Below are 57,671 nucleotides of genomic sequence, written 5' to 3' on the forward strand. Positions count from 1 at the left end.
CCCCCGAGGCCGTTCAGGCCGAAGCGGGGGGCCTGGGGGGCGCAGCCCCCCAGTAGGGCGCCCCCCAGTACGTCCACCCCTCAGGCGAGAGGGTGCATCCAACCGTGCCGATCCTCCGCCGTCCCGCGCTGAATATCCAGCAGCGCCTCACGGAGCCGGAGCGTGACCTCGCCCGGCTCCCCGCCCGCCTGCTGCCACTCGGCGCTCTCGCGCTTGACCGTGCCGACGGGGGTGATGACCGCCGCGGTGCCGCAGGCGAACACCTCGGTGAGGGTGCCGTTCTCGGCGTCGCGCTGCCACTGGTCGATGGAGATACGGCCCTCCTGCGACTCGTAGCCGAGATCGCGGGCGACCGTCAGCAGCGAGTCACGCGTCACGCCCTCCAGGATGGAGCCCGTCAGGGACGGGGTGACGATCTTGTCGCCGTACACGAAGTACAGGTTCATGCCGCCGAGTTCCTCGACCCACTTGTGCTCGACCGCGTCGAGGTAGCAGACCTGGTCGCAGCCCTTGGCGGCGGCCTCGGCCTGGGCGAGGAGAGAGGCCGCGTAGTTTCCGCCGGTCTTGGCGTCGCCCATGCCGCCGGGGACGGCGCGGACGCGGTCCTCGGAGAGCCAGATGGAGACGGGCTTGACCCCGCCGGGGAAGTACGCACCGGCGGGAGAAGCGATGACGAGGAAGAGGTACTCGTTGGCGGGCTTCACGCCCAGGCCGACCTCGGTCGCGATCATGAACGGGCGGAGGTAGAGGGACTCCTCGCCGCCGTGCGCGGGCACCCATGCCTTGTCCTGCTGGACGAGGACGTCGCAGGCCTCGATGAACGTCTCGACCGGCAGCTCGGGCATGCCGAGACGGTGCGCGGAGCGCTGGAAGCGGCGGGCGTTCATCTCGGGGCGGAAGGTGGCGACCGTGCCGTCGGGCCGGCGGTAGGCCTTGAGGCCCTCGAAGATCTCCTGCGCGTAGTGCAGGGTCATGTTCGCCGGGTCGAGGGAGAGCGGGCCGTACGGGACGAGCTGGCCGTCGTGCCAGCCCCGGCCCTCGGTCCACTTGATCGTCACCATGTGGTCGGTGAAGTGGCGGCCGAACCCGGGGTTGGCCAGGATCGCCTCACGCTCCGCGTCGGAGAGTGGCGAGGCCGAGGGCTTGAGCTCGATCGTGGGCGTCGTCATGAGTGGTTGTCCTTCACCGGTTGTGTGTGACGGGCCGCGCTCACGCCCGCACTGCCAGTGGCCAGTGCTAGGACGTCCGAGCATTCCCTCAATCCGCGGCTCCGCGTTCGATTATCGCAAGCGGGGGTCCGTGGACGAAACGGCGTGAAATGCGGCCCAGGGGTTGATGGTGGCACCCGGCGGGGGACATGCGAAAGCCGCCGGGTGCGAGTGACCCGGCGGCTTCGAAGGTGTTCGAGAGTCGCGGCGGGTCAGCCGGCTACTCGTACGGCCAGCGCGTCGCCGATCTCCGACGTGCTGCGGGCGGGCCTGCCGTTGCGCTCCGCGAGGTCGGCGGAGACCGCCTCGTCGATGCGCGCGGCCTCGGCCTCGTAGCCGAGGTGACGCAGGAGCAGCGCGACGGACAGGACCGTGGCGGAGGGGTCTGCCTTGCCCTGGCCCGCGATGTCGGGCGCCGAGCCGTGCACGGGCTCGAACATCGAGGGAAACTCACCGGACGGGTTGATGTTCCCGCTCGCGGCGACGCCGATACCGCCGGAGACGGCCGCGGCCAGGTCGGTGATGATGTCGCCGAAGAGGTTGTCGGTGACGATCACATCGAAGCGCTCGGGCTGCGTGACCAGGTAGATGGTCGCCGCGTCCACGTGCATGTACTCGGTGGTGACCTCGGGGAACTCCGCGGCCACCTTGTTGAAGATGTTGGTCCACAGGTGACCCGCGAAGGTCAGCACGTTGTTCTTGTGGATCAGCGCGAGCTTCTTGCGCGGGCGGGCCTGCGCACGGGCGAAGGCGTCACGGACGACCCGCTCCACACCGAAGGCGGTGTTCACGGAGACCTCGGTGGCGACCTCGTGCTCGGTGCCCTTGCGGATGGTGCCGCCGTTGCCGGTGTACGGGCCCTCGGTGCCCTCGCGGACCACGACGAAGTCGATGCTCGGCTCACCGGCCAGCGGGGTGACGACGCCCGGAAGGAGCTTCGACGGACGCAGGTTGACGTGGTGGTCGAAGGCGAAGCGGAGCTTGAGCAGGAAACCGCGCTCCAGCACGCCGGACGGGACCGACGGGTCGCCGATGGCGCCCAGCAGAATGGCGTCGTGCTGCTTCAGCGCGTCCAGGTCGGCGTCGGTGAGGGTCTCACCGGTGTCGTGGTAGCGCCTGGCGCCGAAGTCGTACTCCTTGGTCTCCAGCTTCACATCCTGCGGAAGGACGGCGGAGAGGACCTTCAGACCTTCGGCCACGACCTCCTGGCCGATGCCGTCACCGGGAATCACTGCGAGATTGATGCTGCGAGACATGTCGGCACCCTACTCCCCGTCCCATGGGATGACACAGGCCGTCCGTCATACGGACACCCGATCGGGCGGCGCTGTCATCCCGACGCCCTCCATTCACCCGTACGTATGGCGGGCGTTGGGATTCGCTGGGAATGTCCCCCGTATGGACATACCCGACTTCGGCATTCCGCCGCAGCTCGCGCACCGGATGAGCATGGCCGAGCAGCACGAGTACCTGCGCACCAAGCTCGTCCGGCGCCGCACGCTGGTGACGGCGGGCGCGGTGGCGGCCGGCGGGCTGCTGACCGGCTGCGGAGGCAGCGGCTCGGGGGCACAGGGCACGGCGACCACGGCGCCCGCGACCTCGAAGGTCCACGGCTCCGTCGTCTCCCCGTTCGGCCGCCATCTCGCCTTCGGCGCCGACCCGAAGACGCAGATGCGGATCTCCTGGCAGGTGCCGTTCGCGGTGCGCAAGCCGTACGTCCGCATCGGCCTGACCCCCGACGACCTGAGCCGGAAGATCGAGGCCGAGGTCCGCGACCTGCACACGCCGGGCGTGACGGGCGTGCGTTCGGCGCTGGAGCAGTACTACCTGCACGCGGCCCTGGACGGTCTGCACCCCGGCACGACGTACTACTACGGCGTCGGCCACGAGGGCTTCGACCCGGCCGCCCCCGCCCATCGCTCCACCATCGGCACCTTCCGCACGGCGCCCGCAACCCGCGAGAAGTTCGTGTTCACGGCCTTCGGCGACCAGGGCGTCAGCCAGGCCGCGGCCGCCAACGACCACGTGATCCTGCGCCAGAAGCCCGCCTTCCATCTCCATGCGGGCGACATCTGCTACGCGGACACCAACGGCCGCGGCGAGAAGTCGGACGGCTACGACCCCGCCTTCTGGGACCTGTTCCTCAAGCAGAACGAGTCGGTGGCGAGTTCGGTGCCGTGGATGGTGACGACCGGCAACCACGACATGGAGGCCTGGTATTCGCCGGAGGGTTACGGCGGCCAGCTGGCCCGCTGGTCCCTGCCGGACAGCGGCTTCGATTCGCGCACGGCGCCGGGGGTGTACGCGTTCACGTACGGCAACGTCGGCTTCGTGGCGCTGGACGCCAACGATGTGTCGTACGAGATCCCCGCCAACTTCGGCCACAGCGGCGGCAGGCAGACGAAGTGGCTGGACAAGAAGCTGGGCGAACTGCGGGCCGCGAAGGACGTCGACTTCGTCGTCGTCTTCTTCCACCACTGCGCCTACTCGACCTCCGCGCACGCCTCCGACGGCGGAGTGCGGGCGGAGTGGCTGCCGCTGTTCGCCGAGCACCAGGTGGACCTGGTGATCAACGGCCACAACCACGTCTACGAGCGGACCGACGCCATCAGGAGCGGCGAGGTCGGCAGGTCCGTACCCATCGGGGCGTCGACGGACCCGACGAAGGACGGGATCGTGTACGTCACGGCGGGCGGCGGCGGCCGGGATCTGTACGGCTTCCCGGCGGGCGTGAAGGAGAGCTACGAGGGACACGTCACCCACCACGACTCCGTCGACACCTTCCAGTGGACGAAGTCGAAGGCGTCCGAGGCGGAGACCGTGGAGTGGTCGCGGGTGCGCTACCGGGGCTTCTCCCTCCTCTCGGTGGAGGCGGAGAGCGGTGCGAAGCCCGTCCTGAAGGTGTCGGCGCTCACGGACAGCGGCAAGCGCATCGATCACTTCGAGGTGCGGCGCGGGGCGTGAGTCCGCGCCGCACCTCGTGCGGGCGCGGCTCCCGGCTTATGTGTGGTTCCCGGCTCAGTGGCCGGTCGAACCGCCGTTGTCCCTGCGGTCGAGGGCGCGCTGGAGGGCGGCTGCAGCGTTCTTGCGGTCGGACTCGCTCGTACGGGAGATGTGACGGACTCGGCGGCGTGCGGTCGTCTCGGCCATGGGAAATCGACTCCTTCGAAATCCGGGAGTGCGGACGGGGTTACGAGACGCCGGATGGGGCGGGGAGCGGTGCCGCAGGGGTTGCCTGCACGGGGCGCGCTCACGACCGCCATTCGCTTGGTCGAGCGAGACGTTCGGCTCCTACAAAAGTAAGGGAGCGGGCCCGGTCTGTCTCCACAATTACTCGGACTTCCTACTATCTGAGACGGTGCATTGGGTCACACCGCGCTGAGCTGCGCTTTCTCCGTTCGGGCCGGTGTCTGCTGACAGCGGCCGACCGGGGGAGCACGATGGGGAGACCGGACTCGGGAGGGAGACCCGATGACCACGGAACGTTCCCGCACTCTGGTGATGACCCAGCACCGGTTCGGCGGGCCCGAGGTCCTGGAGATCGAGGAGCGGTCGCGCCCCGTCCCCGCCCCGGGCGAGGTCCTGCTCCGTGTGCACGCGGCCGGCGTCAACGTAGTGGACCTGCTGGCGCGTTCGGGCACGGCCCCGCTGTACGGGGAGCCGCCTTTCACGCTGGGACAGGACGTGTCCGGCGTCGTGGAGGCCGTCGGCGACTCGGTCACCGGACTCCGCCCCGGCGACGAGGCCTTCGCCGGGATCGAGGCCGGCGGATACGCCACCCACGTCACCGCCCCCGCCGCCCACTTCGCCCCGAAACCCGCCACCCTCGACCACATCCACGCGGCCGCCGCCCCGACGGCCACACTCACCGCCTGGCAGGCCCTGATCGACATCGCCCAAGTCGGCCCGGGAACCCGGGTGTTGATCCATGCGGCGGCCGGCGGTGTCGGGCACGCGGCGGTGCAGCTGGCCAAGGCGGAGGGCGCATACGTCATCGGCACCGCCCGCACCGCCAACCACGCCTTCCTGCACGACCTCGGCGCCGACGAACTGATCGACTACACGACCACCGACTTCACCGACGCCGTGCACGACATCGACGTGGCCCTCGACCTGATAGGCGGCGACTACGGCCCCCGCACCCTGGGCACCCTCCGCCCGAACGGCCTCCTCGTCGCCGCGATCCCCGGCGACCTGGGCCTGTCCCCGGAGGAGGTGGAGGCCCGCGGGATGCGCTTCGCGGTCGTCCAGGCAAAACCCTCGGGCGAACGCCTCGCCAAGATCGCCGCCCTCCTGGCGAGCGACCGCATCCGCATCCACGTGGCGGCGGCTCTCCCGTTCGCAGAGGTGGCCAAGGCACACGAGCTGGGCGAGTCTGGACATGCGAAGGGCAAGCTCGTACTCGTCCTGTCGGACTGACAGTGAAGAGGGAGGGTGAGGTCATGAACGACAACGCCAAGGCACTCCTGGAGGGCGGCCCCCGGGATCTGCCCCAGCGGATCGTCCCGGTCCCGTCGCCCGGATCCGACGTCAAGATCGAGATCCGCAACGGCTACGAGCACTTCAGGGCCACCTCGCGCCAGGCGGACACCCCGGAGGGCAGCCTCCCGGTGTACGAGTGGTGGGAGCGGACGGAAATGCCCAGCTAGGCCGGCGCCGACGCGACCGCCTCCCGGAAGCCCTTCGGGTCGTCCGTCCACACCATGTGCCCCGCGTCGGGCAGGATCACCCGGCGGACGCGGGGCAGGGCCCGTTCCAGGGAGTCCACGGCGGAGCGCGGGCGGATGTCGTGGGCTCCGTCGACGATCAGTACGGGCAGGTCGAGGGAGCGGCAGGCGTCGTGGAGCTCGGGCGTGCCCCAGTTGAGCCCGCGTTCCTGGTTGAGGGCCTTGTTGCTCTCGTGGTTGACGCCGAACCAGGGGTCGGCCATCCGCCCCGCGTGCTCCAGGGCGCGCTCGCGGTCCTGGAACTCGGCCGACCACTGGAGGACCGACATCTCCCGGTCCTCGTCCTCGGAGCGCGTCGGCCGGTTCTTCAACTCCCGCCAGCGCGCGAGGTGTTCGGGATGCTCGCCGAGCCGGGCGAGGAGGCCCGCCTGGTAGTCCGGGTGCCAGTCGGCGTCGGGGCCGATGCCCGTGCCGGCCACGTACACCAGCCCGCTCACCCGCTCCGGGTGCGCCAGCGCATAGCTCAACGCCAGCTGCGCACCCCAGGAGTGGCCGAGCAGCCGTATCCGCTCCAGCCCGAAGTGCCGTCGTACGGCGTCGAGATCGGCGACGAAGCGGTCACTCGTCCATGGCCCGGCGACGGACCGCTCCGAACGCCCGCAGCCGCGCTGGTCCCAGCGCACGACGGGGGTCAGATCGGCCAGCAGCTCCGCCACGTCCGCGAACATGTCCCACAGGCCCGGCCCGCCGTGGCACAGCACCAAGGGATCGCCCTCCCCCGACCGTGCGGCCCACAGACGTACGCCGTCGTCGGCCACCACGGTCGGGGTCTCGTTCTCCTTCATCACGGTCATGGGGGCAGTGTGCCCCGATGCCGGGTCAGCCCATGTGCGGGTACATGTAGTCGGTCGGCGGGACCAGCGTCTCCTTGATGGCGCGGGTCAGGGTCCAGCGCTGCAGGTTCTGCGGGGCGCCGGCCTTGTCGTTGGTGCCGGAGGCGCGGCCGCCGCCGAAGGGCTGCTGGCCGACGACGGCGCCGGTCGACTTGTCGTTGATGTAGAAGTTGCCGGCCGCGTAGCGGAGCTTCTCCATCGTGTAAGCCGCCGCCGCACGGTCGTTGGAGACGACCGAGCCGGTCAGCGCGTAGTCGGACACCGACTCCATCTGGGTCAGCATCTCCTCGTACTTGTCGTCCTCGTAGACGTGCACGGCGAGGAACGGGCCGAAGTACTCGGTGCGGAACACCTCGTTGGCCGGGTCGCTGCACTCGACGACGGTCGGGCGGACGAAGTAGCCGACCGAGTCGTCGTAGGAGCCGCCCGCGACGATCGTGCACGCCGGGTCCTGCTTGGCGCGGTCGATCGCGGCCTTGTTCTTGGCGAAGGAGCGGTCGTCGATCACGGCGCCGATGAAGTTGGAGAGGTCCGTGACGTCACCCATCGTCAGGTAGTCGACCTCGGTCGCGAACTCCTCCTTGAAACCGGAGTTCCAGATGGACGCCGGGATGTAGGCCCGGGAGGTCGCGCTGCACTTCTGGCCCTGGTACTCGAAGGCACCGCGGGTCAGGGCGGTCTTGAGCACCGCGCGGTCCGCGCTCGGGTGCGCGACCAGGAAGTCCTTGCCGCCGGTCTCGCCGACCAGGCGCGGGTAGGAGCGGTACTTCTCGATGTTGCTGCCGACCGTCTTCCACAGGTACTGGAAGGTCTTGGTCGAGCCGGTGAAGTGGATGCCGGCGAGGTCGCGGTGCTCCAGGGCCACCTTCGACACCTCGATGCCGTCACCGGTGACGAGGTTGATGACGCCCTTGGGGAGCCCGGCCTCCTCCAGGAGCTGCATCAGCAGTACGGCCGCGTGGGTCTGGGTCGGCGACGGCTTCCACACCACCACATTGCCCATGAGCGCGGGAGCGGTGGGCAGATTGCCCGCAATCGCGCTGAAGTTGAACGGGGTGATCGCGTAGACGAAGCCCTCCAGCGGGCGGTGGTCCAGGCGGTTCCAGACGCCCGGGGAGTTGGCCGGGGGCTGCTCGGCCAGGATCTGGCGGGCGTAGGCGACGTTGAAGCGCCAGAAGTCGATGAGCTCGCAGGGACAGTCGATCTCGGCCTGCTGGGCGGTCTTCGACTGGCCGAGCATGGTGGACGCCGCAAGGGTCTCGCGCCACGGGCCGGACAGCAGTTCGGCCGCGCGCAGGATGATCGCGGCGCGGTCGTCGAAGGCCATCGCGCGCCAGGCGGGCGCGGCTGCGAGAGCCGCGTCGACGGCGTCCTGGGCGTCCTGCTGGGTGGCGTTGGCGTAGGTGCCGATGCGGGCCTTGTGGTTGTGCGGCTGCACGACGTCGAACCGCTCGCCGCCGCCCATCCGCTTCTCGCCGCCGATGGTCATCGGCAGGTCGACCGGGTTCTCGGCCAGCTCCTTCAGCTTGGCTTCGAGACGGGCGCGCTCGGGCGAGCCGGGGGCGTAGCCGTGCACCGGCTCGTTGACGGGGGTGGGGACCTGGGTCACAGCGTCCATGAGATCCGTAACTCCTTGAACTTGAGCGGGTGTTCGGGTTCAGCCCTTGCTGAGCATCGAGCGGACGAAGAAGCGCAGGTTGGCAGGCTTCTCAGCGAGCCTTCGCATGAAGTAGCCGTACCAGTCGGTGCCGTAGGCGGTGTAGACGCGCATGCGGTGGCCCTCGGCGGCCAGCCGCAGGTGCTCGTCGCTCCTGATCCCGTAGAGCATCTGGAACTCGTACTCGTCGAGTTTGCGGCCGGCCTTGCGGGCGAGCTCCTGCGCGATGGAGATGAGGCGCGGGTCGTGGGACCCGATCATCGGGTATCCCTCGCCCTCCATGAGAGTCCTCAGGACCCGGACGTACGCCTTGTCGATCTCCTGCTTCTGCTGGTACGCGACCTCGGCGGGCTCCTTGTACGCGCCCTTCACCAGCCGCACCCGGCTGCCGGCCGCGGCGAGGCGGCGGGCGTCGGCCTCGGTGCGGAAGAGGTAGGCCTGGATGACGCAGCCGGTCTGCGGGAAGTCCTTCCGCAGCTCCTCGTGGATGGTGAACATCGAGTCGAGGGTGGTGTGGTCCTCGGCGTCGAGCGTGACCGTCGTACCGATGGCGGCCGCGGCTTCGACGACGGGCCGGACGTTCGCGAGGGCCAGCTCATGACCGCCGTCCAGCGCCTGCCCGAACATCGACAGCTTGACGGACATCTCTACGCGCTCGCCGAGCCCCAGGTCGCGCAGCCGGTCGATCAGCGCCAGGTAGGCGTCACGGGCGGCGGAGGCCTGCTCAGGGGTGGTGATGTCCTCGCCGACGACATCCATCGTCAGCTCCAGACCACGGCCGGTGAGGTCCTTGATGATCGGCACGATGTCGTCGACGGTCTCACCCGGGATGAAGCGGTCGACGACCTGCTTGGTCACCGGGGCCGCCGAGATCAGGCGTCGCATCCGGTCGCTGCGCGACGCGGCAAGAATCACGGGACCCAGCACGGGGCACCTCCACAAACCAGCAGATAGAACCACCGTGAAACCTAAGGATCCCTCCGATCCTCAGCCATCGACAGCTGTCACGCATCCGTGCCGCAGATCTCAGACAGATGTATGAAGGGTTCGGGGTTATGCGGGAGAATGCCCGAGTGACACCGGAACTCAGAGGTGACTACCAGGAACTGGTCGACGAGATCTCGGAGCTCCTCGGCGCCCCCGCGACCCTGGAGAACCGCGACTTCGAGCTGATCGCCTTCGGTGCGTACGACAGCGAGGGCGACCTCGACACGACGGCACTGGACCCGGTGCGCACCCGCTCGATCCTGACCCGACGCTCGACGCGCACGGTCCGTACCTGGTTCGAGGGCTTCGGCATCACCCGGGCGACGGGCCCGGTCCGTATCCCGCCGACGCCCGAGGCGGGCGTGTACCGGGGGCGCATCTGCCTGCCGGTACGCCATCGGGGGGTCGTCCTTGGTTATGTGTGGCTGCTGGACTCCGATCCTGGCCCGACCGAGCGGCAGCTGACCGCGGCGATGGACGTGACGGTCCGCATCGGCGCGCTGCTCGCGGACGAGGCCCAGCACGGGGCCGATCTGAGCAGGGAACTGCGGGCCGTGCTGGTTGCCGAGCGGGACTGGCAGCGGGACATGGCGGTGGCGGAACTGCGCACGGCCCTCGGCGCCCGCGCGGACGGCCTCCACACGGTGGTCTGCGTGGCCCCCTGGCCCTCCGCCGACCCCGAGGACGCCCCATCGGTGCGTACGGTGCCGGGCGCGACGGCGTTGTGCACGGTGCCGTGGGGTGCGACATCCCAGTCCCTGGCACTGCTGGTCCGGCTGCGCTCGGCGGACGTGCTGACACCGGCGACCTCGGCGGCGGGGCGGCTGCTGGAGCGGGCGGGGGCCTCGGCCGCCGGCGGGATCGCCTCGGCGCGGGCCGGGCTCGCCGAGCTGGGGGTCGCCTGGCGGGAGGCGTCCGCGGCGGCGCGGGCGGCGCTGGCCGAACCCCGGCTCGGCCCGGTCGCGGAGTGGGCACACATCGGCCCGTTCCGCCTGCTGACCTCGCTGCCCCGGGAGGTCGCCCAAGACCCCGTCGTACACGCCCTGTTGTCCTCCGCCCACCGCGAACTGGCCCGCACGGCCGAGGTCTACCTGGACTGCGCGGGCCAGGCGGGCCGCACGGCAGCGGAGCTGGGCATCCACCGCCAGACCCTCTACTACCGCCTCTCCCGCGTCGAGCACCTCACGGGACTGGACCTGGACGACGGCGAGGACCGCCTGCTGCTGCACATGGCACTGAAGGGGGCAAGGCTGTAGCCAGCGCCCCGAAGGGGCGCGGGGAACTGCGCGACCAGCCACGACGACGCCGCAGCCAACAAACAACCGAGCACTCACGCACGGCCGCCGAGAACATCCCCGACCGCCGCCACCCCCGCCACAATCGCCCGCTCCGGAACATCACCGAACCCCAAGATGAGTAGAGCGGGGGCCTCATCCCCCGAAGCCCTGCACGCGCTCATGCCGTACAGGCCCACCCCACGACTGCGCGCCTCTGCCACGACCACCCGCTCCCCCACGCCCTCCGGCAGATGCGCCACCGCATGGAACCCCGCGGCGAGCCCCGACAGCCGTACCGCCGGGGCGTGTCGGGCGAGGGCCTCGACCAGGGCCGTGCGGCGGGTCGCGTAGGTCGTGCGCATGCGGCGCAGATGACGGTCGTAGCGGCCGGACTCGATCAGCCGGGCGAGGGCGAGCTGGTCGAGGGAGGGTGAGCCGCGGTCGGCGATGCGTTTGAGGTCGGTGATCGCGTCGACGAGCGCGGGCGGGCACAGCAGCCAGCCCAGGCGCAGGGCGGGCGCGAGGGATTTGCTGACGGTGCCGATGGAGATCACCCGGTCCGCGGCCAGCCCCTGGAGTGCGCCCACCGGCTCGCGGTCGTAGCGGAACTCGGCGTCGTAGTCGTCCTCGATCACGTACGCGTCCCGGCGTGCCGCCCACTCGACCAGCGTGTGGCGGCGGGCAGGCGTCAGCACGACGCCCGTCGGCCACTGGTGGGCCGGGGTGACGATCACCGCGCGGGCGCCGGTGGCGTCCAACGCCCGTACGTCGAGGCCGTCTTCGTCGACCGGAACCGGTACGGCCGTGAGGCCCGCCGCGTCGGCGGCAGCCCTCGCGGTGGCCGGTCCGCCGGGGTCCTCGTAGGCCACGACGCGCACCCCGCGGCGGGCCAGGGCGCGCAGGGCGAGGCTCAGGCCCTGGGCGTAGCCGGAGCAGACGACGGTGCGGGCGGGGTCGGCGGCGGCGCCGCGCACTCGCCGCAGATACCCGGCCACCACCTCGCGCAGGGCCGAACTGCCGCGCGGATCCCCATAGTCGAACTCCGCGGTCGGCATGGTGCGAGCCGCCTCCCTGGTCGCCCACAGCCAGTCGGCGAGCGGGAAGGAGGCCAGGTCCGGGACGCCGTGCCGGAAGTCGGCGATCAGCCGGGGGCGGGCGTCGGGCGGGGCTGTCGCGGGGACCGGCGCCACCTGTGCGCAGGCCGCGACCCGGGTGGCCGAGCCGACGCGGGTGACGAGGTAGCCCTCGGCCTGGAGCTGGCCGTAGCAGTCCTGGACGAGGCCGCGGGACAGGCCTAGGGCGCGGGCGAGTTCACGGGAGGACGGGAGGCGCTCGCCGGCCTGCAGCCGACCCGAGCGGATCGCGTCCCGCAGCTGCCGCTCCAACTGGGCACAGAGCCGGTCCCCGCTGTCCCGGTCGACGGTCAGGAGCAGCTCGGGTGACAAACCGGCCCACTGCACAGGCATGGAATTGGAGCTTAGCGGAGGGCCGGTCGGTCCGTAGCGTCGACGGTATGACGACTACGAAGCCTTCGGCCGACTGCCCTCCGCAGACGATCACCGTGCGCCCGCCGCTTCTGACCCGGCCCCTGCTGCTGCGCTTCGTGAGCCTGATCGGCGCGAGCATCAGCTTCTTCCTGCTGCTGTCGGTGGTGCCCGCCCACGCCGCCGAAACGGGCGGCGGAGGTGCGGCAGGCCTCGCCACCGGCTCCCTGATGCTCGCCACGGTCCTCGGCGAGCTGATCACGCCCCGGCTCGTCGCCCGCCACGGATACCGGGCGCCCCTGATGGCCGGACTGTTCCTGCTCGGCGCCCCGGCCCTGGTGCTGACGGCCTCCGGCAGTACGGCGTGGATCGTGGCGGTGTGCCTGGCGCGCGGTCTGGGCTTCGCGTTCACGATCGTCGCGGGCGGCGCCCTGACCGCGTCACTGATCCCGGCCGAGCGCCGGGGCGAGGGCCTGGCGGTGGTGGGCGTGGTGTCGGGAGTGCCGTCGCTGATCGGCCTGCCGCTGGGGCTGTGGCTGGTGGGGCGGGTGGGGTACGGCCCGGTCGCCGTGACCGGGGGCGCGGCGGCGCTGGCCGCGATCGTCTCGGTGCTCGGGCTGCCGGACCGTCCGGCGCCGTCCGGGGAGTCGAACGAGTCGGTGGGCGTGCTGCGCGGGCTGCGCACGGGCGCCCTGCTGCGGCCGGTCGTCGTGTTCGCCACCACCGCGACGGCCGCCGGAATCCTGGTGACCTTCCTCCCGCTGGCCGTCCCTTCGGCATCCGCCTCGGTGGTCACCGTGGCCCTGTTCGTGCAGCCCGCCGCCGCGACCGTGTCCCGCTGGGCGGCGGGCCGCCACGGCGACCGGCACGGCAGCGCCCGGCTCGTCCTGCCCGGCCTGCTCCTGTCGGCGGCGGGCGTGCTGGTCGTCGCCGCAACCGGCAGCGCGGTCGCCGTCGTCACGGGCACCGCCCTGTTCGGAGCCGGCTTCGGCATCGCGCAGAACGCCACGCTGACCCTGATGTACGCCCGGGTCTCCGCCTCCTCCTACGGCACGGTCAGCGCACTGTGGAACCTCGCCTACGACGGCGGAATGGGCGTCGGCGCCGCAGCCTTCGGCGTCCTTGCGGGACTGGCCGGCTACGCCTGGGCGTTCGCCGCGACGTCGGTCCTGATGCTGGGCGCGTTGGCACCGGCCCTGCGTGATCGCCACCGTCGTGATCACCACCACAGCGCCTAATGAAAACGATTGTCATCATGCTATGGTCGGCACACTCCCCCTGACCACCCCTTTACCTGGAGGGTCCCGTGCGCCTGCCCACCCGTCACCTGCTCTCAGCCGCTGTGGCGTCCACCCTGCTCACCGGCTGCTTCTCAGGGACCTCCGCCGAGGGGGACGGTGACGGCAGCCGCATCCGCCTCGCGATGATGCAGCCCCCTCGCTCGGGCCTCTCCCCCCTGTCCGACGACGCGTTCAAGCTGTCCCGCTGGTCGACCGCCGAGACCCTGGTGAAGCTCGACGAGGACGGTGACGCCCGGCCCGCTCTCGCCACCAAGTGGCGGCAGTCGGGCCGCACTTGGACCTTCGACATACGAGGCGGCGTCACCTTCCATGACGGCACGAAGCTCGACGCCGAGGCCGTCGTCCGCTCCCTCACCAGGGCCGCGACCGCCTCCCCCAAGCCCCGCATCCTCGACGGCGTCGACCTGAGAGCCGCCGAGGCGCACGGGGACACCGTCACCGTCACCACCGCCGACGAGGACCCGCTCGTCCCCCAGCGGCTCAGCTCACCGCAGCTGTCGATCCTGGCGGCGAAGGCGTACCGCGGGAAGACGGTGAACCCGGTCGGCGCGGGCACCGGCCCCTTCGAGCTCGTGTCCGTCGACGGCACCTCCGCCGCCACCCTCGACCGTTACGACGCCTACTGGGGCGGCAGGGCCAAGTCCCCCGGAATCGACGTGAGGTTCGTGCCCGACGGCACCGCCCGCGCGGCCGCGCTCCGCAGCGGTGAGGCCGACATCGTCGAGGCGGTGCCCGTCTCGCAGGCCGCACTGCTCGATCAGGACCTGATCACCGAGGTCCCGATGCCGCGCACGAACACGCTGTACCTCAACACGGCGAAAGGCCCCTTCAAGGACGCCTCCCTGCGGGCCGCAGCCCGCGAGGCCGTCGACGCCGAGTCGATCGTGAACGGTGTGTACGAGGGCCGCGCAGACGTCGCCGAGGGACTGCTCGGCCCCGCGCTGCCGTGGGCGGCCGGACTGCGCAGGCCGGTGACCCGCACCAAGGCCACCAGACCCTCCGGCGAGACGATCACCATCGGCACCTTCACCGACCGCACCGAACTCCCCGAGGTCGCCGCCGCACTGCAACAGCAGCTCCAGAAGGCCGGGTTCAAGGTGAAACTGGAGGTCCGCGAGTACGCGAACATCGAATCCGACGCGCTGGCGGGCGCGTTCGACGCGTTCATCCTCTCCCGGGCCACGGTCCTCGACTCGGGCGACCCGGCCGCGTACCTGTACAGCGACTTCGCCTCCGACGGCTCCTTCAACATCTCCCAGCTGGCGGACCCGGCCGTGGACAGGGCACTAAAGAAGGCCGGTGCGACCGGAACCGGTACGGCCCGGCGCAAGGCGGTCGTCGCGGCCGAGGCCGCCGTGCTCACGACCGACGCCGCCGTGCCGATGCTCCACGAGCGCGTGATCCAGGGTGACGCGGCCGGGGTCACCGGCGCCGCCCACGACCCGCGCGAGCGGGAACTGGTCACGGCGGACACGTACGTCAAATGAGGCCCCGCACAAGGGAGTTGCCCCGCGCAAGGCGACTGCCGACCGCCGCCGGGGTGACCCGCACCCTCTGTCTCGTCTCCGTCCTGGCCGCGGTGGGGCTCCTCCCCTGGCTCTCCGGCAAGGACCCCGCACTCACGGTCCTGCGCGCCCGCTCCGCCGAGCAGGAACCCACCAGGGAGGCCCTGGACGCGATCCGCCGTGACCTCGGCCTGGACGCGGGTCCCCTTTCCCTGCTGGGGAGTTGGGCCGACGACCTGCTGCACGGCGACCTCGGCACCTCCTGGGTGTCGGGCACCGATGTCCTGCCGTCCGTCGTCGCCGGGCTTCAGGTGTCACTGGCGCTGATGGGCGCGGCATTCGGGGTGGCGGTGCTGCTGGCGTGCGCGCTGGTGGCGCCCGTACTGGTACGGGCGCGGGCTTCGGCCGGGGCATGGGCCGCGATGCTCGCCGCCGTTCCCGAATTCCTGCTGGCCACGGTGGCGCTGCTGGTCTGCGGGGTGTGGCTCGGATGGCTGCCGACGTCCGGCTGGCAGGGGCCCGAGTACCTGGTGCTGCCCGCCCTCGCCCTGGGCATCCCGGCGGGCGGGCTGCTCGGCCGGCTGGTCGCGGACGCACTGCCTGCGGTGCTGGACGAGCGGTGGGTGGAGTTGTGGCGGGGTGCCGGAGTGAGCAGGACCCGGGTCTCGGCGGCCGCCCTTCGGCGCGTACTGCCGCCGCTGGTACCGCAGTTCGGGATGGTCGCCGTCGGCCTGACCGGGGGTGCGGTCGCGGTCGAGACGGTGTTCGCCGTGCCCGGGATCGGGCGTACGGCGCTGGGCGCGGCCAAGTCGCAGGATCTGCCGCTGTTGCAGGGTGCGGTGCTCGCGCTGCTGCTGCTCGGCCTGCTCACGGGCGCGGCGGCGGCGTTCACACGGCGCCGGCTGCTGGGACCGGCGCTGCGTGACGCCTCGCTCAACCTGCCGCCGGCTCGTCCGGTCCGTACACACCCGGCGATCCCGTTGACTCTGTTCACAGCACTCGCCGTGGCCATCGGCGGGGGCCTGCTGCGCGATCCGTACGCCGTACACACGGCGGACCGGCTGGCCGCCTCCTCCTGGTCGCACCCCCTCGGCACGGACGCCCTCGGCCGGGACGTCCTGGCCCGGCTCGGGCACGGGGCAGCCCCGACCGTCGGCACGGCAGCCGTCGTATGCCTGCTGAGCCTGCTGCTCGCCCTGGCGCTGGGCTTTCTGCCCGGTGTCGCGGCGGGCGCGGCCGACATCGCCAACGCGCTGCCCCCGGTGATCGTCGGCATCCTGGTCGCGGCGGCCGCCGGGCCCGGCACCGGCGGCGCGGCCCTTGCGGTCGCCCTGATCTCCTGGCCGCCGCTGGCCGCACACGCGGCGGCCCTGGTGCAGGAGGTACGTGCGTCCGCCTTCCTGACCGCTCAACGGGCCATCGGCGCAAGCCCGTTGTGGATCCTCACCCGGCACGTCCTGCCGTCCGTCGCCGCGCCCGTCGCCCGGCACGCTCTCCTCCGCCTGCCCGGCATCGCCCTCGCGCTCGCCTCGCTCGGCTTCCTCGGCCTGGGCGCCCAGCCACCCGCCCCCGAGTGGGGCCTGCTGCTCGACGAGTCCCGCGCCTACGTGGAACGAGCCCCGTGGGCCGCCCTCGCCCCGGCGGTGGCGCTGGCCCTGCTGGCGGGACTGGCGGTGTCGGGAGCGGCGTACGCGCAAGGCCGGAAAGCCGTGAAGGAGACCCCCGTTGAAGCCTGAAGCCGCACGGGAGGCCCCATTGCCGCCTGAAGCCCTGCTGTCCGTCCGCGATCTGCGGATCGCCTTCGCCGACGGCACCGAGGCCGTACGCGGCCTGTCCTTCGACGTCCACCCCGGTGAAGTCCTGGCGATCGTCGGCGAGTCGGGTGCCGGCAAGTCCCTCACCGCGCGGGCGCTGCTGGGGATGCTGCCGCGGGGCGCGACGAGGAGCGGGAGCATCGAGCTGCAGGGCACGACCGACCTCGCCGCCGCGCGCGGCCGCCGTATCGCCCTCGTCCCCCAGGACGCCCTGTCCGCCCTCTCCCCCGTCCACCCCGTCGGCGACCAACTCGCCGCCGCCGTACGGTCGGTGAGCCGCGTCCCCCGCAAGGAGGCGCGGGCCCGGGCCGTCGCCGCACTCGAACGCGTCGGCATCCCGGACGCCGTACGCAAGGCACGCGCCTACCCGCACGAGTACTCCGGCGGTATGCGGCAACGGGCGGTCATCGCCATGGCGACGATCAACGAACCGGACGTCCTGGTCGCCGACGAGCCGACCACCGCACTGGACGAGGAACGCCGCGACCAGGTACTGAAGGTCCTCGCCGAACAGCGCGAGGCCGTCGGCGCGGCACTGCTCCTGGTCACGCACGACCTCGACGCCGTACGACGTCACGCGGACCGCGCACTGGTCATGTACGCCGGACGGCTGACCGAACTCGGCCCCGCGGAACGGGTGTTGACCCGCCCCCTCGCCCCGTACACGGCAGGCCTGCTGGCGTCGCTCCCGCAGAACGCGACGCCCGGCCGCCGCCTCCCGACTCTCCCCGGTACACCCCCGACCCCGGACGGACTTCCGCCTGGCTGCGCCTTCGCCCCGCGCTGCACGCTCGCGACCGGCCGCTGCCGCCACGAGGAGCCGGAGCCGCGAGAGCTGGACGGCCGCCTGATCGCCTGCCACCACCGGGAGGAAGCGTGAGCGCCCCGCTGCTCGACGCCCGCAACCTGGTCGTCCGCTACGGCACGGTGACCGCCGTGGACCACGTGTCCTTCTCCCTCGCCCCCGGAGAGACCCTCGCCCTGAACGGCCCGTCCGGCTGCGGCAAGTCGTCCACCGCGCTGACGGTCCTCCAGCTGCGCCGCCCGGACGCGGGCGAAGTCCACTTCGAGGGCCGGGAGTTGACGACCCTCTCCGAACGCGAACTCCGCCCCCTTCGCCCGCGCATGCAGCCGGTCTTCCAGGACCCGTACGGCTCCCTCAGCCCCCGCCACCGCATCCGCGACGCGGTCGCGGAACCCCTGAAGGTCCAGGGCCGCTGGACCGCCACCGACGGCCCGGCCCGCGTCGCCGAACTCCTCGACCGGGTCGGCCTGGACCCGTCGTACGGAAACCGCCGCCCGCACGAACTCTCCGGCGGAGAGTGCCAACGTGCGGGAATTGCCAGGGCGTTGGCCTCCGACCCGCGCCTGCTGGTCCTGGACGAACCGGTGTCCGCCCTGGACCCGTCCATCCGGGCCGGCGTCCTGAACCTGCTGGCCGACCTCCAGGACGAGCTCGGCCTCGGCTACCTGTTCATCTGCCACGACCGGGCGGTGGTACGGCACTTCGCGGACCGGGTGGTGGAGATGCGGGACGGGCGGGTCAGCCGTCCTTGACGCCCGCGATCACGCGGCGCAGCCCCTCCGTGAGCTGGGCCGCACCGGTCGCCGTTTCCGGGTCGAAGAGCCACTGGACCATGAGGCCGTTGAGGAGGGTCTGGTAGAAACGGCCCTCCGTGTCGACGGTCTCCTTGTCGAGCTGGTCCTCCGGGACGCCGTTGAACATCGGTACGATCCCCGAGCGGCCCTGCGCCTGCGCCTCGGCGAGCAGCTTGCGCACCTCCGGGAGCCGGTCGCCCTGGTGAATGAGCTCGAAGCTCAGCATCCAGATCGCCCGCGTCTCGGGCAGCGAACCGATGATGCTCGCCCACACCTCCTGGAAGCGCTCCAGCGAACCAGGAGGCGCCGTCGCCTCACCGCCCGCACCCCACCCCGGGTCGAAGTCGTCGCCCACGCCCTCGATGAGCGAGACGTACGCCTGCACCAGCAGCGCGTCCTTCGACCCGTAGTGATAACCGATCGAGGCGAGGTTGGTCCCCGACTCCTTGACGATGTCCCGCGCGGTCGTACGCAGGAACCCCTTCTCCAGCAGGCAGCGCTTTGCGCCTTCGAGCAGATCCTCGCGGTGTCCCATGCCACCACCGTACCCCCGGATCCATACAACCGTCCCATACGAGCGTCCTATACAAGCGTCCTAGACAAACGTTTAAGACGCGCGTACATTCCTCCGCATGACGAACTCGACGAGCACCACCACAACCCCGACCGGCGGCGCTCTCGCCGGCCGCCGCGAATGGACCGCACTGGGCGTGCTGATGCTCCCGCTGCTGCTGGTCTCGATGGACGTCTCGGTCCTCTACTTCGCGATCCCGGCCATCAGCGCGGACCTTCAGCCGAGCGGCACACAGCAGCTGTGGATCTTCGACATCTACGCCTTCGTCCTGGCCGGCCTGCTCATGACGATGGGCTCGCTGGGCGATCGCATAGGCCGCCGCAAGCTGCTCCTGATCGGCGCTGCGGCCTTCGGCGTCGCGTCACTCACCGCGGCCTACGCGAACAGCGCCGAAACGCTGATCGCGGCCCGCGCGGTCCTCGGCATCGGCGGCGCGACCCTGATGCCCTCGACGATGGCGCTGATCCGCACGATGTTCACCGACCCGGGCCAGCGCGCGAAGGCGATCGGCATGTGGTCCGGCGTGATGACGGCCGGCATCGCGCTCGGCTCGGTGATGAGCGGTGTCCTCGTCCAGTACTTCTGGTGGGGCTCGGTGTTCCTGGTCAACCTGCCCGCGATGGCTCTACTGCTGGTCCTCGGCCCGTTCCTGCTGCCCGAGTCGCGCGACCCGGCCCCCGGCCGCTTCGACTGGCCGAGCGTCCCGCTCTCGATGGCTGCGGTGCTCCCGGTCGTCTACGGCCTGAAGGAGATCCCGTCCGAGGGCTGGCACGCGCAGTACGTCGTCTCGATCACCGTCGGCCTGCTCTTCGCGGCCCTCTTCGTCCACCGTCAGCGCACGGCCACGAACCCGATGATCTCCCCGGCCCTGTTCCGCGGCGCCGGCTTCGCCCCGTCGGTCGTCCTCAACCTGATCGCTTCCTTCGCCATGCTGGGCTCGGCGTTCTTCACCACGCAGTACCTGCAGTCGGTGCTCGACAAGAGCGCGATGGAAGCGGCCCTGTGGGCGCTGCTCCCCTCGGTGCCGATCGGCATGGCGGCCCCGATGGCGACCGTGCTGGTCCAGAGGGGCGTGAACCGCGCCTACGTCGTCACCGCGGGCTTCGCGATCGGCGCGGCCGGCTACGCGCTACTGGCCCTGGCCGACACCGACTCCCTCTGGCTGGTCCTGACCGCGTGCGGCGTCCTCGCCTCCGGCATCGTCATGGTCATCTCCCAGATCACCGACCTCGCGATGAGCAGCGCCCCCGTGGAACGGGCGGGCTCGGCGTCCTCCCTGATGGAGACCGGTGCGGAGTTCGGCGGCGCGCTGGGCATGGCGGTCCTCGGCTCGATCGGTACGGCGCTCTACCGCCACGAGATCCCGGCATCGGCCCCGGACGCGGCGCACGAAACGCTCGGCGGCGCGCTCGCGGTCGCCGCTCAACTCCCGGGGCGCACGGGAGACGCCCTGGCGACGACGGCACGGGAGGCGTTCACGAGCGGGATGCAGGGCGCGGCGATAGCCGGGGCGGTACTGCTGGCAGGGGCGGCGGTGCTGGCGGCAAGGGCACTGCGGGGGATCCACGTCGCCGACAAGTAGAGAAAAGAAGAGGGTGGCTGAACCGACTCACGTGGGTTCAGCCACCCTCTTCTATGTGATCTGTCAGACGAGGTTCACGGAACGGGCGAACGTCGCCCCGATCTCCGCCTCGACCTCGGTCAGCACCCCGACGGGCACCGTGTCGTCCACCGTCAGCACCGCAAGCGCCTCGCCACCCGCAACGGCCCGCGAAACCTGCATACCGGCGATGTTGATCCCCGCCTCACCGAAGATCCGACCGACCGTACCGACAACACCGGGCCGGTCCTCGTACCGCAGCACCACCATGTGATCGGCGAGCGCGAGGTCGACGTCGTACTCACCGACGGCCACGATCTTCTGCAGGTGCTTCGGCCCGGCCAGCGTGCCGGAGACCGACACCTCCTCGCCTCCCGAGAGCGTGCCGCGCACGGTGACGACATTGCGGTGGTCGGCCGACTCCGAGCTGGTGGTCAGCCGCACCTCGACGCCGCGCTCCTGCGCGAACAGCGGGGCGTTGACGTACGACACCGTCTCGTCGACGACGTCCTCGAAGACACCCTTGAGGGCGCTGAGTTCCAGCACCTTCACGTCGTGCTGGGTGATCTCGCCGTACACCTCGACGTCGAGGCGGACCGCGACCTCGCCCGCGAGTGCGGTGAAGATCCGGCCGAGACGCTCGGCAAGCGGCAGGCCGGGCTTGACGTCCTCGGCGATGACACCGCCCTGGACGTTCACCGCGTCGGGCACGAGCTCACCGGCGAGGGCGAGCCGCACCGAGCGGGCGACGGCGATACCGGCCTTCTCCTGCGCCTCGTCGGTGGAGGCGCCGAGGTGCGGGGTGGCGACGACCTGGTCGAACTCGAACAGCGGGGAGTCGGTGCACGGCTCCTTCGCGTACACGTCCAGACCGGCGCCCGCGACGCGGCCCTCCTTCAGCGCCGAGTACAGCGCCTCCTCGTCGACGATGCCGCCGCGCGCGGCGTTGACGATGCGCACGCTCGGCTTGACCTTGCGCAGCGCCTCGTCGCCGATGAGGCCGACGGTCTCGGGGGTCTTGGGCAGGTGGACGGTGATGAAGTCGGAGACCTCGAGCAGCTCGTCGAGGGACAGCACCTTGACGCCCATCTGCGCGGCGCGGGCGGGCTGGATGTAGGGGTCGTAGGCGACGACCTTCATGCCGAACCCGGACATGCGCTGAGCGACCAGCGCACCGATCCGCCCGAGACCGACGACACCGAGGGTCTTCTCGGCGAGCTCGACGCCCGTGTACTTGCTGCGCTTCCACTCGCCGTTCTTCAGCGCGGCGTTGGCCTGCGGAATGTGACGGGCGGTGGCGACGAGGAGACCGCAGGCCAGCTCGGCGGCGGTCACGATGTTCGAGGTGGGGGCGTTGACGACCATCACGCCGGCCTTGGTGGCGGCGGAGACGTCCACGTTGTCCAGGCCGACGCCGGCTCGTGCGACGACCTTCAGCTTGTTCGCGGCGGCGATGGCCTCGGCGTCGACCTTGGTGGCCGAGCGGATCAGGATGGCGTCGACGTCGGCGATGGCCGGGAGCAGTTCGGCTCGGTCCGCTCCGTTGCAGTGCCGGATCTCGAAGTCCGGGCCAAGCGCGTCCACGGTCGCGGGCGACAGCTCTTCAGCGATGAGTACGACGGGTTTCGAGCTCACGTGAGTCCTCACAAGTCCAATGCGGACGGCCGTCCCGACGGCCGCAGGCGGTGGAGGTTTGCTAGCCGCGTTGGAGACGCACGACGCTGTGGGCCTGACGCGTATGTAGTACGGCAGTGTAGTGGCGCGGCGACGATCGTCTTACGCCTCTGCGGAAGGATCACCCGGACGTGCAACTCCACTTTGTATGGGGTCCGGGGCAAAGCCCCGTGGCGGCACCCCCGGCTGGGAGCACCGCCACGGGACACGGAGGTCACGCCTCCTCGTCGACCCAGCTCATCAGCTTGCGCAGCTGCTTGCCCGTGGTCTCCAGCAGGTGCTCGGAGTCCTGCTGCTTGTACTCGTTGTACTTCTTCAGACCACCGTGGTACTCGGCCATCCACTCACGGGCGAAGGTGCCGTCCTGGATCTCGGCGAGGACCTTCTTCATCTCGGCCTTGGTGGCGTCGGTGATGATCCGCGGGCCGGTGACGTAGTCGCCCCACTCGGCGGTCTCGGAGATCGACCAGCGCATCTTCTCCAGGCCGCCCTCGTACATGAGGTCCACGATCAGCTTCAGCTCGTGCAGGCACTCGAAGTACGCGATCTCCGGCTGGTAGCCGGCCTCGGTCAGCGTCTCGAAACCGGCCTTGACCAGCGCGGCCGTACCACCGCAGAGAACGGCCTGCTCACCGAACAGGTCGGTCTCGGTCTCCTCGGTGAAGGTCGTCTTGATGACTCCGGCGCGGGTGCCGCCGATGCCCTTGGCGTACGACAGCGCGAGCGCGAAGGCGTTGCCCGTCGCGTCCTGCTCGACGGCCGCGATACACGGAACGCCGCGGCCCTCCTCGTACTGACGACGGACGAGGTGGCCCGGGCCCTTCGGGGCGACCATGCACACGTCGACATTGGCCGGGGGCTTGATGAAGTCGAAGCGGATGTTCAGGCCGTGGCCGAAGAACAGCGCGTCGCCGTCCTTGAGGTTGTCCTTGATGGACTCCTCGTAGACCTGGGCCTGGATCGGGTCCGGCACCAGGATCATGATGACGTCGGCCTCGGCGGCGGCCTCGGACGGCGTCACCACGCGCAGGCCCTGCTCCTCGGCCTTCGCCTTGGACTTGGAGCCCTCGTGCAGACCGACACGGACGTCGACACCCGAGTCACGGAGCGACAGCGCGTGGGCGTGGCCCTGGCTGCCGTAACCGATGACCGCGACCTTGCGGCCCTGGATGATGGACAGGTCGGCGTCGGCGTCGTAGAACAGCTCGGCCACTTTGGGTTCTCTCCTTGAGTGCAGGTGTTGCGTCCCACCGTATGACGGGGGGCGGAATCGAAGTTTCGCGGTCTCGGAATACGGGCGGCCGGTGTCACCCGGCCGCCCCAATCCGTCGTTACGCCGACCGGTCGAGGGCGCGCAGCGACCGGTCCGTGATGGAGCGGGCGCCGCGGCCGATGGCGATCGTGCCGGACTGGACGAGCTCCTTGATGCCGTACGGCTCCAGCATCTTGAGCATGGCGGACAGCTTCTCGCTGCTGCCGGTGGCCTCGATGGTGACGGCCTCCGGGGAGACGTCGACCGTCTTGGCGCGGAACAGCTGGACGATCTCGACGATCTGGGAGCGCGTCTCGTTGTCGGCGCGCACCTTCACCAGGACGAGTTCGCGCTGAACGGCCTGGGAGGGCTCCAGCTCGACGATCTTCAGCACGTTGACGAGCTTGTTGAGCTGCTTGGTCACCTGCTCCAGCGGCAGGTCCTCGACTCCCACCACGATGGTGATGCGGGAGATGTCGGGGTGCTCGGTGACGCCGACCGCGAGCGAGTCGATGTTGAAGCCGCGGCGGGAGAAGAGGGCGGCGATCCGGGCCAGGATGCCCGGGGTGTTCTCCACCAGGACGGAGAGCGTGTGCTTGGACATGGTCTGTTTACGTCTCTCTGGCTCAGTCGTCTTCGTTGTCGCCGAAGTCGGGGCGGACGTCCCGGGCGGCCATGATCGTGTCGTTCGAGGTGCCGGCGGCGACCATCGGCCACACCATCGCGTCCTCATGGACGATGAAGTCGATGACGACGGGGCGGTCGTTGATGGAGTTCGCCTCTTCGATGACCTTGTCGAGGTCCTCGGGGGACTCGCAGCGGATCGCGTAGCAGCCCATCGCCTCCGACAGCTTCACGAAGTCGGGGACGCGGGTGCCGGCGCTGGGCCCCGCGGCGGAGCCGCTATGGGATGCAGCGCCGTCGGCCTCGGGGCCGCTGTGCAGCACGGTGTTGGAGTAGCGCTGGTTGTAGAAGAGGGTCTGCCACTGGCGGACCATCCCGAGGGCGCCGTTGTTGATGATGGCGACCTTGATCGGGATGTTGTTCAGGGCGCAGGTGGTGAGCTCCTGATTGGTCATCTGGAAGCAGCCGTCGCCGTCGACCGCCCAGACCGTCTGGTCCGGGGCGCCGGCCTTGGCGCCCATCGCGGCGGGGACCGCGTAGCCCATCGTTCCGGCGCCGCCGGAGTTCAGCCAGGTCGCGGGCTTCTCGTACTGGATGAACTGGGCGGCCCACATCTGGTGCTGGCCCACGCCCGCCGCGAAGATCGTGCCTTCCGGGGCGAGTTGCCCGATCCGCTGGATCACCTGCTGCGGGGACAGCGAGCCGTCCGCGGGCTGGTCGTAGCCCAGCGGGTAGGTGTCGCGCCAGCGGGACAGATCCTTCCACCAGGCGCTGTAGTCCCCCTGGTGCCCCTCGCTGTGCTCCTTCTGGACGGCCTGGATCAGGTCGGCGAGGACCTCGCGCGCGTCCCCGACGATCGGCACGTCCGCGGCACGGTTCTTGCCGATCTCGGCCGGGTCGATGTCGGCGTGGACGATCTTGGCGTACGGAGCGAAGCTGTCCAGCTTGCCGGTGACGCGGTCGTCGAAGCGGGCTCCGAGGGCGACGATCAGGTCGGCCTTCTGCAGCGCGGTGACGGCGGTGACCGCACCGTGCATGCCCGGCATTCCCACGTGCAGCGGGTGGCTGTCGGGGAATGCGCCGAGCGCCATCAGGGTGGTGGTGACGGGCGCTCCGGTGAGCTCGGCGAGAACCTTGAGCTCGGCGGTGGCGTGTGCCTTGATGACACCGCCGCCGACGTAGAGGACGGGCCGCTTGGCGGAGGTGATCAGCTTGGCGGCCTCGCGGATCTGCTTGGCGTGCGGCTTGGTCACCGGGCGGTAGCCGGGCAGGTCCATGACCGGCGGCCAGGAGAAGGTCGTCTGCGCCTGCAGCGCGTCCTTCGCGATGTCGACCAGGACCGGGCCGGGACGGCCGGTGGAGGCGATGTGGAAGGCCTGCGCGATCACCCGCGGGATGTCCTCGGCCTTGGTGACCAGGAAGTTGTGCTTGGTGATCGGCATGGTGATGCCGACGATGTCCGCCTCCTGGAAGGCGTCCGTACCGATCGCCTTGGACGCGACCTGGCCGGTGATCGCCACGAGCGGCACCGAGTCCATGTGCGCGTCGGCGATCGGCGTCACCAGGTTGGTGGCACCCGGGCCGGAGGTCGCCATGCAGACACCGACCTTGCCGGTGGCCTGCGCGTAACCCGTCGCCGCGTGTCCGGCGCCCTGCTCGTGGCGGACCAGGACGTGACGCACCCGGGTGGAGTCCATCATCGGGTCGTACGCGGGAAGGATCGCACCGCCGGGAATGCCGAATACCGTGTCGGCCCCGACCTCCTCGAGAGAGCGGATGAGGGACTTCGCGCCCGTGACGTGCTCGGGGGCGGACTGCTGTCCTCCGGATCGGGGCCGCGGCTGCGGATGGGCCCCGGTGGCCTGCTCGGTCATCGTCAGTCTCTTCTCGATGCTGAGGGTTTTTGCGAGGTTTGTACGGTGTTCAAGCGCTGCACGAATGGTGCCTGTGCAACAAAAAACCCCTCGTGCCATAAGGCAAGCGAGGGGAGCGCGCCGGGTGTGGTCGCTGGGAGTTCCGGGTCCGTCCGGACATCACCAGCTCAGCCGACGCGCTTTCCAAGTACGAGAATTCGGGTGCGCATGGCACTGACCCTCTCCCCAGCGCGCACCACGTGTCAAGTGGGTGGGACGGGAGTCTCATTATGTGAGCGGAGGGCACTTCCGCCTCCCAGAACAGCAGGCACACCACTTGTGTACACCCCTGCGCCGCCTCCCGCGAACGCCGGCTCGATCGGCCCGTGCGGCACCGGATAGTGGCCGGAAGCGAGCGCCCGGCGCAGCCGGTACTCGTCCAGCGGACCGGAGAACGCCATGCCCTGTCCGTGTGTGCAGCCCATCGCGCGTAGCGCCACGACCTGCTCGGGCAGGTCCACGCCGTCGGCCACGGACTGCAGCCCGAGGTCGCCGGCGATCCTGAGCAGCCCGCTGGTGATCTTGTGCAGCCGTGCGGACTCCACCACGCCCTCGACCAGACTGCGGTCGAGTTTCAGCACGTCGACGGGGAGTCTGCGCAGTGCCGTGATCGCCGCGTAGCCGCTGCCGAAGCCGTCCAGGGCGATCCGGACGCCGAGCCTGCGCAGGGCGCCCAGGCGTCGCTCCAGCTCGTCCAGGGAGACCCGGGGGTCGGCGTCGGCCAGCTCGATCACCAGCGACCCGGACGGCAGCCCGTGCCGGGTCAGCAGGGCCTCGATCGAGCCGAGCGGCATCGACCGGTCAAGGAGGCGCCGGGCACTCACCCGGACCGCCACGGGCACGGCCAGCCCGGTCGCGGTGCGCTCGGCGGCCTGCTCGACGGCCTCCTCCAGCATCCAGCGGCCCAGCTCGGCGGTTCTGTCGCTGTCCTCGGCGACACGCAGGAACTCGGCCGGGGTGAACAGCACCCCCTGCGAGGACCGCCAGCGCGCCAGTGCCTCGACCGAGCCGATCCGGCCGTTCTCCAGGCAGACCACGGGCTGGTGCAGCAGCTGGAACTCGCCGTCGTGAAGTGCGGCACGCAGCCGCGTGGCGAGCTCCGCCTTGCGTACGACGTCCTGCTGCATCTGTGGCGCGTACAGCTCGACGCGCCCCTTGCCGGCCGCCTTGGCGCGGTACATGGCGAGGTCGGCGTTGCGCAGCAACTCACCCGCGCCGAGGCCCGGTTCGGCGAAGGCGACGCCGATGGAGGCCGCCACCCGGACATCGTTGCCGTCGATGAGGTACGGCTGCGAGAGCGTGATCCTGAGGCGGTCGGCGAGCTCCAGGATGTGACGTTCGCGCGCGGAGCGGTCACGGGTGCCGTCACCCACGATCAGCGCCGCGAACTCGTCACCGCCGAGCCGGGAGGCGGTGTCCCCGTGCCGAACCGCGTCCTGGAGTCTGCGGGCGGCCTGGACGAGCAGCTCGTCCCCGGCCTGGTGCCCGATCGTGTCGTTGACGGCCTTGAAGCCGTCGAGGTCGATGAAGAGGACGGCCGTGCCCCGCAGGGCCACCCGGTCGGAGGCGCGCCGGCCGGACAGGGCCTGCTGGACGCGCTTGGTGAACAGGGCGCGGTTGGGCAGGTCGGTGAGCGGGTCGTGCTCGGCGTTGTGCTGCAGCTGCGCCTGCAGGCGCACTCTTTCGGTCACGTCCCGGCTGTTGAAGATGAGGCCGCCGTGGTGGCGGTTGACGGTGGACTCGACGTTGAGCCAGCCGCCGTGGCCCGAGCGGAAGCGGCATTCGATGCGCGTAGTGGGTTCCTCGAGCGGGCTGGCGGCGAGGAAGCGGCGCACCTCGTGCACCACGCAGCCCAGGTCCTCCGGGTGGATGAGATTGGCCAGTTCTGTTCCCACCAGCTCCTCCGCGGGCCGTCCGTAGACCCCGGCGGCGGCCGGGGAGACGTACCGGAGGATGCCGTTGGGCGCGGCGATCATGATGACGTCGCTGGAGCCCTGCACCAGGGAGCGGAAGTGGTTCTCCTTCTGTGCCAGTTCCTGGGTGAGGGTGATGTTGTCGAGCAGCATGATGCCCTGGCGCACCACTAGAGCGAGCACGACCGTACCGCCGGTGAGGAGCACCACGCGGTCGACCCGGTGGCCGTTGAGGACGGTGTAGAGGATCCCCAGCGTGCAGACGGCGGCGGCGAGATAGGGCGTGAGGGCGGCCAGGGAACCGGCGATGGGCCGGGCGGCCGGATACCGGCTGTGATCACCTCCCTGTGGGGCCGGGTGGTGCTGGTGCGTGCCACCCCGCTGGCCGGGCATGTGCTCGTGCACCACGCGCGTGTGCCCGTCGATGTCGCACCTGTCGGCCTCGGGCTGCTGCCCGAGCCGGGGCGCGGCCCAGGGGGCGTACGCGAGGAGCAGGGAGCCGGCGAACCAGCCCGCGTCGAGCAACTGGCCCGAGTGGTAGCTGTTGTGCAGCAGCGGCGAGGTGAACAGGGCGTCGCACATCACCGTCAGCGCCAGCGCGCCGATGGCGGTGTTGACCGCCGTGCGGTTCACCGCAGAGCGCCTGAAGTGCAGCGCGAGCACCATGCTGACCAGGGCGATGTCCAGCAGCGGGTACGCGAGCGACAGCGCGGTGTGCGCGACGCTCGGCCCGTCGAACTTGGCCGCCTGGGCGAGCGCCAGGCTCCACGACAGCGTGAGCAGCGAGCCGCCGATCAGCCAGGCGTCGAGCGCGAGGCAGACCCAACCGGCCTTTGTCACCGGTCGCTTGGCGAGCACCAGGAGCCCCACGATCGCGGGCGGGGCGAAGCACAGGAAGAACAGGTCGGCATAGCTGGGAGTCGGCACCTGCTGCCCCAGGACCACCTCATACCACCCCCAGACCGCGTTGCCCAGGGCGGCCATCGCCGAGGAGAGGGCGAACAGCATCCAGGCGGGTCGAAAGCGGACACGGCGGCTGCGGGCGTACAGGAACAGCGACACGGCGGCGGTGCCCGCCGCGGCGCTCAGGCCGAAGTCACCCATGATCAGCGCGATGTCGTCCGAACCCCAGTCGAGCGCGGAACCGACGGCGTATCCCGCGCAGACCAGGGCCAGGACGAGTTGGGGGACCAGGCCGGGTCCCCGGCCGGTGGCCGGCGGACGCGGCAGCAGTGTCCCTGGCGAAGGCGGTACCCGCAGCACTCCGTCGAGGGTGGCCGTGGGAGGCAGGGGCGAGCTCACCGGGCCCACCCGGTCCGCGTCGCTCCCAGGTCCCTCGGCTCCCGGCGCGCTGGGTGCGCATGCCTCCGGCGGCTGCTGTGCCTGCGGTGGTGATGGCTGTGGCGGCAGCTGTGACTGCCGTGGTGACCGCGTCTGCGCGCGGCCGTACGCCAGGGTCGCCTCCGGCGGCCCCGTCGCGTCGGATCGCTCGCCCATAGGCCGTGCATCGCCCGTCGCCCCCCTCACAGTCTGAAATGTTCATCCCCGGCGCCGAACGGTGCGCGGCGCATCCCCTGCTCGGGACGATACACCAGTCTCGTCACTCAGGGACATAGTTCCTCTACGCTCCGTGACGACCAGCGGGAATGTGAGCACGGACCGCGTCCGCAAGGTTGCGGAGGGTACCGGAAACGGATTACACGCCCGTTGCGCCCGTCGCGCGGGGCGCGAGCGGGACGCTCAAGTCGTCGGGGTCACGCGCCGGTTGCGCCTGTCGTAAGGATCACGTTGCGCAGCGGCTCCCGGTTCACGAATCGGGTCAACTGGTCCACCAGCAGTCGCTTGGCGCGGGGCAGGAACGCGGACGTGGGGCCGCCGACATGGGGGCTGATGAGGACTCCGGGCGCGCGCCACAAGGGGTGTTCGCGGGGCAGCGGCTCGGGGTCGGTGACATCGAGGGCGGCGGTGATGCGGCCGGTCTCCACTTCGGCGAGCAGGGCCTTGGTGTCGACGACGGGGCCGCGGGAAACATTCACGAGGAGCGCGCCGTCCTTCATCCGTGCAAGGAAGTCGGCGCCTGCGAGGCCGCGGGTGGCCTCGGTGAGGGGGGTGACCAGGACGACGACATCCGCTTCGGGGAGCAGGGCGGGCAGATCGGTGAGCGGATGCACCGGGCCGCGCGCCGTGGTGCGCTCAGAGCGCGCGACGCGCGCCACCCGCGCCACCTCGAACGGAACGAGCCGGTCCTCGATGGCGGATCCGATCGACCCGTACCCCACGATGAGGACGTTCTTGTCGGCCAGCGCGGGCCGGAACCCGCCGAGCCACTCCCCGCGGCCCTGGGCGCGCACGAAGTCGGGGACGCCGCGCAGCGACGCGAGGATCAGCGTGAGCGCGAGCTCGGCGGTGCTCGCCTCGTGCACCCCGCGCGCGTTGCACACCTGCACGCCGGGACGCAGATGCTTCAGACCGGGCTCCAGGCTGTCGATGCCGGCCGACAGGGTCTGTACGACCTGCACGCCACTCAACTGGGGCAGCGGACGTACGCCCACCTCACTGGGCTTCATGTAGGGAACGACGTAGTAGACGCAGTCGGCCGGGTCCGCGGGGAACTCGTCGTCGCCGTCCCAGAAGCGGTAGTTGGGGCCTTCGGGAAGCCCCTCGATGGTGTCGGGCGGGATGGAAAGCCACACGTCAGCAGTCATGTCAGGAGGCTATGTCAGGCCCACGGGAGTGCAGAGGTTAGGTTGGGGGCCGGAGAGGGAGGGTCACGAGCAGGTGGAGCGCAGGACGATCGGCGCGGGGGCACTCGCGGTGGGGGCCGTCGGACTCGGGTGCATGCCGATGAGCTGGGCGTACAGCGGGTCGCGGCAGCGGGGCGACGCGTCGCTCAGGGCGGTGCACCGGGCGCTGGACGCGGGCTCGACGCTTCTCGACACGGCCGACATGTACGGCCCGTTCACCAACGAGCTGCTGGTGGGGCGGGCGTTGAAGGAGCGCCGCGAGGACGCCTTCGTGTCCACGAAGGTCGGGCTGCTGGTGGGTGAACAGCACATCGTGGCCAACGGCCGCCCCGGCTATGTGAAGCGCGCCTGCGACGCGTCCCTGCGGCGGCTGCAGACGGACGTCATCGACCTCTACCAGCTGCACCGTGAGGACCCCGAGGTCCCCGTCGAGGAGACATGGGGCGCGATGGCGGAGCTCGTCCAGGCCGGAAAGGTAAGGGCGTTGGGGCTGTGCGCGGTCGGCGCCCGGGGTGGCCGCCGTTCCGGCGGGCGGCTGCACGACGCGACGATCAGGCAGCTGCAGCGGGTGCAGCAGGTGTTCCCGGTGAGCGCGGTGGAGGCCGAGTTGTCGGTGTGGTCGCCGGAGGCGCTGGAGTCGCTGCTGCCGTGGTGCGAGGCGCGCGGCGTCGGCTTCCTGGCCGCGATGCCGCTCGGCAACGGCTTCCTGACCGGAACACTCACCCCCGGCCAGGGCTTCGAACCGGACGACGTGCGCGCCCGCCACCCCCGCTTCACCGCCGAGATGATGGCCGCGAACCAGCCGATCGTGGCCGGCCTGCGCCGGATCGCGGCCCGGCACGGCGACGAGGTCACGCCCGCCCAGGTGGCCCTGGCCTGGGTGCTGGCGCAGGGGCGGCACGTGGTCCCGGTCCCGGGCACCAAACAGGAGCGCTGGGCGACGGAGAACGCGGCGTCCACGGCTCTGCGGCTGACGCCGGAGGATCTGTCCGAAGTGGCGGAGCTGCCGGGCGCACGGGGATCCTGGGACTGAAAGACAGCGGTCGCAGGTCCGAAAGCAGCGGGTGGGCGCGGTGCCGGAGACCCGGGATCGCCCGACCGGGAACCTGCGAGGCGCGAGCGGTGTAAGACAAGTAGAACCTGCCGCTGGACCGCCGCCCGAAGGGACCAAGATCGTGCTACGACGAGCTGTGCCGGCCGTGCTGGCCACGACCGCGCTCCTGCTGACGGCCGGCTGTTCCTCCGGCGGAGGGTCCGGGGGCAGCGGTGACAGTACGGCGCCGGGGAGCACCACCGCGAACTCGTCCCCGTCGGAACAGGCCGCCGAACAGGCCCCGCCCGCCAAGGGCTCCGTCAAGGTGCTGCGCACGGTCAGCACCGGCCTCAACACCCCCTGGGGCCTCGCCCCGCTGCCCGGCGGGAGCCTGCTCGTCTCCTCCCGGGACCAGGGGACGATCACGAAGGTCGACGAGAAGACGGGCCGGAAGACCGAGCTGGGCAAGGTGTCCGGGGTCTCCCCCGCGGGAGAGGGCGGCCTCCTCGGCATCGCGCTCTCGCCGGACTACGCCTCGGACCACATGATCTACGCGTACTTCACCTCGGCCTCGGACAACCGCATCGTCCGCATGCTGTACGACGCGAAGAAGCCGTCCGGCGAACAGCTGGGCGCGCCCGACACGATCTTCAAGGGCATCCCCAAGGGCTATATCCACAACGGCGGCCGGATCGCCTTCGGCCCGGACAAGATGCTGTACGCGGGCACCGGCGAAAGCGGGAACCGCGGCCTCGCCCAGGACAAGAACTCCCTGGGCGGCAAGATCCTCCGCCTGACCCCGGAGGGCGATCCGGCCCCCGGCAACCCGTTCCCGGACTCCCCCGTCTACACCTACGGCCACCGCAATGTGCAGGGCCTGGCCTGGGACCCCGAACAGCGCCTGTTCGCCTCGGAGTTCGGCCAGGACACCTGGGACGAGCTGAACGCGATCAAGCCGGGCGACAACTACGGCTGGCCGGACGCCGAGGGCAAGTCGTCCGACCCCGAGTTCCACAACCCGATAGCCCAGTGGCACACGGACGACGCCTCCCCCAGCGGCATCGCCTACGCCGAGGGCTCGATCTGGATGGCGGCTCTGAAGGGCCGGCGCCTGTGGCGCATCCCCCTGAAGGGCACGGAGGCCTCGGCGGCCCCGCAGGCGTTCCTCACCGGCGAGTACGGCCGACTTCGTACGGTGGTCCCGGCGGGCGGCGACAAGCTGTGGCTGACGACCAGCAACACGGACGGGCGGGGAAACCCGAAGTCCGGGGACGACCGAATACTGGAGCTGCAGGTCGGCTAGGACTTCCGGGGCTCACTCGTCGGCGGGAGGTGTCTCGTCCTCCTGCTGGGGCGGCCGTACGACCACCTTCCCGGACTCGAGATCTATCGGCCCGCGCCCGGGGTCGTTGTCCCCGACGTCCTCGCGGGTCAGTTCCAGTCGCTTCTCTTCGTCGTGGGTGTGTTTGCGGCTGGGTGCGAAGAGTTCCTCGAAGGCGTTGAACATCGCGCTCCCTTCAGTGGCTGCTCCGTCATCCGGCGATCAGCCGGTCGGCGTCCTCCGGCGGGAAGAGGCTCAACCGGTGCGCCATCGCCGCCGCCTCTCCCCTTCCTGAGACGCCGAGCTTGGCCAGAATGTTCGAGACGTGGACGCTGGCCGTCTTCGGGGAGATGAAGAGTTCCTCCGCGATCTGGCGATTGGTGCGGCCGGCGGCGACCAGGCGCAGGACGTCGCGTTCCCGGCCGGTGAGGCCGAGGGCCTCGACGGGGTCGGCGGGCCGCTGCTCCGGGACGTGGTTCAGGGCGAGGCGGGCGCGCTGCGCGAGCAGGGCGACGGCATCGGCGAGCGGGCGGGCGCCGAGGTGGCCGGCCACGGCGTGGGCCAGGCGCAGCAGCTCGGTGGCGCGGTCGCGCTCGTCGTCGCCGCCGGCCGCGAGCAGGGCTTCGGCGAGGCGGTGGCGGACGCGGGCGAGGTCGTAGGGGCGGTCCAGGCATTCGAAGGCGGTGACAACGTCGGACCAGGTGTCGGCGGTGTCGCGGCCCTCGGCGCGGGCGAGTTCGGCGCGGACCCACTGCTCGTGGGCGAGCCAGACGGGGGCGCCGGTGGTGGTCTTCTTGGCGGCCTCGCGGAGGCGTTCGAGAGCCTCGGCGCGGCCCCGTGCCACGGCCGGCACGGCACGGGCGTCGGCCTCGGCGACGGCGGCGGTGAGGAGCAGGGGCCAACCGTAGTCCTGGGTGCCGGGCGGGAGGTCAGTGGTGAGGACGCGGGCGAGTTCAGCGCGGGCGTCGAGGAGCCGGCCCTCGGCAGCCGCGACGCCGACCGCGAGGCAGGAAAGGGGCAGCGACTGCTGAGGCATGGGGTCGTGAGTGCCGAAGTATCCGTGGGCGCCGTCCAGTTGGCGGGCAGCCTCGGCCACATCGCCCCGGCCCAGGGCGACCTGGGCCAGGCACATGGCTCCCGTGCCCTGGGGTTTGGCGTTTCGTCCCCAGCGCAGTGTGTTCTCCGCGGCCTCGGCCGCCTCGTCCCAACGGCCGAGCGCGTACAGCGAGTTGGAGAGGTTGGCCCACACCCAGGCCTCGGAGTTCAGCAGCCCGAACCTCCGCGTGTAGACGATCCCCTCCTCCAGGATCGGGACCGCCTCGCGTGAACGCCCCACCGAGTCGAGCTCCGAAGGCAGGTTGACGTAGGCGCGCCCCGCGACATAGGCGATGCCGTCCTCCACCGCCCGTTCCTTGACCTCGTACATTGCCGCGAGTCCCGCGTCGGCGTCACCCGCGTCGACCATCAAGCCGCCGAGCGTGAGCCGCGCGTTCATCTCCGTCTCCCGGGCACCCACCATGCGCGCGTACTCCACTGCGCGCTCGGCCGCGTGAAAGGCGTCCGGACCGGGTGCGCGCAGCATCGACCAGCCGGCGACGGCGGCCAGCACCTCGGCGTGCACCTCCGAAGGCGGCAGGCCTCGCACCAGTTCCTGGGCGGTGGCGAGTTCATTCCAGCCGTCACCACGGCCCTGGCTCTGCACCAGCATGGAGCGCTGTGTCCAGAACCAGGCGGCGCGCAGGGGGTCGCCCTCGTCCTCCAGGAGGTGCAGCGCCCGCTTGGTGATCTTCAGGGCGCGCTCGCGCTCACCGCTCAGCCGGCCCGCCACCGCCGCCTCGGCCATGAGGTCGACGTAGCGCAGCGGTGTGGTGGCGGGGTCGCAGCCGCAGGGAGGGTAGACCTCGGTGTAGTCGATGGGCCGCAGCTGGTCCCGTACGTCCTCGGGGGCGGTGTCCCACAGCTCCATCGCCCGCTCCAGGAGCCGGAGTTGCTCGCTGTAGGCGTGGCGGGAGCGGGCCTCGACGGAGGCGTCCAGGACGGCGGGGAGGGCCTTGGCGGCGTTGTGGGCGTGGTACCAGTAGCTGGCCAGGCGCATCACGCGCTCTTCGGCGGGGACCAGCGCCGGGCCGGCCTCCAGGGCCTCGGCGTAGCGGCGGTTGAGGCGGGAGCGTTCGCCGGGCAGCAGGTCGTCGCTGACGGCCTCGCGGACCAGGGAGTGGCGGAAGCGGTAGCCGTCGCCGGCGGGCGTGGCCAGCAGGATGTTGGCGTTCACGGCGGCCCGCAGCGCCTCGATGAGGTCGTCCTCGGCGAGCCAGGCGACGGCGGCGAGCAGCCGGTACTCGACGGTGGAGCCGCCCTCGGCGACGATCCGGGCGACCCGCTGGGCGATCTCGGGCAGTCCCTCGACACGGACCAGCAGCAGGTCCCGGAGGGAGTCGGTGAGGCCCGTGCCGCAGCCCTCGGTGGCGCAGACGGCGAGTTCCTCGACGAAGAAGGCGTTGCCGTCGGAGCGTTCGAAGATGTCGTCGACCTGGGTGGGGTCGGGTTCGGCGGCGAGGATGCCGGCTATCTGGCGGCCGACCTCCTCCCGGTTGAAGCGGGCGAGTTCGACACGGCGGACGGTGCGCAGCCGGTCTAGTTCGGCGAGCAGGGGGCGCAGCGGGTGGCGGCGGTGGATGTCGTCGGCGCGGTAGGTGGCGAGGACGACGAGGCGGCCGGTGCGCAGGGTGCGGAAGAGGTAGGCGAGGAGGTGCCGGGTGGAGGCGTCGGCCCAGTGCAGGTCCTCCAGGGCGACGACGACGGTGCGGTCGGCGGCGACGCGCTCCAGGACGCGGGCGGTGAGTTCGAAGAGGCGGGCCATGCCCTCCTCGTCGTGCCGCCCTCCGGAGGCTTCGCCCAGCTCGGGCAGGAGCCGGGTGAGTTCCTCCTCCTGGCCGGCGGCCGCGGCGGCGAGCTGGTCGGGCAGTTCACGGCGCAGGGCGCGCAGGGCGGTGGAGAACGGTGCGAAGGGCAGCCCGTCGGCACCGATCTCGACACAGCCGCCGAGCGCGACGACGGCGCCCGCGCGGCAGGCCGCCGTGGCGAACTCCTCGACCAGCCGGGTCTTGCCGACCCCGGCCTCCCCGCCGATCAGCAGCGCCTGCGGCTCGCCCGCGGCGGCGCGGGCGAGCGCATCGTTCAGCGTCTGAAGCTCTTCGGTGCGGCCGACGAACACCGGGCTGACGGATCTGGTCTCCACGAGCCCGAGCATCGCACGGGGGTCTGGCGACGCGGCACCGGTTTTCAGTGGGCCGGTGTGGTGCTCGTTGCCCGGCGGTGGTGGTGCCGTCTGCTGGGGGCTGCTGTCTTTGGGAGGGTGCTTCGGCCCTGAAGGGGCCTCGTCCTCAAACGCCGGACGGGCTGAAAGATCCCGCCCGGCGTTGGCCGCTTTCACGCCGCGCGGGCGGACCGAAGCCGGCGAAGGCGTGGGCTATGGCTTTCCTCCTCGGCGGCGCGGCTTGCGGCCTCGCGGCGGGCGGCGCGGCGGCCGCGGACGGCCTCGCGGGCCAGCCGCTCGTGCTCGGCCCGGCGGATCAGTTCGGCGGAGCGGAACTGGGAGATCTCGTACTCGTACATGGTGTGTCCCTTGTGAGAGGCGGTTTCCGGCTTCGCTTGCTGCGATGCCTCAACCTTCGTCTCCAAGGGGGGTGCGCCACATCGGGAGAGTTCCGCATCTTCGGCACCGCCCGGGGCCTTAGATGTGCCTGAGGGGCCTCAGGGCATCCGTAAGGTGCTTACGGATGCCCTAAGCCCCCTCAGGACCTGCGGTGGTTCAGCTGGTGGAGGGCAGCCCGAGCAGGATGTCGGTGTACTTGAGGACGGCCAGGAGCAGGCCGATGACGCCGAGCGCCACGCCTCCCCAGGCGACCGACTTGATCCAGGCCGGCTGCGGCTTGCCGGGCGCACCGAACGCGGGCCGGGCGAGCACCACGACGCCGACGACCAGCGCGAGCAGCGCGAACAGGCCACCCCACAGGGCGCTGGTCTGCCAGGCGTCGCCGTAGACCTCCTTGACCTGCTTGGCGACGGTCGCGGTCTGCGAGGTCTGCAGCTGGCCGACGAGCGTCTCGCGCGCCGCGGCCACCGTGCCGATCCAGCTGCCGGTCAGCGAGACGATGCCGAGCGCGGCGGAGACGACGGCGCCGGCGCCCTGGCCGACGCCGGAGGGGCCCGCCTCCTCGTCCTCGGCGAGGGCAAGCTCTTCGTCCTCGACCGCGTCCTCGGCGGCCTCGGCCTCGGCGCCGTCCGCCTTGGTCGCGGCCTCGGTCCCGGTCACCTCGTCGGCCTTGGTGACGTCCACCTTCTCCTCGTCGGTCGTGGCCTCGGCGCCTGCCGCTGCGCCGGTCTCGTCAACTGTCTTGGTTCCCATGTCCGGCACCGTACGGATCCTGTCTGAGAGACGTCTTAATGATCGTTCTGCGCGGCACGCGCGCGTGCTTCACGCGATTCGGGGGCGAGGATCGACCACACCTCCAGGTCGTGCCGTACGCCACCATAGGGGTGCGCCTCCCGCCGTACCCCATCGCGGGTCATGCCCAGGCGCCGGGCGACGTTCAGGCTCGGTGTGTTGCCCGCGGCGGCGACCCACTCGATGCGGTGGATGCCGCGTTCCTCGACCGCCCAGTCGATGAGCACCCGCATGGCCCGGGTGATCAGCCCGCGGCCCGTCGCGGCGGGCTCCAGCCAGCAGCCGACCTCGGCGTTGCCGCTCTCCGCGTCGAAGTTCAGCGTGAGCACACCGCCCACGAGCTTTCCGTCCAGCCAGATGCCGTGCAGCGAGGCGGTGTCGGCGGCGCGCATGTCTGCGTACCGCTGGAGCGCCTCCCGCGCGGAGGGCACGTCGACGGCCTTGGAGCCGAACGCGATGAACTGCCCGATGAACTCCCGTCCGCGCTCCAGATGCGCCAGGAACTCCTCGGCGTGCCAGGGCTCCAGGGGACGCAGTTCGGCATCGTCACCCAGAGGTATCGCGTACATCCTCTTCCCGCCCCTTCGCCAGTACGTCCGCCACCTCGGCGTCCGTCGCAGCGGCCAGCCTTTCATGGGCGGCGCGGGCCTCGGGCGGTTCGATGCTGATGCGGGGCAGGCGCTGGTCGAGCCATCGAGGGAGCCACCAGTTGGCGCCGCCGAGCATGTGCATGAGGGCCGGCACGAGCAGGGTGCGCAGCACAAAGGCGTCGAGGGCGACGGCGGAGGCGAGCGCGATGCCGAACATGGCGATCACACGGTCGCCGCTGAGCACGAAGGCGAGGAAGACCGAGATCATGATGACCGCGGCGGAGTTGATCACCCGGCTGGTCTCGGCGAGGCCGACCCGGACGGCGCGCCGGTTGTCGCCGGTCTCCAGCCACTCCTCGTACATCCGGCTGACCAGGAAGACCTGGTAGTCCATGGAGAGCCCGAAGAGAACGGACACCATGATCACGGGGAGGAAGGGCTCGATCGGCCCGGCCCGGCCGAGGCCCAGCAGCTCGCTGCCCCAGCCCCACTGAAAGATCACAACGACGACGCCGAAGGCGGCGGCGACGGCCGCGACATTCATCGCGGCGGCCTTCACCGGGATACCGATGGACCGGAACGCGAGCAGCAGGAGCAGACAGCCGAGGCCGATGACGACGCCCACGAACAGGGGCAGCTTGCCGACGATGACGTCGGCGAAGTCGTCGTAGCTGGCGGTCACACCGCCGACCTTCAGGTCGAGCGTGGTGCCGGTCTCGGCGCGTGGCAGCACCTCGGTGCGCAGCCGGTCGACCAGGTCGCTGGTCTTCTGCGACTGGGGCGCCGACTCCGGGACGATCGTGAAGTACGCCGTGTCACTGGCGCCGTTGTACGTCACCGGGGTCACCGACGCGACGCCCTCGGTGGTGCGGATGGTGGCGTCGAGGTTGTCGAGGGTGAGCTTGTCCTCGGCGCCGTCGACGCGCGTCACCACCGTCAGCGGGCCGTTGACGCCGGGCCCGAAGCCGTCGGCGAGAAGGTCGTACGCCTGCCTCGTGGTCGACGTCTTGGGGTCGTTGCCCTGGTCTGAGGTGCCCAGGTGCAGAGAGAGCGTGGGCAGCGCCAGGACGGCCATGACGACCAGGGCGACGATGCCGAGCACCTTGGGATGGCGCTCCACGAACGCCGACCAGCGGTGGGCGAACCCGGTCGGCAGCTCGGGCTGCGGCCCGTGCTCCTCCAGATGGCGCCGCTCGCGCCGGCTCAGGGCGCGCGGGCCGATGAAGGACAGCAGGGCGGGGAGCAGGGTGACGGATGCGGCGACCGTCAGGACGACGGTCAGGGAGGCGGCGATCGCCACACCGTTGAGGAAGCTGAGCCTGAGGATCAGCATCCCCAGCAGGGCGATGCAAACCGTGGCACCTGCGAAGACCACGGCGCGTCCCGTAGTGGCTACGGCATTGGTGACCGCTTCGTTGACGGACAGTCCGCGTTTGAGTCCGCGCCGGTGTCTGGTCACGATGAACAGCGCATAGTCGATGCCTACGCCGAGTCCGATCAGCATGCCGAGCATGGGCGCGAAGTCGGCGACGGTCATGGCGTGCCCGAGCAGCACGATCGCGCCGTACGCGGTCCCGACGCTCACCAGCGCGGTCGCGATGGGCAGCGTCGAGGCGGCGAGCGAGCCGAAGGCGAGGAACAGGACGACGGCGGCGACGATCACGCCGACCACCTCGGCCAGGTGCCCGCCCGAGGACTCGGTGAGCCCGACGGCGCTGCCGCCCAGCTCCACCTGGAGCCCGTCGGCCCGGGCCGCCTCGGCCGCCTTGACGACGGCCTCGGCCTGGGGCTTCTTGATGTCCTCGGCCCGGTCATCGAAGGTGACCGTGGCGTACGCCGTGTGCCCGTCGGCGCTGATCCGGCCCGCGCCCTGACCGTCGTAAGGACTGACGACGGAGGCCACTCCGGGCAGGTCCGCGATCTTGTCCAGGGTCTCGGTCATCGTCTGTTCGACGTCGGCGGCGCGGACGGTGCCGGACGTGGTGTGCCAGACAACGGTGTCGCCGTCGCCGCCGGATCCCGGGAAGCCGTTCTGCAGCAGCTGCATGGCCCGGCCGGACTCGGTGCCGGGAGCCTCGTAGTTGTTCGAGTACGCCGAGCCGGTGACGGCGGCGGCCGCGCTCACCCCGCCGAAGGCGAGGAGCCACAGCAGTACCGCGACAAGGCGGTGCCGAACACACCAGCGTGCAAGGGCTGCCACGAACGAGCTCCCGGAGGATGATTTGTGGATCTTTGACCGGGAACAGTCGTGAAACTGTCGTTCACAAGATGAACAGCCCGCAAAGAACGCATGAGCAATGCGAAGACCACTCTTGCAGGCAGAAGTGATCATTTATGCCGTTCGTGGGTTTGTTCACACGAATGGGAGGCAGATCACAGGACAGTAACGACAACTCTGTCACCTCAGTCGAACTGGTCCCCCAGCGCCATCACCATCGCCCCGATGATCAGCAGCCACAGTGCCCGGCGGGTGTGCCCCCGCGAGCCCAGCACGGAGGCCAGTGCGCAGACGGCGGCCCCGAAGGCGTAGGCGGCGGGCACCATCGCCGGAGCGGATCCGGAGGCTCGCAGCACGGAGGCGGCCAGGCCCGCGAGGGCCAGCAGCGCTCCGGTCCCGGCCGCAGTCCAGCGGGCCCGGCGCGCGTCCACGACATCCGTGTCCGGTATCTCGGAATCAACGCGTCCGTCCATGGCGGGCGAGCGTAGCGCCTCCCGCTCAGAAACCGGGTGCGGGGCGTCCACGGCAGTTGTTACCGTCCGCCCGTCAGCCGTCCCCGGCTCCTCGCCGATGACCGAAGCGGGTGCATTGTTTGAAGGTCCGACCGAGCTCCTACGCATCTCCTTCCACTACGAAGATCCCAAGGAGCCCGTTCACCGATGTCCGACATCAGGACCACGAACGACGACCTGACTGACCGCCTGACCCACCCCGACCACCCCCGCAGCAGCCGCTACGACGCCCGCTGGACCGTCGAGAACCAGATGGGCCCGAACGCCCTGTGGCTGCTGGAGTGGCTGGCCCCCGCGCTCGGCCTGGCGGAGCTGCGCCCCGGCGCCCGCGTCCTCGACCTGGGCTGCGGCCGCGCAATGACGTCCGTCTTCCTGGCCAGGGAGTACGACGTCCAGGTCACCGCGGCCGACCTGTGGGTGAAACCCGACGAGAACGCCGTACGGATCGCGGAGGCGGGCGTCGCCGACCGGGTGCTGCCCGTGCACGCCGAGGCACACGACCTGCCCTTCGGCGAGAGCACCTTCGACGCGATCGTGTCCGTCGACGCCTATCAGTACTTCGGCACCAGCGACCTCTATCTGCCCACGCTGACACGGCTGTTGAAGCCGGGCGGGCGGATCGGGATCGTCGTACCTGCACTTCGCGAGGAACCGGCGGGCACCGAGCCGCCGGAGCATCTCAGGCCCTGGTGGGAGCCCGACTTCTGGTGCTTCCACTCCCCCGGCTGGTGGCGGCGCCACTGGACCCGCAGCGGGGCCGTCGAGGTCGAGGCGGCCGACTGGCAGCCGGACGGCTGGCGGGACTGGCTGCTGTGGTGCGAGGTGGTCGCCGAGGAGAGCCCGGAGGAGTTCCATCGCACGATGGCCCGCCGGGTCGGCGAAATGGTGCGGGCGGACGAGGGCCGCGCGCTGGGATTCGTACGGGTCGTGGGGCGCCGTAAGTAAGCATGCATACGGCCCCGGAGGGCATCCCTCCGGGGCCGTACCGCGTACTGGGGCTCAGCCCTCGCTGACGCCCAGCTTCTCCAGGATCAGCTCCTTGACGCGGGCCGCGTCCGCCTGACCCCGGGTTGCCTTCATGACCGCGCCGACCAGGGCGCCGGCCGCGGCCACCTTGCCGCCGCGGATCTTGTCGGCGATGCCCGGGTTGCCGGCGATGGCCTCGTCGACCGCCGTGCCCAGCGCCGAGTCGTCGGAGACGACCTTCAGACCGCGCTTGTCGACGACCTCGTCCGGGGTGCCCTCGCCCGCGAGAACGCCTTCGATGACCTGGCGGGCCAGCTTGTCGTTCAGGTCACCGGAGTTGACCAGCGCGGTGACCCGGGCGACCTGCTCCGGCGTGATCGCCAGCTCGTCGAGCGAGGTGCCCGACTCGTTGGCGCTGCGCGCCAGTTCGCCCATCCACCACTTGCGGGCGGAGGCGGCGTCGGCACCGGCGTCGATCGTGGCGACGATCGGGTCCAGCGCACCGGCGTTGAGGATCGCCTGCATGTCGGTGGCGGAGATGCCCCACTCGGCGAGCAGCCGGGTGCGGCGGGCCAGCGGCATCTCGGGGAGCGCCGCCCGGATCTCCTCGACCCACTCGCGCGAGGGTGCCACCGGCACCAGGTCCGGCTCGGGGAAGTACCGGTAGTCCTCGGCCTCTTCCTTCACGCGGCCGGAGGTCGTCGACCCCGTGTCCTCGTGGAAGTGCCGGGTCTCCTGGATGATCTTGCCGCCGCTGTTCAGCACGGCCGCGTGCCGCTGGATCTCGAAGCGGGCCGCACGCTCCACGGACCGCAGCGAGTTGACGTTCTTGGTCTCGGAACGGGTGCCGAACTTCTCGGTGCCGTTCGGGCGCAGCGACAGGTTCACGTCGCAGCGCATCTGGCCCATCTCCATACGGGCTTCCGACACACCGAGCGCCTTGATCAGCTCGCGCAGCTCACGGACGTACGTCCGGGCGACCTCGGGAGCACGCTCGCCCGCACCCTCGATCGGCTTGGTGACGATCTCGATGAGCGGGATGCCGGCCCGGTTGTAGTCGAGCAGGGAGTGGGACGCGCCGTGGATACGGCCGGTGGCGCCGCCGACATGCGTCGACTTGCCGGTGTCCTCCTCCATGTGGGCGCGCTCGATCTCCACACGGAAGGTCTCGCCGTCCTCCAGCTGTACGTCGAGGTAGCCGTTGAAGGCGATCGGCTCGTCGTACTGGGAGGTCTGGAAGTTCTTCGGCATGTCCGGATAGAAGTAGTTCTTCCGGGCAAAACGGCACCACTCGGCGATCTCGCAGTTCAGCGCGAGACCGATCTTGATCGCCGACTCGATGCCGATCGCGTTGACGACCGGGAGCGCGCCGGGCAGGCCGAGGCAGGTGGGGCAGGTCTGGGTGTTCGGCTCGGCGCCCAGCGTCGTCGAACAGCCGCAGAACATCTTGGTCTTGGTGCCGAGTTCGACATGGACCTCGAGGCCCATGACGGGGTCGTAGGACGCCAGCGCGTCCTCGTACGACTCCAGGTCGGTCGTGGTGGTCACGGTGAAACTTCCCTCTCAGCCCAGCAGGACGTCGTCGTCGCCCAGCCGCTTCAGCTCGCGGTACAGGATGGCGAGGCCGGTGACGATGCCGACGGCGGCCACCGTCGCGTCGATCAGCCGCAGCGTGTCCTGTTCGGCCTTGGCCTTCTTGATCCGCTTGGCGACACCGAACGCGCCGAAGGCGGTGGTGGCGATGGACACGTACGTACCGGACTTGGACTTCTTGAAGTCCTTGGCCTTGGTCAGTGCCTTGGTCACAGCGACGGAGCCTCCTCGAGGAGCGGGTGGCCCCACCTTTCCACGAAGGCGGCCTCGACGGCTGCGCCGACCTTGTAGAGACGGTCGTCCTTCAGCGCCGGGGCGATGATCTGCAGTCCGACCGGGAGGTTGTCCTCCGGGGCCAGACCGCAGGGCAGCGACATGGCCGCGTTGCCCGCCAGGTTGGTCGGGATGGTGCAGAGGTCGTTGAGGTACATCGCCAGCGGGTCGTCGATGCGCTCGCCGATCGCGAAGGCGGTCGTCGGGGTCGTCGGCGAGACGATCACGTCGACCTGCTCGAAGGCCTTCTCGAAGTCGCGCGTGATGAGCGTGCGGACCTTCTGCGCGGAGCCGTAATAGGCGTCGTAGTAGCCGCTCGACAGGGCGTAGGTGCCGAGGATGATGCGGCGCTTGACCTCGGGGCCGAAGCCGGCCTCGCGGGTGATCGACGTGACCTCCTCGGCGGAGTGCGAACCGTCGTCGCCGGTCCGCAGGCCGTAGCGCAGGCCGTCGAAGCGGGCGAGGTTGGAGGAGCACTCCGAGGGCGCGATCAGGTAGTACGCGGACAGTGCGAGGTCGAAGCTCGGACAGTCCAGCTCGACGATCTCGGCGCCCAGTTCCTTCAGCAGCGCGACCGACTCGTCGAACCGCTGGATGACGCCGGCCTGGTAGCCCTCACCGCGGAACTGCTTGACGACGCCGACGCGCATGCCCTCGACGCTGCCGTTGCGGGCGGCCTCGACGACCGGCGGGACCGGCGCGTCGATGGACGTGGAGTCCAGCGGGTCGTGCCCGGCGATGACCTCGTGCAGCAGCGCCGCGTCCAGGACCGTACGGGCGCAGGGTCCGCCCTGGTCGAGGGAGGAGGAGAAGGCGACCATGCCGTAACGGGAGACGGCACCGTACGTCGGCTTCACGCCCACCGTGCCGGTGACGGCGGCCGGCTGGCGGATGGAGCCGCCGGTGTCGGTGCCGATGGCGAGCGGCGCCTGGAAGGAGGCGAGGGCCGCGGAGGAGCCGCCGCCGGAGCCGCCGGGGATCCTGGTGAGGTCCCAGGGGTTGCCGGTCGGCCCGTACGCGCTGTTCTCGGTGGAGGACCCCATGGCGAACTCGTCCATGTTGGTCTTGCCGAGGATGACGACGTCAGCGGCCTTGAGCCGCTTGGTGAGGGTGGCGTCGTACGGCGGAATCCACCCCTCCAGGATCTTCGAACCGACGGTCGTCGGAACGCCCTCGGTGGTGAAGATGTCCTTGAGCGCGAGAGGGACGCCGGCCAGCGGACCGAGCTTCTCGCCCCGCTCCCGCTTCTCGTCGACGGCACGGGCCTGGGCCAGCGCGCCCTCGCGGTCGACGTGCAGGAAGGCGTGCACCTTCTCGTCGACGGCCTCGATACGGGCCAGATGGGCCTCGGCGACCTGGACGGCCGTGAGCTCGCCCGAGGCGATCTTCGCGGCGGTCTCGGCCGCGGTGAGCTTGATGATGTTGACGTGGTCCGTCATGGCGATTAGTCCTCCCCCAGGATCTGCGGCACCTTGAAACGCTGCTGCTCCTGGGCCGGGGCGCCGGAGAGCGCCTGCTCGGGGGTGAGCGACGGACGGACCTCGTCCGCCCGCATGACGTTCGTCAGCGGGAGCGGGTGCGAGGTCGGCGGTACGTCTTGGTCGGCGACCTCGCTGACGCGGGCCACCGCGCCGATGATGTCGTCCAGCTGTCCCGCGAAGTGTTCGAGCTCTTCGGGCTTCAGCTCCAGACGCGCCAGCCGGGCGAGGTGGGCGACCTCCTCGCGCGTGATGCCAGGCATGCAGCGTTCCTCTGGGGTGAGTGTGTGATTTGGGCCTACGACAGGTCCTAATCCTATGGGGCAGGGCCGGGTGGCCGTGAAACGGTTTCCCGGACCCTGCGCCCATCAGGGCCGCGGCGAGTCAGCGGCGCCCGTCCCAGGCCTCGCTCCTCAGGAAGTGGTTGTCGCTGATCGGGCATTTCACGGCGGGGTGAGTGGCGCTTCGCCGGAGATGCCGCGGTGGGCCGTCGATCGTCTGCAGCGACGTCGTGGCCGGTCGCGCCCACGCGGCGGAGCCGCATGTCGATACAGGGTGGCCCGGGTGACCGGGCAACCCACACAGGCGGCGTCCGGTGGGCTACTCGTCGGTCGCCGCCGCCGGCAGGGCCGCACGAGGTCGTTGCCATCCCCGCGAACCCCGCGCCCGCAGCCACGCCGTCGTCTCGTCGGCCGGCATTGCCGCGGCCACCAGCCATCCCTGTACGGCGTCGCAGCCCAGGTCGCGCAGCCGTTCCCAGGTCTCGTCGTCCTCGACGCCCTCGGCGACGACGAGCAGGCCCAGGGAATGGGCGAGGTCGACCGTGCAGCGGACGATCTCCGCGTCCTCCGCGTCGACGGCCAGCCGGGCCACGAAGGAGCGGTCGATCTTCAGCTCGCTGACCGGAAGCCGCCGCAGATGCACCAGGGAGGAGTAGCCGGTGCCGAAGTCGTCGAGTGACATCTTGACGCCGTGCCCGGTCAGGCCGGCCAGTGTGTCGGCGGCACGCTGCGGGTCCTCGAGGAGGACGTGTTCCGTTATCTCCAGTTGGAGCGCTCCCGCCGGGACCCCGTGCCGGGCGAGCCGCGCGGCGACGGAGCCCGCGAAACCGGGGGTGTGGACGTCACGCGGCGAGACGTTGACCGCGACCGGCACATGCAGGCCCTGGGCCCGCCACCGGGCCACCTGAGCGAGCGCCGTCTCCAGTACGTACTCCGTGAGATGGGGCATCAGCCCCGACGACTCGGCGATCGCTATGAACTCGTCCGGCGGCACCTTCCCGCGCTCGGGATGCGCCCACCGGACCAGGGCCTCCAAGCCGACGACCTGTCCGTCGAAGCGGACCTTGGGCTGGTAGTGGAGGTGCACCTCGTGCGCGTCCAGCGCCCGGCGCAGATCACCCAGCAGTCCGAGCCGGTCCGGGGTGTTGGAGTCCCGCTTGGACTCGTACACCTCGACGCCCGTACGGTCCCGCTTCGCCTGGTACATCGCCACGTCTGCCCGCCGCAGCAGCCCCTCGGCGTCCAGCGCATGGTCCGGGAAGACGGCGACGCCCGCACTGGCCTCCAGGACGAGGGTGAGCCCGTCGAGGTCAAGCGGGGAGCTGAGCGCGGCGACGAGGCCCCGGGCGACCCGGGTCGCGGAGGTCGTGGAGTCGGCGACCGGCAGTAAAACGGCGAACTCGTCACCGCCGAGCCGGGCGGCCTCCGCTCCGCGCGGCAGGGCGAGGCGCAGCCGGTCGGCTATCTGCAGAAGCAGCCGGTCACCGGCAAGATGCCCCAGGGTGTCGTTGACCGAGCGGAAGCGGTCCAGGTCGATCAGCATCAGGGCGGCGCGGGCGCCGATGCGTTCGGCGTCGTCCAGCGCGGTCCAGATGCGCTCCAGCAGCCACTGCCGGTTGGGCAGCCCGGTGAGCGGGTCGCGCAGCTGCTCCTCGGCCCGGGCGCGGGCTATCCACAGGGTGGAGTCGAGGGCGATCAGCGGGATGGCGAACAGCGGCAGCAGCACCGGCTGGGCGACGGCGACCACACAGACCAGCGGGGCGATGCCGAGCAGCGCGACCGCGACCAGGCCCTGTCTGACCAGGGCGGTGCGGGCGACGGTGGGCAGGCCGCCGCGCGGGGCGTGCAGATACCAGAGCAGGGTGCGGGTGACCAGGAGGTACGCGGTGGCGACCAGCACCACCTCGGGGGCGGTGTAGAGGGTCCAGGAGTCAGGGATCCAGGGCGTCTCCACGGACGGCACACGTCCGAAGGCGCCGAGCACCAGGGCTCCGGCCCCGATGCCGAGGATGTCCACCGAGCCGTGCAGCACGCCCTGGCGCCAGCGGTTGCGGCGGGCTATGCCGACCAGCACGACGACGGTGAGGCTGACCATTCCGGCCGGCACCCAGCCGTACAGCATCAGGACGGCGAGGGTGAGGGCGGCGCCGGAGCCGGTGCCGCCCCACCAGCGGGAGCGGCCGAGCATGACCAGGTGGCCGACGATGATGCCGGTCAGCACGGCCAGGGCCCAGCCGACGGCGCCGGCTGGGAAGAGCGCATGGGTCCCGGTGAACCCCCGGTAGAAGCCCGCGCCGAGGACGAAGGCGGCCGCCGCGACGACCGCTGCGGGCAGCGCGGGCCAGGACAGGTGCCGTTCGTGTTCGGGGTCCGTCAGTCCGGGAGGGTGGTCGACCGTGAGGTGCGGGGCGCGCCCGTCCGTCACGGTGTACTGTCCGGTGGCGCGCCCCTCCGCACCCGGACGCTCCGAACGCCGCCCGGCCCACCGGCTCGCCCGCCATGCGCCGGTCACCCGGCGCAGGCGCAGCCGTGAGTCAGGGGCGGCGCTCTCGGTCGGTTCCATTCCCGTCCCTCTCACAGCCGGCGGTGCCCACGCCACGCGGCCCGATGCCCGACATCCATCAACGGCGCCGCGTTTGGAAAACCCTTCCCCTTGCTCGTCAAGAGCAAGGGGTTGCCCCAACCGCAGCTGGGCACGGCAGGTGCACACCTCAACAGTAGGCCGCAGAAGGCTTCCACGGGCAGCGGTCGTAGACGGTTGCCCGAATGCACCCCGGCCACCCGTATGCATCTGGTATGCGCCGATCAGGTGGTCTTCAATCGCTATTCCGCTGTGGGAAGCGCAACTTCGGCCGCCGCGTCCGGTCCCTGTTCGAGTAGGACGTTGAAGCCCTCCTCGTTCAGAACAGGCACCTTGAGCTGCATCGCCTTGTCGTGCTTCGACCCGGGATTGTCACCCACCACGACGAAAGACGTCTTCTTCGAAACAGACCCGGTCACTTTCGCCCCGCGGCTCTGCAGTGCCTCCTTGGCGCCGTCGCGGGTGAAGTGTTCGAGGGTGCCGGTGACCACGACGGTCAGTCCTTCGAGCGGGCGCGGGCCCTCGTCCTCGCCCGAGCCCTCCTCCTCCATGCGGACGCCGGCGGCCCGCCACTTGCGGAGGATCTCCTGGTGCCACTCCTCGGCGAACCATTCCTTGAGGGAGGCGGCGATGATCTCGCCGACACCGTCGGTGTTCGCCAGCGCCTCCTCCGTGGCCTGCTCGATGCGCTCGATCGACCGGAATTCGCGGGCCAGCGCCTCGGCGGCGACCGGTCCGACATGACGGATCGACAGCCCGGTGAGGATGCGGGCGAGCGGGCGCTCCTTGGCCGCGGCGATGTTCTCCAGCATGGCAACCGCGTTCTTCTTCGGCTCGCCCAGCTGGTTGGCGAAGACCGTGGCGACCTTCTCCTCGCCGGTCTTCGGGTCGCGCTTGGGCAGGCCGCTGTCCTGGTCTAGGACGTACGCCTTGATGGGGAGCAGTTGCTCGACGGTGAGGTCGAAGAGGTCGCCCTCGTCGGTCAGCGGCGGTTCGGCCGGCTCCAGCGGCTTGGTGAGGGCCGCGGCGGCGACGTATCCGAAGTGCTCGATGTCCAGCGCCTTGCGGCCGGCCAGGTAGAACAGCCGCTCGCGCAACTGGGCGGGGCAGGTGCGGGCGTTGGGGCAGCGCAGGTCGACGTCGCCCTCCTTCATCGGCCTGAGGGCCGTGCCGCACTCGGGGCACTCGGCCGGCATCACGAACTCGCGCTCGCTGCCGTCGCGCAGGTCGGCGACGGGGCCGAGGATCTCCGGGATGACGTCACCGGCCTTGCGCAGCACCACCGTGTCGCCGATGAGGACGCCCTTGGCCTTGACGACGTCCTGGTTGTGCAGCGTGGCGAACTCGACCTCCGAGCCGGCCACCGTGACCGGCTCGACCTGCGCGTACGGAGTGACCCGGCCCGTACGGCCCACGCCCACCCGGATGTTGATGAGCTTGGTGTTGACCTCCTCCGGCGCGTACTTGTACGCGATCGCCCAGCGCGGTGCGCGGGAGGTGGAGCCGAGGCGTCCCTGGAGCGGGATCTCGTCGAGTTTGACGACGGCGCCGTCGATCTCGTGCTCCACGGAGTGGCGGTTCTCGCCGTAGTAGGCGATGAACTCGCGTACGCCGTCGAGGTCGTCGACCACTCTGTTGTGCTTGGCGGTGGGCAGGCCCCAGGTCTTCAGCAGGTCGTAGGCCTGGGAGAGGCGGGTCATGCCCTCGAAGCCCTCCAGGGCGCCGATGCCGTGGACGACCATGTGGAGGGGGCGGGTGGCGGTGACGCGCGGGTCCTTCTGGCGCAGCGAACCGGCCGCCGCGTTGCGCGGGTTGGCGAAGGGCTTGTCGCCAGCCTCGACCAGGCGGGCGTTGAGCTCCTCGAACTTCTCCATCGGGAAGTAGACCTCGCCGCGGATCTCCACGAGGTCGGGGACGCGGTCGCCGCTCAGCCTGTCCGGAATCTCCGCGATCGTACGGACATTGGGGGTGATGTCCTCGCCCGTACGTCCGTCGCCGCGCGTCGCCGCGCGCGTGAGGCGGCCGCGCTCGTAGGTGAGGTTGACGGCGAGGCCGTCGACCTTGAGCTCGCACAGGAGGTGGTAGCCGGGCCCGCCGACGTCCTTGGCGACGCGCTCGGCCCAGGCGGCCAGTTCCTCGTCGCTGAAGGCGTTGTCGAGGGAGAGCATGCGTGAGCGGTGCTCGACGGAGGTGAACTCCGTCTCGTACGCACCCGCGACCTTCTGGGTCGGCGAGTCGGGTGTGCGCAGCTCGGGGTGGTCCTCCTCCAGCGCCTCCAGGGAACGCAGGAGCTTGTCGAACTCCGCGTCGCTGACGACCGGAGCGTCGTTCACGTAGTACCGGAAGCGGTGCTCCTCGATCTGCTCAGCGAGCTTCGCGTGCTGCTCCCGTGCCTCGGCGGGCACCGTCGTCTCCGCTTGCTTGTCGCCGGCCACCGTGTTGTCCTCCCGTTACTCTGGGTTGTCCGCGAGGGATCTCGCCGCCCGGACGCAGTGGGCGAGGGCCTTGCGCGCGTAATCCGGGGAGGCCCCCGCGAGTCCGCACGACGGCGTGATGGTGACCGCCTCCGCGAGAAGCCCCGGTTGCAGCCCCAGCCTGCGCCACAGCGTCCTGACACCCATGACGCTACCGGCAGGGTCTGACAATCGGCCGTCCGTGCCCGGTACGACACCTGCGAAGAGCCGGGTGCCCGCTTCCACCGCCTCGCCGATCGTGTCGTCGTCACGCTCGGTGAGGAGCGAGAAGTCGAAGGAGATCGCCGCCGCGCCCGCCCGGCGCAGCACGGCGAACGGGACGTCCGGTGCGCAGGAGTGGACCACGGTGGGGCCGTCGCCGTGAACCCCCACGACGTCGCGGAGGGTGGCCTCGACGAGCTGGCGGTCGACGGCGCGGTGGGTGCGGTAGCCGCTGGCGGTCTTCACGTGGCCGCGGAGTACTGCGGTGAGAGACGGTTCGTCGAGCTGCAGGACGAGCTGCGCGCCGGGGATGCGCCGCTGTACCTCCGCCAGGTGCAGCCGCAGGCCCTCGGCGAGCGAGCCGGCGAGGTCGCGGCAGGCGCCGGTGTCGGAGAGGGCCGCCTCGCCGTTCTTCAGCTCCAGGGCGGCGGCCAGCGTCCAGGGCCCCACGGCCTGCACCTTCAGCGGGCCCTCGTACCCCTGTGTGAACTCCTCGAGTGCGTCGAGGTCTTCGCCGAGCCAGGAGCGTGCGCGCTTGGTGTCCCGGCCCGGACGGTCCCCGATCCGCCAGCCGCTGGGTTCCACGCGTGCGTACAGCTCCACGAGCAGGCCGGCGGTCCTGCCGATCATGTCGGCGCCGGGGCCGCGGGCGGGCAGCTCGGGGAGGAACGGGAAGTCCTCGAACGTCCCGGTGACGGTCTTGGCGGCCTCACGGGCGTCGCCGCCGGGCATGGAGCCGACGCCGGTGGCCGGCCCGAAGGAAAGGTCTGCGTTCACACGAGAAGCCTATGTTTCCCGCCCCCGCCGCCCCTACCCGTCCCGTACCGGGGGCCAGCCCCCGGACCCCCGCTCCTCAAACGCCGGAGGGGCTGAATTTTCGCCGGCCGGGGCTTGGTCTTTCAGCCCGTCCGGCGTTTGAGGACGAGGCCGTTCAGGCCGAAGCGGGGGTCTGGGGGCGGCAGCCCCCAGGGACGGGACGGGCAGGGGCGGCGGGGGCGAGGAAAAACCGTCAGCGACCCGGCCGCACCGTCAGATCATTGACCTCCGCGTCCCGCGGCAGGTCGACGGCCATCAGGATCGTCGTCGCCACCGACTCCGGGTCGATCCACTTCGACGCGTCGTACTCCTTGCCCTCCTGCTGGTGAACCTTGGCCTGCATGGGGCTGGCGGTGCGCCCGGGGTAGACCGAGGTGACGCGGACACCGGCCGCGTGCTCCTCGTGGCGGAGCGAGTCGGCGAGGGCCTTGAGACCGTGCTTGGACGCCGCGTACGCGGACCAGTCGGCGTGGGCGTTGAGGCCCGCGCCGGAGTTGACGAAGACCACATGGCCGCGGGCGGCGCGGAGTTGGGGCAGGAAGTGACGGGTCAGCTCGGCCGGGGCGATCAGGTTGACGTTGAGCTGGTGGCGCCAGGACTTCGGGGTGAGCTCGCCCACCGGGCCCAGGTCGACCACGCCGGCGATGTGCAGCAGTGAGTCGACGCGGTCCGGGAGCGTCTGGTGGGAGAAGGCCCAGGACAGCTTGTCCGGGTCGGCCAGGTCGCCCACCAGGGTCTTCACACCGGGGTACGCCGCCGCAAGCTCCTTCGCGCGGCCCGCGTCGCGCGCGTGCAGCACGAGTTCGTCCCCGCGCGCGTGCAGGCGGCGGGCGACGGCCGCGCCGATGCCGGAGCCCGCTCCGGTGATCACATGTGTAGCCATGCCCGCCATGCTCGCATCACGCCGGTGTCATGCGACGCCCTGGCCCTCCTCCAGGTACGCCAGCGCGCCCACCGGCTCCTCCGCAAAGAACACCAGGTCGGCGAGCGGACGGGGCAGGAACCCCTCGTCCTCCATACGCCGGAACTGCTCCTTCAGGCCGTCGTAGAAGCCGGCGGTGTTGAGCAGGACCACCGGCTTGTCGGTGTGGCCGTGCTTCTTCAGTTCCAGGATCTCGGTGGCCTCGTCGAGCGTTCCGGTGCCGCCCACCATGATCACCACTGCGTCGGCCTTCTCCAGGAGCAGCTTCTTGCGCTCGGCGAGGTCCTTCGCGATCACCATCTCGTCGGCGCCAGGCCGCGCCGTGGCCGCCAGGAAGTCCACGGAGACCCCGCAGAGCCGCCCTCCCGCCTCCTGCACGCCGTCGGCGACCACCTTCATCAGGCCTACGTCGGAGCCGCCCCAGACCAGCGTGTGCCCGCCCTTGCCCAGCAGTTTCGCGAACTCGCGCGCCGGGCGCGTGTAGCGGTCGTCGAGGTCGGCGGCGGAGAGGAAGACGCAGATTCGCATGGGATCACCGTACGCGGGAAGAACCGGGCGCCCGCGAACGCTTTTCCGGTATGGCCCAAGGACACACGATCACCATCGAGCAGGTCGACCAGCACGTGCGCGTGGTGCACGGCGAGCAGGTCCTGGCGGAGAGCGAACGGCCCCTCGTGCTGCGCGAGACGGGCTGTCCGCCGCGGTACTACCTCCCCGCCGAGGACGTACGGCTCGATCTGCTGACCCCGTCCGACACCCACACCTACTGCCCGTTCAAGGGCACCGCGAGCTATTGGTCGCTGCCGGACGCGGCGGACCTGGTGTGGTCCTATCCCGAGCCCAAGCCCGAGGTCGCCGAGATCAAGGACCACCTCTGCTTCTACGAAGTCGAGGTGTCGTGAGCGAGTAAGGGCGATTATTTCGCTGCCTTGGGGCAGTCTCCACAGGCATGGACAAGAAGACCATTTCGCGCGACGGCACCGCCATCGCGTATCAACGCACCGGGCAGGGACCCGCGGTCATCCTGGTCAGCGGCGCGATGTCGACGGGCGCCACCGTGGCGCCCCTCGCCGGGCCGCTCTCCGGCCGTTTCACCGTCGTCTCCTACGACCGCCGGGGCCGCGGCGAGAGCGGCGACACCCAGCCGTACGAGGTGGCCCGCGAGGTCGAGGACCTCGCCGCGCTCGTCGACGCGGTGGGCGGCGAGGCCTCGCTGTACGGCATCTCGTCGGGCGGCGCACTCGTCCTGGAGGCGGCCGCGAGCGGGCTGCCGCTCCGTCGGGTCGCCGTGTACGAGGTGCCGTTCGCCATGTACGAGGGCGGCGAGAAGGAGCGCGCCGAGTACACCCGGCAGCTCGGCGAGGCGCTCGGGCAGGGCCGGCGCGGGGACGCGGTCGAGCTGTTCCTCAGGCTCACCGGGCTGGCCGAGGAGATGATCCAGGGTGCCCGCAACTCCCCCATGTGGCCCGGCATGGAGGCGATCGCGCCGAGTCTGGCGTACGACAATGCAGTGATGGGAGACGGTCTGGTACCGCGGGACCGGCTGGCCGGGATCGACGTGCCCGTCCTGTCCCTCGCGGGCGGTGCGAGCCCCCCGTGGATGCGCGAGGCGGCCCGGGCCGTGGCCGAAACCGCACCCCAGGGGACGTATCAGGTTCTGGAGGGCCAGACCCACATGGTGGATCCGAACGCACTGGCACCGGCGCTTGCGGAGTTCTTCTAGTCGGGCGCACAAAATGGGCGCGCTCCCACGTCAAGACTTGATGAACCGGAAACCCACCGAGTCGGATGGTCACATAAGCTTCACAACCAACTCGCGCTTCCGGCGAGCCTCTTTGTCCCCCGGCATTCCGGCTCGCTTGTGGAGCACGACCCATGAACACCGCGCACACCCTGTCCGGCGGCGGTATCCCGGCGGTTCCGCCGCAGCGGCGCCGCCGGGCCGAACCGCGCAAGGCCCTTTCCGGCCAGAACCGCACCGGGCTGCTGCCCTCCCCGCCCGACGACCGGGAGAAGATCTCGTACGTCAGGCGCCACACCTGGGTGCTGACGTATTCCTCCCTCGTCGGGTTCGTGTGTCTGGTGATCAGCCAGGTGCAGGCCGCGGCGACCAGCGCGTGGATCTGGGCCTACATCCCGTTCCTGCTGCTGTCGGTCGTGAGCTTTCTGATCTCGTTCCGGCTGGACGCCTTCACCCCGAGCTTCGACCTGCGCGGGCACCGCCGTCTGGTCAAGTCGTGGCAGCCGGAGCGGTACCCGGACGTCGATGTCTTCCTGCCCGTCTGCGGCGAGCCCATCGAGGTCCTGCACAACACCTGGCTGCATGTGCGCACGCTGGCCGAGCACTACCCGGGGAGAGTCACCCCGATCGTGCTGGACGACTCCGACGACTCGGAGATCGGCGCGATGGCCGACGACTTCGGCTTCCGGTATCTGGTGCGCCCCAACCGCGGCTGGATGAAGAAGGCCGGCAATCTGCGGCACGGATTCGAGCGCTCTTCGGGCGAGTTCATCCTCATCCTGGATGCCGACTTCGCCCCGCGCGCGGACCTGCTGCACGAACTGCTGCCGTACATGGACCGAGAGCCGCGCACCGGCATCGTGCAGTCGCCGCAGTTCTTCCGGGTCCTGGACCAGCAGAACTGGATCGAGCGCGGGGCGGCGGCCGTCCAGGAGCTGTTCTACCGCAGCGTGCAGGTGTCCCGGCAGAAGAGCGACGGCTCGATCTGCGTCGGCTCCTGCGCGGTCTACCGGCGCAGCGCGCTGGCCGAGGTCGGCGGCACCAGCCTGGTCGAGCACTCCGAGGACATGTACACCGGCTTCGAACTACGCGCGCGTGGATGGGATTTGACGTACGTGCCGGTCGCGCTGTCCACCGGGGTGTGCCCGGACACCGTGGGCGCCTTCTACAGCCAGCAGTACCGCTGGTGCATGGCCTCGCTGGCGATGCTGGGAAGCAGGGACTTCTGGCGCACGAAGATGCGCTTCGTCAGCCGGCTGTGCTATCTGTCCGGATTCGTCTACTACATCGAGACCGGACTGCTGACCTTCAGCGGCCCGCTCATCGCCCTGACGATCATGCTGGCGGCCCCCGAGCAGCTGAAGCTGGCGAACATCGGCCTGGTGCTGCCCAGCGTCGTCTACCTGACCGTGATCTACCCGATCTGGCACCGCAATCCCTACCGCCTGGAGGCCTGGGCCACCCGCATCCTGTACGGCTGGGCGCACGCCTTCGCCGTCTGGGACACCCTGCGCCGCCGTCCGATGGGCTGGACGCCGACCGGGGCGGGCGGCGCCAAGGGCAGCAAGACGCGCCGTCTGTGGATCGGCATGTACGCCTGGAGCGGGACGACCGCCGTGGCGTGGATCGCGGTCGCGGTGTGGCGGATGAGCACCTCGCTCAGCCCGTCCGACTACGCCCTGATGCTCGCCTCCGGCCTGTTCTACGGCGTCGCGGTCGCCCGCGCCCTGATCCAGCCGCACGCCGAGTCGGCCGCCGTATGAGCCGGCCGACCGGGCCCCGCCGCCTGCTGCTGCTCGCCCTCGCCGGATCCCTACTGGCCGCTGTCTCCGCCTGCGCGCCGCCCGCCCCGCAGGTCTCCCCGGCCGCGGCGGCAAAGGCGCAGCAGCAGACACAGAGCGTCGAAACGCCGTACGACATACGCCCGTTGCTGAAGCCGGCGCACAAATACCTCGGTGTCGCCTTCAACGGCTCGCCCCGCGCCACTGCGCCCGTGACCGCCTTCGCCGAGAAGGCCGGGAAGCGGCCCAACCTGCGTGAGTACTACGCGAAATGGGGCGACCCGTTCCAGGCGGAGGTCAACCGCGCGGTGTGGGACGGCGGCCAACTGCCCTTCCTGGTCTGGGAACCCTTCTCCAGTACGGCCGCGCAGATCGCCGACGGCAAGGACGACGCGTACATCCGGGAGTTCGCCGACGCCGTGCGCGACTACAACCGGCCGCTCGCGCTGAGCTTCGGGCACGAGATGAACGGCGGCTGGTACCCCTGGGGCAGCAAGAAGACCGCCGCCGCGGACTTCGCGCGCGCGTGGCGGCACATCCACGACCTGTTCACCGACGAGGGCGCGGCCGATGTCATCTGGGTGTGGAGCCCGAACGTCATCAACCCGGTCCCGGACGTCCGGCTCAAGCCGTACTACCCGGGCGACGCGTACGTGGACTGGATCGGCGTCGTCGGCTACTACGCACTGAGCGGCCCGACCACCTTCCGCACCCTGTTCGGGCCGACCATGACCGAGATCCGCCGCTTCAGCCGCAAGCCGTTCCTCATCGCGGAGACGGGTGTCCAGGCCGGGGAGAGCAAGCCCACCGAGATCGCCGATCTGTTCGCGGGTGTACGCGCGCGTGCCGACGTTCTGGGCCTGGTCTGGTTCAACCTCAAGAAGGAGGCCGACTGGCGGATCAACAGCGGCCCGTTGTCGCTCGCCGCGTTCAAGAAGGCGGCGGCGGACGACTCCTTCGGCTTCGACGTCCGGAAACCGTAGGGGGCCCCATGGAACGCAACGACTCCACCATGCAACTGCCCGTGGCCCGGCCGAAGACCCGGTCGAGGGTGGCCGAGACGATGCAGCTGCGGGTGCTCAGGCCCCGCAGGTCCGGCTACGCGCTCCCGCCCGCCCCCGACTCCGGCTGGTCCGCCGCCCCGAGCTCCCGCCGCGCCCGGGTCAGCCGGCTCGTCCTGCTCGCCCTGCTGCTGATGCAGACCGCACTGTCGCTGCGCCTGCAGAACACCGCCTTCGAGGACGAGGCGCTGTACCTGTTCGCCGGCCACGCCGAGCTCGGCCATCTGCTGCACGGCACAAAGCTCTACGGCGGCTTCGAGAGCTACTTCTCCGGCGCGCCCGTGCTCTACCCGGTCCTGGCGGCCGCCGTCGACTCCGTGTTCGGGCTGGCCGGGGCCCGCGCGCTGAGCCTCGCCTGCATGCTGGGCTGCACGTCCCTGCTGTACGCGATGACGCGCCGGCTGTTCAACGAGCGGGCGGGACTGTGTGCGGCCGGTGTCTTCGCCATCGCCCAGTCGACCGCGTTCATGGGCAACTTCGCCACGTACGACGCCCTCGCCCTGTTCCTGCTGGCGCTGGCCGCCTGGATCGTCGTACGCACCGCGGACTCGCACCCGCTGCTGACCCTGCTCGCCGCCCCGGTCGCCGCGCTCGCCGTGGCGGTCAAGTACGCCTCGGCGCTGTATCTGCCCACCGTGGTGCTGCTGTGCGTGCTGACCGCCTACCAACGGCGCGGTCTGCCAAGGGCGTTGGCGC

General features: G+C 70.7%; 48 protein-coding genes (1 of these 48 running past the window's edge). 18 read left to right on the forward strand and 30 right to left on the reverse strand.

The genetic code is table 11. From position 1 onward, the window contains the following. Positions 1-80: 80 nt before the first annotated feature. The gene (locus P2Q00_RS40685) at positions 81-1,169 is read right to left on the reverse strand and encodes a branched-chain amino acid aminotransferase (protein WP_275779592.1); all 1,089 of its coding nucleotides are present in this window, start codon (positions 1,167-1,169) and stop codon (positions 81-83) included. Positions 1,170-1,420: 251 nt separating this feature from the next. Beyond that, positions 1,421-2,464 (reverse strand): 3-isopropylmalate dehydrogenase, encoded by a 1,044-nt coding sequence (locus P2Q00_RS40690; protein WP_275779593.1) that lies wholly within the window; start codon positions 2,462-2,464, stop codon positions 1,421-1,423. A 142-nt stretch (positions 2,465-2,606) separates the two neighbouring features. On the opposite strand from P2Q00_RS40690, the gene P2Q00_RS40695 reads away from it, so the two are divergent. Next, positions 2,607-4,172, forward strand: a complete 1,566-nt coding sequence (locus P2Q00_RS40695; RefSeq protein WP_275779594.1) for a purple acid phosphatase family protein — start codon at positions 2,607-2,609, stop codon at positions 4,170-4,172. 54 nt (positions 4,173-4,226) lie between these two features. Here P2Q00_RS40695 and P2Q00_RS40700 read toward each other — a convergent pair whose 3' ends face one another. Next, entirely contained in the window at positions 4,227-4,358 is a 132-nt protein-coding gene (locus tag P2Q00_RS40700) for a hypothetical protein (RefSeq protein WP_107056436.1), read from the reverse strand. Between the two features lie 321 nt (positions 4,359-4,679). Between P2Q00_RS40700 and P2Q00_RS40705 the strand changes: the two genes are divergently transcribed. Next, complete coding sequence (locus tag P2Q00_RS40705; protein WP_275779595.1) at positions 4,680-5,627, forward strand: NADP-dependent oxidoreductase; 948 nt, start codon at positions 4,680-4,682, stop codon at positions 5,625-5,627. Positions 5,628-5,650: 23 nt separating this feature from the next. After that, positions 5,651-5,857: a DUF5988 family protein gene (locus tag P2Q00_RS40710; protein WP_275779596.1), complete on the forward strand. Its 207-nt coding sequence runs from the start codon at positions 5,651-5,653 to the stop codon at positions 5,855-5,857. On the opposite strand, the gene P2Q00_RS40715 is transcribed toward P2Q00_RS40710, so the two are convergent. Genes P2Q00_RS40715 through P2Q00_RS40725 form a run of 3 tightly spaced genes read right to left on the reverse strand, consistent with a single transcriptional unit; the run spans position 5,854 to position 9,352 of the window. Then, positions 5,854-6,729, reverse strand: a complete 876-nt coding sequence (locus P2Q00_RS40715) for an alpha/beta fold hydrolase (RefSeq protein ID WP_275779598.1) — start codon at positions 6,727-6,729, stop codon at positions 5,854-5,856. The genes P2Q00_RS40710 and P2Q00_RS40715 overlap by 4 nt on opposite strands. 25 nt (positions 6,730-6,754) lie before the next feature. Beyond that, a complete protein-coding gene (gene pruA / locus P2Q00_RS40720; RefSeq protein WP_275779600.1) occupies positions 6,755-8,386 on the reverse strand; it encodes an L-glutamate gamma-semialdehyde dehydrogenase in 1,632 nt (543 codons plus the stop codon). A gap of 39 nt (positions 8,387-8,425) precedes the next feature. Next, positions 8,426-9,352, reverse strand: coding sequence for a proline dehydrogenase family protein (locus tag P2Q00_RS40725; RefSeq protein ID WP_275779601.1), 927 nt, complete (start codon positions 9,350-9,352; stop codon positions 8,426-8,428). Positions 9,353-9,480: 128 nt separating this feature from the next. On the opposite strand from P2Q00_RS40725, the gene P2Q00_RS40730 reads away from it, so the two are divergent. Continuing rightward, positions 9,481-10,668 (forward strand): PucR family transcriptional regulator, encoded by a 1,188-nt coding sequence (locus tag P2Q00_RS40730; RefSeq protein ID WP_275779603.1) that lies wholly within the window; start codon positions 9,481-9,483, stop codon positions 10,666-10,668. Positions 10,669-10,742: 74 nt separating this feature from the next. Here the strand turns inward: P2Q00_RS40730 and pdxR are convergent, their stop codons facing one another. After that, positions 10,743-12,155, reverse strand: a complete 1,413-nt coding sequence (pdxR, locus tag P2Q00_RS40735; RefSeq protein WP_275779604.1) for a MocR-like pyridoxine biosynthesis transcription factor PdxR — start codon at positions 12,153-12,155, stop codon at positions 10,743-10,745. Between the two features lie 47 nt (positions 12,156-12,202). On the opposite strand from pdxR, the gene P2Q00_RS40740 reads away from it, so the two are divergent. From P2Q00_RS40740 to P2Q00_RS40760, 5 genes are all read left to right on the forward strand, one after another. Next, positions 12,203-13,411, forward strand: coding sequence for an MFS transporter (locus P2Q00_RS40740; protein ID WP_275779605.1), 1,209 nt, complete (start codon positions 12,203-12,205; stop codon positions 13,409-13,411). Positions 13,412-13,479: 68 nt separating this feature from the next. Beyond that, entirely contained in the window at positions 13,480-14,961 is a 1,482-nt protein-coding gene (locus P2Q00_RS40745) for an ABC transporter substrate-binding protein (RefSeq protein ID WP_275779607.1), read from the forward strand. Continuing rightward, positions 14,958-16,715, forward strand: coding sequence for an ABC transporter permease subunit (locus tag P2Q00_RS40750; RefSeq protein ID WP_275779608.1), 1,758 nt, complete (start codon positions 14,958-14,960; stop codon positions 16,713-16,715). Before P2Q00_RS40745 ends, P2Q00_RS40750 begins: the two co-directional genes overlap by 4 nt. Then, entirely contained in the window at positions 16,705-17,673 is a 969-nt protein-coding gene (locus P2Q00_RS40755) for an ABC transporter ATP-binding protein (RefSeq protein ID WP_275779609.1), read from the forward strand. Before P2Q00_RS40750 ends, P2Q00_RS40755 begins: the two co-directional genes overlap by 11 nt. Further along, the gene (locus P2Q00_RS40760) at positions 17,670-18,350 is read left to right on the forward strand and encodes an ATP-binding cassette domain-containing protein (RefSeq protein ID WP_275779610.1); all 681 of its coding nucleotides are present in this window, start codon (positions 17,670-17,672) and stop codon (positions 18,348-18,350) included. Before P2Q00_RS40755 ends, P2Q00_RS40760 begins: the two co-directional genes overlap by 4 nt. On the opposite strand, the gene P2Q00_RS40765 is transcribed toward P2Q00_RS40760, so the two are convergent. Further along, positions 18,337-18,927: a TetR/AcrR family transcriptional regulator gene (locus tag P2Q00_RS40765; protein ID WP_275779612.1), complete on the reverse strand. Its 591-nt coding sequence runs from the start codon at positions 18,925-18,927 to the stop codon at positions 18,337-18,339. The two genes, P2Q00_RS40760 and P2Q00_RS40765, sit on opposite strands and share 14 nt — an antisense overlap. A 97-nt stretch (positions 18,928-19,024) precedes the next feature. Between P2Q00_RS40765 and P2Q00_RS40770 the strand changes: the two genes are divergently transcribed. Then, complete coding sequence (locus P2Q00_RS40770; RefSeq protein ID WP_275779614.1) at positions 19,025-20,548, forward strand: MFS transporter; 1,524 nt, start codon at positions 19,025-19,027, stop codon at positions 20,546-20,548. A gap of 63 nt (positions 20,549-20,611) precedes the next feature. Here the strand turns inward: P2Q00_RS40770 and serA are convergent, their stop codons facing one another. The 6 genes from serA to P2Q00_RS40800 all read right to left on the reverse strand — a co-directional run bounded on the left by serA (position 20,612) and on the right by P2Q00_RS40800 (position 30,647). Next, entirely contained in the window at positions 20,612-22,201 is a 1,590-nt protein-coding gene (gene serA, locus P2Q00_RS40775) for a phosphoglycerate dehydrogenase (protein WP_275779616.1), read from the reverse strand. Positions 22,202-22,454: 253 nt separating this feature from the next. After that, the gene (ilvC, locus tag P2Q00_RS40780) at positions 22,455-23,453 is read right to left on the reverse strand and encodes a ketol-acid reductoisomerase (RefSeq protein ID WP_275779617.1); all 999 of its coding nucleotides are present in this window, start codon (positions 23,451-23,453) and stop codon (positions 22,455-22,457) included. Positions 23,454-23,571: 118 nt separating this feature from the next. Further along, on the reverse strand, positions 23,572-24,096 hold the full coding sequence (gene ilvN, locus P2Q00_RS40785; RefSeq protein ID WP_030942875.1) for an acetolactate synthase small subunit: 525 nt from the start codon (positions 24,094-24,096) through the stop codon (positions 23,572-23,574). Positions 24,097-24,118: 22 nt separating this feature from the next. Continuing rightward, complete coding sequence (locus P2Q00_RS40790; RefSeq protein WP_275779620.1) at positions 24,119-25,990, reverse strand: acetolactate synthase large subunit; 1,872 nt, start codon at positions 25,988-25,990, stop codon at positions 24,119-24,121. Positions 25,991-26,232: 242 nt separating this feature from the next. Next, on the reverse strand, positions 26,233-29,244 hold the full coding sequence (locus P2Q00_RS40795; RefSeq protein WP_275779622.1) for a putative bifunctional diguanylate cyclase/phosphodiesterase: 3,012 nt from the start codon (positions 29,242-29,244) through the stop codon (positions 26,233-26,235). A 452-nt stretch (positions 29,245-29,696) separates the two neighbouring features. Further along, entirely contained in the window at positions 29,697-30,647 is a 951-nt protein-coding gene (locus tag P2Q00_RS40800; RefSeq protein WP_275779623.1) for a 2-hydroxyacid dehydrogenase, read from the reverse strand. 73 nt (positions 30,648-30,720) lie between these two features. Here P2Q00_RS40800 and P2Q00_RS40805 point away from each other — a divergent pair, with 73 nt between their 5' ends. Next, a complete protein-coding gene (locus tag P2Q00_RS40805) occupies positions 30,721-31,719 on the forward strand; it encodes an aldo/keto reductase (RefSeq protein ID WP_275779624.1) in 999 nt (332 codons plus the stop codon). A 157-nt stretch (positions 31,720-31,876) separates the two neighbouring features. Continuing rightward, on the forward strand, positions 31,877-33,022 hold the full coding sequence (locus tag P2Q00_RS40810) for a PQQ-dependent sugar dehydrogenase (RefSeq protein WP_275779830.1): 1,146 nt from the start codon (positions 31,877-31,879) through the stop codon (positions 33,020-33,022). 12 nt (positions 33,023-33,034) lie between these two features. Here P2Q00_RS40810 and P2Q00_RS40815 read toward each other — a convergent pair whose 3' ends face one another. The 7 genes from P2Q00_RS40815 to P2Q00_RS40845 all read right to left on the reverse strand — a co-directional run bounded on the left by P2Q00_RS40815 (position 33,035) and on the right by P2Q00_RS40845 (position 40,768). Next, positions 33,035-33,226, reverse strand: a complete 192-nt coding sequence (locus tag P2Q00_RS40815) for a DUF6191 domain-containing protein (protein ID WP_275779626.1) — start codon at positions 33,224-33,226, stop codon at positions 33,035-33,037. Positions 33,227-33,251: 25 nt separating this feature from the next. Continuing rightward, positions 33,252-36,290 carry a helix-turn-helix transcriptional regulator gene (locus P2Q00_RS40820; protein ID WP_275779627.1) on the reverse strand — a complete coding sequence of 1,013 codons (3,039 nt, stop codon included), beginning with the start codon at positions 36,288-36,290 and terminating at the stop codon, positions 33,252-33,254. A gap of 179 nt (positions 36,291-36,469) precedes the next feature. Then, positions 36,470-36,655 (reverse strand): hypothetical protein, encoded by a 186-nt coding sequence (locus P2Q00_RS40825; protein ID WP_275779629.1) that lies wholly within the window; start codon positions 36,653-36,655, stop codon positions 36,470-36,472. A 196-nt stretch (positions 36,656-36,851) separates the two neighbouring features. Continuing rightward, positions 36,852-37,448, reverse strand: a complete 597-nt coding sequence (locus tag P2Q00_RS40830; RefSeq protein ID WP_275779631.1) for a hypothetical protein — start codon at positions 37,446-37,448, stop codon at positions 36,852-36,854. A gap of 35 nt (positions 37,449-37,483) precedes the next feature. After that, a complete protein-coding gene (locus tag P2Q00_RS40835; RefSeq protein WP_275779633.1) occupies positions 37,484-38,056 on the reverse strand; it encodes a GNAT family N-acetyltransferase in 573 nt (190 codons plus the stop codon). After that, a complete protein-coding gene (locus P2Q00_RS40840) occupies positions 38,034-40,277 on the reverse strand; it encodes an MMPL family transporter (RefSeq protein WP_275779635.1) in 2,244 nt (747 codons plus the stop codon). The genes P2Q00_RS40835 and P2Q00_RS40840 overlap by 23 nt, the downstream gene beginning before the upstream one ends. Positions 40,278-40,480: 203 nt before the next feature. Further along, entirely contained in the window at positions 40,481-40,768 is a 288-nt protein-coding gene (locus P2Q00_RS40845; RefSeq protein ID WP_275779637.1) for a hypothetical protein, read from the reverse strand. Positions 40,769-40,954: 186 nt separating this feature from the next. Between P2Q00_RS40845 and P2Q00_RS40850 the strand changes: the two genes are divergently transcribed. Continuing rightward, positions 40,955-41,752 (forward strand): SAM-dependent methyltransferase, encoded by a 798-nt coding sequence (locus P2Q00_RS40850; protein WP_275779639.1) that lies wholly within the window; start codon positions 40,955-40,957, stop codon positions 41,750-41,752. A gap of 54 nt (positions 41,753-41,806) precedes the next feature. Here P2Q00_RS40850 and gatB read toward each other — a convergent pair whose 3' ends face one another. The 9 genes from gatB to P2Q00_RS40895 form a co-directional block, all read right to left on the reverse strand. Then, positions 41,807-43,321 (reverse strand): Asp-tRNA(Asn)/Glu-tRNA(Gln) amidotransferase subunit GatB, encoded by a 1,515-nt coding sequence (gatB, locus tag P2Q00_RS40855; protein ID WP_275779641.1) that lies wholly within the window; start codon positions 43,319-43,321, stop codon positions 41,807-41,809. Positions 43,322-43,336: 15 nt separating this feature from the next. Further along, positions 43,337-43,579 carry a hypothetical protein gene (locus P2Q00_RS40860; protein ID WP_030942833.1) on the reverse strand — a complete coding sequence of 81 codons (243 nt, stop codon included), beginning with the start codon at positions 43,577-43,579 and terminating at the stop codon, positions 43,337-43,339. Next, positions 43,576-45,078 carry an Asp-tRNA(Asn)/Glu-tRNA(Gln) amidotransferase subunit GatA gene (gatA, locus tag P2Q00_RS40865; protein WP_275779644.1) on the reverse strand — a complete coding sequence of 501 codons (1,503 nt, stop codon included), beginning with the start codon at positions 45,076-45,078 and terminating at the stop codon, positions 43,576-43,578. Before gatA ends, P2Q00_RS40860 begins: the two co-directional genes overlap by 4 nt. A gap of 5 nt (positions 45,079-45,083) precedes the next feature. Further along, a complete protein-coding gene (gatC, locus tag P2Q00_RS40870) occupies positions 45,084-45,380 on the reverse strand; it encodes an Asp-tRNA(Asn)/Glu-tRNA(Gln) amidotransferase subunit GatC (RefSeq protein ID WP_007384860.1) in 297 nt (98 codons plus the stop codon). A 337-nt stretch (positions 45,381-45,717) separates the two neighbouring features. Next, the gene (locus P2Q00_RS40875; RefSeq protein ID WP_275779654.1) at positions 45,718-47,961 is read right to left on the reverse strand and encodes a putative bifunctional diguanylate cyclase/phosphodiesterase; all 2,244 of its coding nucleotides are present in this window, start codon (positions 47,959-47,961) and stop codon (positions 45,718-45,720) included. A 260-nt stretch (positions 47,962-48,221) separates the two neighbouring features. After that, entirely contained in the window at positions 48,222-50,414 is a 2,193-nt protein-coding gene (gene ligA, locus P2Q00_RS40880) for an NAD-dependent DNA ligase LigA (protein WP_275779656.1), read from the reverse strand. Positions 50,415-50,429: 15 nt separating this feature from the next. Beyond that, on the reverse strand, positions 50,430-51,431 hold the full coding sequence (locus tag P2Q00_RS40885; protein ID WP_275779658.1) for a methionine synthase: 1,002 nt from the start codon (positions 51,429-51,431) through the stop codon (positions 50,430-50,432). Positions 51,432-51,663: 232 nt separating this feature from the next. Further along, the gene (locus P2Q00_RS40890; protein ID WP_275779660.1) at positions 51,664-52,362 is read right to left on the reverse strand and encodes an SDR family oxidoreductase; all 699 of its coding nucleotides are present in this window, start codon (positions 52,360-52,362) and stop codon (positions 51,664-51,666) included. 18 nt (positions 52,363-52,380) lie between these two features. Further along, positions 52,381-52,920, reverse strand: a complete 540-nt coding sequence (locus tag P2Q00_RS40895; RefSeq protein ID WP_275779662.1) for an LOG family protein — start codon at positions 52,918-52,920, stop codon at positions 52,381-52,383. Between the two features lie 50 nt (positions 52,921-52,970). Here P2Q00_RS40895 and P2Q00_RS40900 point away from each other — a divergent pair, with 50 nt between their 5' ends. The 5 genes from P2Q00_RS40900 to P2Q00_RS40920 form a co-directional block, all read left to right on the forward strand. Continuing rightward, the gene (locus P2Q00_RS40900) at positions 52,971-53,294 is read left to right on the forward strand and encodes a DUF427 domain-containing protein (RefSeq protein ID WP_275779664.1); all 324 of its coding nucleotides are present in this window, start codon (positions 52,971-52,973) and stop codon (positions 53,292-53,294) included. A gap of 47 nt (positions 53,295-53,341) precedes the next feature. Further along, the gene (locus P2Q00_RS40905) at positions 53,342-54,115 is read left to right on the forward strand and encodes an alpha/beta fold hydrolase (RefSeq protein ID WP_275779666.1); all 774 of its coding nucleotides are present in this window, start codon (positions 53,342-53,344) and stop codon (positions 54,113-54,115) included. 152 nt (positions 54,116-54,267) lie between these two features. After that, positions 54,268-55,896: a glycosyltransferase family 2 protein gene (locus P2Q00_RS40910; RefSeq protein WP_275779668.1), complete on the forward strand. Its 1,629-nt coding sequence runs from the start codon at positions 54,268-54,270 to the stop codon at positions 55,894-55,896. Then, positions 55,893-56,897 (forward strand): glycoside hydrolase family 26 protein, encoded by a 1,005-nt coding sequence (locus P2Q00_RS40915; protein ID WP_275779669.1) that lies wholly within the window; start codon positions 55,893-55,895, stop codon positions 56,895-56,897. Before P2Q00_RS40910 ends, P2Q00_RS40915 begins: the two co-directional genes overlap by 4 nt. Before the next feature lie 8 nt (positions 56,898-56,905). Then, positions 56,906-57,671, forward strand: partial view of a glycosyltransferase family 39 protein gene (locus P2Q00_RS40920; RefSeq protein ID WP_275779672.1) — the 5' portion only. 875 nt of this gene lie beyond the right edge of the window; only the first 766 of its 1,641 coding nucleotides appear in the window; it begins with the start codon at positions 56,906-56,908; the stop codon falls past the right edge of the window.

It is taken from the genome of Streptomyces coacervatus (assembly GCF_029223485.1).
Classification (GTDB): Bacteria; Actinomycetota; Actinomycetes; order Streptomycetales; family Streptomycetaceae; genus Streptomyces; species Streptomyces coacervatus.

What these genes read in the sequence shown, in the direction of transcription:
- P2Q00_RS40685 (WP_275779592.1), bottom strand. Translation starts at nt 1,169, where the DNA reads ATGACGACGCCCACGATCGAGCTCAAGCCCTCGGCCTCGCCACTCTCC.
- P2Q00_RS40690 (WP_275779593.1), bottom strand. Translation starts at nt 2,464, where the DNA reads ATGTCTCGCAGCATCAATCTCGCAGTGATTCCCGGTGACGGCATCGGC.
- P2Q00_RS40695 (WP_275779594.1), top strand. Translation starts at nt 2,607, where the DNA reads ATGGACATACCCGACTTCGGCATTCCGCCGCAGCTCGCGCACCGGATG.
- P2Q00_RS40700 (WP_107056436.1), bottom strand. Translation starts at nt 4,358, where the DNA reads ATGGCCGAGACGACCGCACGCCGCCGAGTCCGTCACATCTCCCGTACG.
- P2Q00_RS40705 (WP_275779595.1), top strand. Translation starts at nt 4,680, where the DNA reads ATGACCACGGAACGTTCCCGCACTCTGGTGATGACCCAGCACCGGTTC.
- P2Q00_RS40710 (WP_275779596.1), top strand. Translation starts at nt 5,651, where the DNA reads ATGAACGACAACGCCAAGGCACTCCTGGAGGGCGGCCCCCGGGATCTG.
- P2Q00_RS40715 (WP_275779598.1), bottom strand. Translation starts at nt 6,729, where the DNA reads ATGACCGTGATGAAGGAGAACGAGACCCCGACCGTGGTGGCCGACGAC.
- pruA (WP_275779600.1), bottom strand. Translation starts at nt 8,386, where the DNA reads ATGGACGCTGTGACCCAGGTCCCCACCCCCGTCAACGAGCCGGTGCAC.
- P2Q00_RS40730 (WP_275779603.1), top strand. Translation starts at nt 9,481, where the DNA reads ATGCGGGAGAATGCCCGAGTGACACCGGAACTCAGAGGTGACTACCAG.
- pdxR (WP_275779604.1), bottom strand. Translation starts at nt 12,155, where the DNA reads ATGCCTGTGCAGTGGGCCGGTTTGTCACCCGAGCTGCTCCTGACCGTC.
- P2Q00_RS40740 (WP_275779605.1), top strand. Translation starts at nt 12,203, where the DNA reads ATGACGACTACGAAGCCTTCGGCCGACTGCCCTCCGCAGACGATCACC.
- P2Q00_RS40750 (WP_275779608.1), top strand. Translation starts at nt 14,958, where the DNA reads ATGAGGCCCCGCACAAGGGAGTTGCCCCGCGCAAGGCGACTGCCGACC.
- P2Q00_RS40765 (WP_275779612.1), bottom strand. Translation starts at nt 18,927, where the DNA reads ATGGGACACCGCGAGGATCTGCTCGAAGGCGCAAAGCGCTGCCTGCTG.
- P2Q00_RS40770 (WP_275779614.1), top strand. Translation starts at nt 19,025, where the DNA reads ATGACGAACTCGACGAGCACCACCACAACCCCGACCGGCGGCGCTCTC.
- ilvN (WP_030942875.1), bottom strand. Translation starts at nt 24,096, where the DNA reads ATGTCCAAGCACACGCTCTCCGTCCTGGTGGAGAACACCCCGGGCATC.
- P2Q00_RS40790 (WP_275779620.1), bottom strand. Translation starts at nt 25,990, where the DNA reads ATGACCGAGCAGGCCACCGGGGCCCATCCGCAGCCGCGGCCCCGATCC.
- P2Q00_RS40800 (WP_275779623.1), bottom strand. Translation starts at nt 30,647, where the DNA reads ATGACTGCTGACGTGTGGCTTTCCATCCCGCCCGACACCATCGAGGGG.
- P2Q00_RS40815 (WP_275779626.1), bottom strand. Translation starts at nt 33,226, where the DNA reads ATGTTCAACGCCTTCGAGGAACTCTTCGCACCCAGCCGCAAACACACC.
- P2Q00_RS40820 (WP_275779627.1), bottom strand. Translation starts at nt 36,290, where the DNA reads ATGCTCGGGCTCGTGGAGACCAGATCCGTCAGCCCGGTGTTCGTCGGC.
- P2Q00_RS40825 (WP_275779629.1), bottom strand. Translation starts at nt 36,655, where the DNA reads ATGTACGAGTACGAGATCTCCCAGTTCCGCTCCGCCGAACTGATCCGC.
- P2Q00_RS40830 (WP_275779631.1), bottom strand. Translation starts at nt 37,448, where the DNA reads ATGGGAACCAAGACAGTTGACGAGACCGGCGCAGCGGCAGGCGCCGAG.
- P2Q00_RS40835 (WP_275779633.1), bottom strand. Translation starts at nt 38,056, where the DNA reads ATGTACGCGATACCTCTGGGTGACGATGCCGAACTGCGTCCCCTGGAG.
- P2Q00_RS40845 (WP_275779637.1), bottom strand. Translation starts at nt 40,768, where the DNA reads ATGGACGGACGCGTTGATTCCGAGATACCGGACACGGATGTCGTGGAC.
- P2Q00_RS40850 (WP_275779639.1), top strand. Translation starts at nt 40,955, where the DNA reads ATGTCCGACATCAGGACCACGAACGACGACCTGACTGACCGCCTGACC.
- gatA (WP_275779644.1), bottom strand. Translation starts at nt 45,078, where the DNA reads ATGACGGACCACGTCAACATCATCAAGCTCACCGCGGCCGAGACCGCC.
- gatC (WP_007384860.1), bottom strand. Translation starts at nt 45,380, where the DNA reads ATGCCTGGCATCACGCGCGAGGAGGTCGCCCACCTCGCCCGGCTGGCG.
- P2Q00_RS40875 (WP_275779654.1), bottom strand. Translation starts at nt 47,961, where the DNA reads ATGGAACCGACCGAGAGCGCCGCCCCTGACTCACGGCTGCGCCTGCGC.
- P2Q00_RS40890 (WP_275779660.1), bottom strand. Translation starts at nt 52,362, where the DNA reads ATGGCGGGCATGGCTACACATGTGATCACCGGAGCGGGCTCCGGCATC.
- P2Q00_RS40895 (WP_275779662.1), bottom strand. Translation starts at nt 52,920, where the DNA reads ATGCGAATCTGCGTCTTCCTCTCCGCCGCCGACCTCGACGACCGCTAC.
- P2Q00_RS40900 (WP_275779664.1), top strand. Translation starts at nt 52,971, where the DNA reads ATGGCCCAAGGACACACGATCACCATCGAGCAGGTCGACCAGCACGTG.
- P2Q00_RS40905 (WP_275779666.1), top strand. Translation starts at nt 53,342, where the DNA reads ATGGACAAGAAGACCATTTCGCGCGACGGCACCGCCATCGCGTATCAA.
- P2Q00_RS40910 (WP_275779668.1), top strand. Translation starts at nt 54,268, where the DNA reads ATGAACACCGCGCACACCCTGTCCGGCGGCGGTATCCCGGCGGTTCCG.
- P2Q00_RS40915 (WP_275779669.1), top strand. Translation starts at nt 55,893, where the DNA reads ATGAGCCGGCCGACCGGGCCCCGCCGCCTGCTGCTGCTCGCCCTCGCC.